Below are 57,671 nucleotides of genomic sequence, written 5' to 3' on the forward strand. Positions count from 1 at the left end.
GGTCAGCGTCCTCATTTGACCTTTGCAGGGGAGTCATCATGGGGAGGTTTTATCGTGCTTCGTATCCATCTGTACCTGCCCTGCCGCCAGGTTTGGCTGCAGCTGCTCCTGGGGCTGGCTGTGGCCCTGTTGCTGGCCGGCTGTGGACGCCTGCGTCCGGCTGAGCCCACCCCCACCCCGGTGACCCTGCGCTACGTCTCCGGAGCCGCCCAGACAGAGGTGGAGCAGGAGCTCCTGGCCCGCTTCCACGAGCTTCACCCCCACATCACTGTGGATCGCCAGCGCTTCGCCATGGCCCCCCAGCGCTACCTGACCGATGGGCCGCCCGATGTGCTCACCATCATGCCGGGCTACTGGCTGGAGGCCGCCATCCAGGCGGGGCTGGTGGCGGACGTCAGCGATGTCTGGCAGATGGCTGACCTGGACCAGCACCTGCCGCCTTTCCTGACGGCCATGGCCACCCACGGCGGCAAACAGTTTTTCCTCCCGGCCGGCTATGCCTGGTCGGCCCTCTACTACAACCGGGCCCGCTTCGAGCAGATGGGCCTGACGCCGCCGGCCACCTGGGATGAGCTGCTGGCCGTGGCCGACGTCCTCCAATCCCAGGGGATCACCCCCTTTGCCCTGCCCGGGGACGATGCCTGGGCTACCTCCCTCTGGTTCGACTATCTGATTCTGCGGCTGTACGGCGCGGACGTGCACCAGGCCCTGGCCCGGGGACAGCTTCCCTTTGACGATGCCCGGGTGCGCACGGTCCTGGAGACCTGGCAGCTGCTCTTCGACCGGGGCTATTTCCTGGAGCACCCCGAGCGCCTGAGTACCCTGGAGAGCGCCCTGGCCCTGGTGGAGCATGGGGAGTCCGGGCTGATGGATGCCACCGCGGGCATGGCCCTGCTGGGGCCCGGCGCCCTGGACGACCTGCCGGCCAATTTCCGGGAGCAACTGGCCTTTGCCCCCTTCCCCAGCCTGGATTCCACCATCCCCCGGGCCGAGGTGCTGGTGACCCTGGGCATGGTGGCCCCCATGGACGCGCCCCACCTGCCCGAGGCCATGACCTTTCTGGCGTTCCTGGCCTCGCCGGAAGCCCAGGCCACCCTCACCCAGCACGCCGGACAGGAGTTTGTCTTCGCGCCGGCCCGCACCGATGTGGACCAGGAGGCCCTGCCGGCCCTGGTGCGCCAGGGCGTGACGCTGTTGGAGGGCGCGGATCAGGCCGTGCTGCCCCTGATCCTGCAGTTGCCCAACGAGATGGCCAGCGTGTACGGCCGCCGTTTGACCCAGTTTGCCCAGGCCGCAGCCCAACAGGACGGGGACATCGACAGCACCCTGGCCGCCCTGGAAGCCGCCCGGCAGTCGGCCCTCACCCAGGGACTCCTTCCGGAAGGCAACTGAAGATAGCGACAACTGAAGATAGCGACAGAGATAACTTGAAGAGGAGAGACCCATGGGGTTGACCATCGGGCTGATCGGCCTGCCCAACGTGGGCAAAAGCACCGTCTTCAACGCCCTCATTGAAGAACAGCAGGCCGAAGTGGCCAACTATCCCTTCTGCACCATTGAGCCCAACCGGGCCATCGTGCCGGTCCGCGACCCCCGGGTGGAGACCATCGCCCGGCTGACCGGCGTAGCCCGCATCATCTACGCCACGGTGGAGTTCGTGGACATCGCCGGTCTGGTGAAGGGGGCCAGCCAGGGGGAAGGGTTGGGCAACCAGTTCCTGGGCCACATCCGCAACACGGCTGCCCTGGTCCACGTGGTGCGTTGCTTTGAAGACGAGAACGTGGTCCACGTCCACGGAGAGCTGGATCCCCGGGCCGACATTGAAACCGTCAATCTAGAGTTGATCCTGGCCGACCTGGAGCAGCTCCAGCGCAAGATCGAGCGGCTCAGCCGCCAGGCCAAGGCAGACCGGCACCTCCAGCCCGTCCTGGATCTGGCCCGGCGACTGGAGGAGCACCTGGCCGCGGGGCGCCTGGCCAGCCAATTTCAGGAGCGGGAGAGCCAGGCGTTCCAGCAGCTCAACCGGGAGCTCCAGTTCCTCACGGCCAAGCCGGTCATCTACGCCGCCAACGTGGATGAAGCCGGCCTGGCCGAGGACAACGACTATGTGCGAGCCGTGCAGGCGGTGGCCGCTGAACAGGGCGCTGCCATGGTCAAGCTGTGCGCCCAGCTGGAGGCCGAAATGGCCGGCCTCAGCCTGGACGAAAGGCATCAATTCCTGCAGGCGTCCGGCGCCTCCGAGAGCGGCCTGGAGCAGGTGGTGCGCACCAGCTTTCGGCTGCTGGGGCTCATCACCTTCTTCACTTTCAACGAAGAAGAAGCGCGCGCGTGGGAGATTCCCCAGGGATCGACCGCGCCGGAGGCTGCGGGCACCATCCACACCGACTTCCAGCGGGGCTTCATCCGCGCCGAAGTGCTACCCTATGAGCAGTTTGTGCAATATGGAAGCTGGCAGGCAGCCCGTACCGCCGGCGCGGTGCGGCTGGAAGGGAAGGAGTACGTGGTGCAGGACGGCGATATCATCTTCTTCCGCTTCCACGTTTGATGGGCCGGCCTAATGCTCATGGGGCCGGTCGTGTTGGTGCAGGGGCGTGTGCCGGTGAAAGATCCCCTGCTGGTGCATCCGCTGGTGGAGGCGGTTGTAGGCCGCTTCCAGTCGGGCCCGGAGCTGCCGGAAGCGCTGGGCTTCCGGGCGAGGGGCCAGGGTATCCACATAGGCGATGGCTCCCTCAATTTGATCCAGCACCGCGGCAGCATCCGTGGGAGAGAACAGGGGCTTTCCGTCCACCAACACCTGCACCGCACTGGTGTGGGCCGCAATCTCTCCGGCCTGGCCCTTGTAGCTGCCCCGCACCCGCAGCGCGATCCAGGTGGATTCCCGGATGGGCAAGGCAACGCTCCCCGATGCGTCCAGGGCTTTGCCCACGTGCACCTGCTCTGCCGTCAGGCCGCCGACCACCACCTCCACCTGCTCAATGGGCAGGCTCACCGATTCCACCCGCCAGGTCACCTGGACGGTGCCGCCGCCGGCGGGCAGGTGCACCTGTCCACCGGGACTCACCCCCTCCACGGTGATGGCCGCCAGCGGGCCCACGGTCACAAAGGTATTGCCGTCCCGCACCGCGGCCATCCAGTTCTCGTAGGTGAATTCCCGTTCCCCCAGGTGGGCATAGGTGCGGATGCCGCCCAGCAGGGAGGACGCGGCCATTTTGTCGGAGCCGCCCACCACCGGGATCTGGTAGCCCAGGTTGAGGTAGCGGTACCAATCGGCCAGCCCGTATGGGTTGACCTGGATGTTGTTGGGCGAGAGGGGGTTGAAGGTCATCATCTCGGTGGCGTGGACCACCCCCAGCACGAAGTCGGCCGCGCGTTCCAACTGGGGGTTGGGCGCATGGGGCATGACCACCAGCCCCCCCTGGGCGATGCAGCGTTCGGCCCACTCGGCCATGGTCACTTCCAACGGGTCGCCGATGGCCGATTCGGTGGGGCCGCCTGTGCAGAGGGGGTGGATCATGGCGCCGGCATAGCCCAAGAGTGAAATGTGCCCCAGGACTTGCATGCGGTTTTCCGTGCCCACCCGTACCAGGAACTCCCCATCCCCGCCAAACTCCCGGGCGCCGAAGGTGGTCTTGCCGTCGAAATCCCCCACGTTGCTGAACATTTCACCCCACTGGCTGGCCAGCAGATTGACCACGTTGACCCCTTCTGCCTGTCCTTCCAGCAGAGCTGTCTGGGGACTCAGGAAGTGGACATGGGTGTCGGCGGTGACCCATCCCTGCTCCCGCCAGCGCAGAACCTTGTCCAGCTCGAAGACAAGTTCTTCCGTTTCGGGCTTCACCTCCACTCGAGTGCGGATGGGTCTGACTTCGTACCCCCGGGTGATCTCCACGTAGACCCAACCCAGGGGCAGGTCCACCACACAATGGCCGTCGATGTAGCTGTACTGGTTGTAGAGGTTCACGAACTCGGCGTAGTTATCTTCGAACCAGTAGCCGTTGACCTTGCGGTGATGCCCCCGGGGCGGCAGATATTCCCCCGCCTCGCCGTGCATGTGCAGGCGCACGGCCACAGGCTGTCCGCTCTCCCGTGCCACCACCCGCACCGTGACCGGCCGGTGCGCCGGCTTCACTTCCACCACAGCCGGGTGATCCAGGGTGGCCAGATCCACCGCCAGATGGCTGTCTGGGCCGGTGGTCAGGTAGAGCCGGGCATGGGGATGTGCGGCGTACTCCACCAGCACCTCCCGGTCGGAGCGCCGGGGCTGGACCACCGGCTCTTCACCCTGCCAGCGGTCGGCGTCGTAGTCCAGGGCGGCCCGAGCCGAGATCACCGTGCCCAGGTCGATGTCCACTCCTTCCAGCTCACCCAGACGATTGACTTCCACCCCCTCGGGCAAGGTCAGTCGGAGCTTGCGGCGCACGCCGGGCCGCAGGGGGTGCTCCTGGAGCTGGGTGATGGAGATGGCGTAGATCACGGCCCGCTCCTCGCCCGGGCTCAGCACCAGTTGGCGGATGGGGCGCTCTGGGTGGGGGTTGGGCAGGGCATAGACCCACAGATGCTCCGGGCGCACCTCCCGGCCAGAGATGTGGCGGGTTTCTCCCCGGCCGTAAGGCTGCCGGGGGACCCGACCCAGGATCTGCTCGTCGGTGGTGGTGAGGAAGACCTCGGGCTTCTGGGCCGGCATGGCCGCGAAGGGGCTGGCACCCCACTGGATGCGACTCTGCTGGATGGCGAAGCGTCGCAGGATCGGGGTGGCTGCTGCCTGGCCGTCGGCATATTCCAGGGTATACTGGGCCACCTGGGTGCCCAACTCGTTGCCGTCGGTGGCATAGTCGGCCAGCCCTTGCTGGTAGCAGGTTACCCGATCCTCCACGGCGTGGAGGAAGAGGATGTAGGAGGCCCTGGCGCCGTCCAGGGGGATGGTGACCGGCTCCTGGTCCAACAGGATGACATTGGGGCTGTCTGCCGGCCCCAGCTCGAAGGGGATGCCCAGGATGTTCTGCAGGCCGTGTCGGTTCGCGTAGTCCTGCGGTGGGCGCAGCGTGGCGTCCAAATGCCGGCGGTCCTGGTTCCACAGGCCGGCCAGGTTGACCGGGGAGAAATGGGGCGAGGGAGGTGTAGACATAGGGCGCGCTCCTTGGCTCTGGGTGGACCGTTTTGTCTTTTGGCGAGGCTGGCTCTATAATAGCCTCTCACACGCCGCGGGTCCGTCTTCCCAGGGAAGCCAGCACCCGCGTGCTGGATGGTCGTTGTTCCTGTTTGTCAGTTGTTCCTGTTGGCCAACGGATAGTCCGGTGAAAAATCCGCTACATTTTGCCGCCCGGAGCCGGGAGCGGGAGGAAGCAACGCCCCAGGCGATTCCATCCGAAGCGGCTGTGCCCCAGGAAACCGATACCGCCGCCGACGGTGAGTCTGCGCCTGACGCCCAGGTGGGTACCCAGGCAGAGGAGGCGCTGTTGGTGGAGCAGGCCCGGCAGGATCCGGCCGCGTTTGGCATCCTCTACGAGCGCTACGTCGATCGGATCTACGCCTACATCTTCCACCGGGTCGGAAATACTCAGGACGCGGAAGACCTGACCGCCCGCACCTTTTACCGGGCGTTGGATCGCCTGGATTCGTATGAGGATCGGGGGCTTCCCTTTTCTGCCTGGCTCTTCCGCATTGCCCACAACCTGGTGGCCAACTGGCACCGCGACCGGAAGCGGCGTCATTTCCTCTCCCTGGACCGCCTCTGGTTCCATGGCCACAGCCAGGAGTCGCCTGAGGAACGGGTGGAAGAGGAGGAGAGGCTGGCTGCCCTCTCCGCTGCCATTGAGCGCCTGCCCGAGGAGCGGAAGAATCTGCTTTTCTACAAATTTGGCAGCCGGCTCTCCAATCTGGAGATCGGGGAGCTCATGAACAAGAGTGAAAGCGCCATCAAATCCCTCTACTTTCGGACCCTGGCGGCCCTGCGCAAGGACCTGGAAGCCCGGGGGTGGGGGATGAACGCGGATGGCCATTCATCAGAGGCCGAAGACGACCAGGAACAGCTGTCATGACTGGGAAGGAGTCCTGAATGGAGCGTTTGTGGCATTGGCTCCGGGCGTGCTGGCCGGTGGAAGGGCAACAACCCGGTGTCGATCTGGGGGAAGGGCGGGTATTGCCGGCGGAGGAAGTCCTGGAGAGCCACTTTCGTCGCCTGTCCACAGCCCGGGGCGCCCGGACCCAAAACGTGACCGTCCAGGTGGGCGAGAATTTGACCGCGGCCATCACCGTCCTGGCGCCACACCTCTTCCCCCTCACCGTTCTGGCCGAGGACGTGGCCCAGGCTTTGCCCCAGGTCCATCCTGCGCCCCACTTCCGCCAGACCCTCCATCAGGCCCTGGAACGTACCCACCGGCAACATACAGCACAGCGCCTGTTGGGGACGCGTCCTGCGCCGACTCAGAACACGTCCCCATGGCCACAATGGGGATCCTTTGCCCTGTTGGGCCTGTGTACCTTTCTGCTGTTAGCCCTCGGCTACCGCTGGCAATACGGCCACAGACAGTAGGTCAACCTCGGCGGAAATCCACCTGCAGGCACCCAATCCCCACGGCTGAACTACATGCTGGTGCGGTTGTGAAGGATAGCGATGTAGCGCTCCGTGGGGCTGACTTCTGGGCCGGCCTCTCCCGCGTCCTCTTCATCCAATCCACGGCTTCCCGCTGGCGCGGCCAGCCGGGCCGGACCGACGCCCGGCACTTCGATCATGGCCTGGGCATCGCTCTGGGCCAGCTTGAGGACGCCGTCGGCCAGGGCTGCGCTGGCGGCTTCCCGCTGGCGGATGGCGCTGTTGGCCAGGAAGTTTTTGAACTGGGTGATGATGCCCAGGATGTCGTGGGCCGGCTTGGAGCCGCTGCCGATGATCACGCCGGTGAGCACCACATCCCACAGTACCGGCACGTTGTCCAAAAAGGCCGGCGCCAGCGGGCGCAGATACTCCAGCAGCCGCATGCCGGTGAAGTTGGAGACCAGGATGCCGATCACAATGCCCAGCACCAGGCTCGTTCCGCTTTTGAACTGGAGATACTGGGGAGATTTCAACTGGGCCGGCTGGCCGCCCCGGAAGTTGAGGATGATCCAGTCTACATAATTCCAGAAAACTTCGATGGCACGCTCAATGCCGACAGAAGCGGTCAGCAACGGCAGCAACACCGGCCAGATGCTGACGTTGTCGCTGCCCGCCTCCTGGGTGAGCGACGCGGCCTGGGCCACGGCCGCCCCTGTCAACAGGGGCAGGAGCGCCAGGGTCGCGCTTCCCAGGATACGGCGGCATAAAGGCCACGGCAGAAATTGGGCCACACTGCCTCTGGCGGAACCCATTGGCGCAATGCCGCCGGGCTCTATCGTCTTCGTGGGAAGAAAGGCCTGAAACGGCTGGCGTACTGTATGAGTCAGGCGCCCGTTGGGGCGGCGTCGTTGCATAGAAATTCATTCCTCCTTGCCTGCGAAAATCCAGCTACCTGGATCCCGATCCTGGGGCGGGTCCTCTGGCTGGAGCCCTCAACCCGACCCCTTTTGCCACCTGCCGGGTAGCATACCCTCCTCAATAGGCTTTTGCCAATTCCACCAGCAGGCGTACGCCATAGCCCGCCGCGCCCTTGGGGATCAGCGGGTTCTGGTCGCTCTTGGCCCAGGCCATGGCTGCAATGTCCAGGTGGGCCCAGGGGTAACCCTCGGTGAAGTGTTCCAGGAACTTGGCGCTGGTGGCCACGCCGCCATCCCGCCCGCCGCTGTTCTTCACCTCGGCCATGTCGCTTTTGATCTCCTCCTTGTACTCGTCGTACAAGGGCATGGGCCAGAGGCGTTCCCCGCTCCGGTCCGCCGCGCCCAGGAGGGCCTGTTGCAGGGCTTCATCGTTGGCGAAGAGGCCGGCTGCCTGGGTGCCCAGGGCCACGCCGATGGCGCCGGTCAGGGTGGCCAGGTCCACCACCGCGGCCGGGTTGAAGCGCGCCACATAGCCCAGGGCATCGGCCAGAACCAGGCGCCCTTCCGCGTCGGTGCTGATGATCTCCGCGGTCTTGCCGGTCATGCTGGTGAGGATGTCGCCCGGCCGGTAGGCGGCGCCGTCGGGCATGTTCTCCACGCAGGCAGCCACGCCGATCACCCGCCGGGGCAGCCCCAGGCGGGCAATGGCCTCCAGCGCGCCGATCACCGCTGCGGCGCCGCTCATGTCGTCTTTCATGTACCACATGTTGGCCGACGGCTTGAGGCTGATACCGCCTGTGTCGAAGGTGATGCCCTTGCCCACCAGCACCAGGGGCTGCTGCGCCTCGCTGCCGGCGGGGGCGTGCTCCAGGATGATGAGCTGGGCCTCGTTGGCGCTGCCCTGGCTAACGGCCAGCAGCATCCCCATCTTCAGCTCCCGCATCTCCGCCTCGCCCAGCACCGTGCATCGGAGGCCTACCTCCTCGGCCATGGCCTGGGCCCGCCGGGCGAACTCCACCGGCGTGAGGACATTGGGCGGCTCGCTGATGTAATCCCGCGCCCGGTAGACACCGGTCGCGATGGCCTGGCCAGCCTGCACGCCGGCGGCCACAGCATCCACCCTGGCGGCGTCGAACTCCACCACGGTGCAGGTCTCCAGGTGGCTGGACTGGGGCTCACGTTTGTATTGGGGGGGCGTGTAGTCGGCCAGCAGGGTCCCTTCGGCCAGGGCCTGGGCTGCGTCCGTAGGTTCCAGACCGCCCGCGCCCCCGCCGTGAACCACCGTGGCGAAGCGGCGCACGCCCTTCATCCGGCCCAAGGCCCGGGCCGCAGTGGCAGCTGCTTTGCGCGCGGCGTGGAGGTCGAAACGCTCCTGGGGGCCCAGGCCCACCACCAGCACCCGCGGGGCCGGGATCTGGCCACTGGTGTAGAGGGTTGCGGTGGTGCCTGCCTCGCCGCTGAAGTCACCGCTCTGGATGAGCCGGCGGATAGCGCCATCCAATGCCCGATCCAGCGCGCCGGTGGCGCCAGCTGGTTCCGTCACGCCGGCGAAGAGGTTCACCACAATGCAGTCGGCTTCTTGCTGGACAATGTTCCCTTGAACGACCTGTAGCTGGATCACGGTGTTTCTTGACCTCTATTTTGATGTTTTGGGATGGTTGTTCTTTGCTGTTAACGAGTAGGGCCCGCCCCTACGGGGCAGGGTCGCTCCTTCATCTGCCTGGGCTCAATCGGGGCGAAAAATTTTTCGCCCCTACATCCCGGTTAGCGCATGCGTCGCCATGCCTTCATCTGCCTGGGTCTGGTACCTTCGGGCGGGCACGGGGGCCCGCCCCTACGGGACATGGCCGCTCCTTCATCTGCCTGGGCTCAATCGGGGCGAAAAATTTTTCGCCCCTACAAGGACCGGCGCCCTTCCGCAGGCGCGTTACCGTTTCCCCTGTCCTCAACCCAGCGCGGCCCGCAGGCGCTCAGCCGCCTCCTCCAGCAGGTCGTCGGTCTTGCAGAAGGTGAATCGGGCCAGATTGTCCGTCAGGTGCTTGTGGGGCGGGCTGTAGAAGGGGCTGGGCGGAATCGCCGCCACGCCGACCTCCTGGGTGAACCAGCGGCAGACTGCGTAGTCCCGCCGGGTGTTGGGCGGCACGGGCACATCCAGGTGGCCGGTTTCAAAGATGATAAAGTACGATCCATCCGGCGAGACGGGCTGGAGCCCCACTTCCTGGAGCACCTGGAGGAGCCTGTCCCGCTTTTGGCGGTACGTGGTGCGCAGCCAGTTGAAATAGCCCCGGGCCTCGGCCTCCTCAAAGGCACAGGCCACCGCCTCCTGCAGGGGCGTGGCCACCGCGAAGGGGATCCACTGGTGGGCCATGAAGATGGCGTGGGCGATGGGCGCCGGCGCAATGGCCCAACCGATCTTCCAGCCGGTGACCGAAAAGGTCTTGCCCGCGCTGCCCAGGGTGATGGTCCGTTCCCACATGCCGGGGAGGGTGGCGATGCGCACATGCTCCACCGGCTCCTGACCGTCGCCGTAGACCATCCACTCGTACACTTCGTCGCTCAGCACATAGGCATCGAATTCCTGGACCAGGGCTGCGATCTGGGCCAGCTCCTCCCGGCTGAAGACCTTGCCGATGGGGTTCTGGGGGGTGTTGAGGATCAACAGGCGGGTGCGGGGACTGAAGGCCGCCCGCAGCTCATCCATGTCCAGGGCCCAGCCGGCGGCCCGCTCTCGATTCGCCGTGGGCCGCAAGGGCACGTAGACCGGCGTGCCACCAGCCATGGTCACGGCCGCCGGGTAGCTGTCGTAGAAGGGTTCGATCAGGATCACCTCGTCGCCCGGCTCCACCAGGGCCTGGATGGTGGCGAAGATGCCCTCGGTGGCACCCACGGTGACCACGATCTCGTGCAGCGGATCCAGCTCCCGGCCGAAGAGGGGGCTGTAAACCGCAGACAGGGCGTTGACCAGCCGGGGATGGCCGGCGCTGCGGGCATACTGGTTGAGATCGGCCGCGATGGCCCGTTGGGCGGCTTCCTTGATGAAGTCGGGCGCCGGGAAGTTGGGAAAGCCCTGGCCCAGGTTCACCGCGTTGTGTTCAATGGCCAGGGCGGTGAATTCGGCGAATACGGTGGTGCCGAAGCCGCGCACCCGCGCCGCCGGGGTGAAGGTCTGTTGGGGCGGAATGGTCGATGGCCGCTGGGACATGGTCAACCTCGGTCGTGGTGTAGAGCATCCGGGTCTTCTTGCGGTAGAGTCGTTACTGTCCACGAGATTATAGCTGAATCGCTGGCGGAAGGCCAACCCCAACGCCCGCCTGGGCCTGGACTATCGGCCCAGTTTCCGGACGATCTGGGCCAGGGCGTCGGCTTCCCCCACGTTGCCCGGAAAGACCACGTATGCCAGGCCGGGCAGGCGGCTTTCCGCGCCCGCCTGCCAGACGGGCACGCCCGGCAAGATCTGGCCCAGGACCCAGGCCCGCCGGATGCCCAAGGCCTGGGTGGCGATGTCGCTGGAGGTGATGCCCCCTTTGGCCACCAGGTAGCGAGGACGTACCGACAGCCCTGCCACCATGCGCACCAGGCTCTCGGAGACGCGACGGCCGATGGCCAGGCTGGCCTCGGCATCCGGCCCGGTTACCAGCGCCCGGCTGGTGAAGAGGACCACATCCGCGCCCTGGTCCAGGGCCTGGTTGACCCGATCCACGGCCCGAGCTATCTCCACCTTTTGCCGTTGGTCGTCCAGCAGGGCGGCCACATCCACTTCAATTCCCTGGATGCCGGACTGCCGCAGCAGCACCTCCACCTGGCCGGTGGTCTTGGGCACGTAGGAGCCCACCACAAAGAGGCCGCCGCCCTCTTCGGGCAGGGCCAGGTCGCTGGCCGTGAGGAGGGGGCGAGGCGCCAGGCCGGCCCGCACCTGGACGAAGGACGCGGCAGTCCGATAGAGGAAGCGCTTGCCCTGGGCTTCGGCCTGCAGCAGGCCCGCCACCAGTACTTCCAGATCCCGCAGGCTGGCCGCGTTGACCACGCAGATCCGGCCGCCCGCCAGGGCCATCAGCCGCTCCTGGACCAGGCCAGGCCCGCCAATGCGTAGATCTTCGATGGAGATGGACGCCACCTGGTCGGCGGCAACCCGGCCGCCGGTCTTCTCGGCCACCCACGCCCGCAGGTTGGAGGAGCGGTAGCCGAAGGCCGCGTCCCGGGCGAAGGGCGTTTCCGCCGCGGGGATCAGGTGCTCCCCTTCGGCCACGTAGTGCACGTCGTGGATGGTGTAGCGGCCCCCCTCCAGGAAGAAGGGGATGAGCAGGGTGGCGTCGAAGTCGGTTTCCAGGGCAGCCGCCAGGGCCTCCACCTCGCCTGGGAAGTGGCCCCGCAGGGTGGAGTCGCTGCGGCTGACCACGGCGAAGTCCCGCTGGGCCTCTGCGCCGGCCTGGCGCAGGTTGCGCCCGATCTCCTGGTTCAGGGCCTGGGCTTGGGCCAGGGGAAGGCTGCGGGAATTGGTCAGGATGTAGAAAACCGGGCTGTCGGCGGCCAGCTCTGCCGCCAGGGCCTCCACCTCCCAGCTTGTGAGCACCGGCACGTCGTAGACCGTCTGGGTGCCGGTGGGGTCGTCGTCCAGCACCACCAGCTTGCGTCCGCCGGCCGCCACCTGACGGCGGATCTCCGGAAGCAACGGCTCTGGCCACTCGGCGGGCAGTTGCTGGAAGAGCTCTTGTCGTTGGATGGGCGCGGTATTCATGGTGTTTTCCCTTGGTGGGGTATCGTGGTAGCTTTGCCGAGACCGTGGCCGGCCTTGGGCCGATGATGGAAATCATCCCCCGGAGCCCTTGGGCGTGGGGTGGATGGGGGCTGATGGAAGGCTCTACCCAGGCCAGGCGACCAGGGGGAACCCTGCGGCGACCTCGATGGCCAACAGCCGGTTGTACTTGGCCAGCCGCTCGGACTGGGTGATGGAACCTACCTTGATCTGGTCGCCGCCCCAGCCCACGGCCAGGTCGGCCAGCCAGTTGTCCTCGGTCTCGCCGCTGCGCGCGCTGACGGTCACCTGCCAGCCGGCCCGCCGGGCCAGGACAAAAGCCTGGGCCGCCTCGCTCAGGGTGCCGATCTGGTTGACCTTGAGGAGAAGGGCATTGGCCGCCCCCAGTTCGATGGCCCGCTGGATACGGGCCGGGTTGGTGCAGAGGAGGTCATCGCCCAGGGTGAGGACCCGTTCGCCCAACTGGCGGCGCAGTTCCGGCCAGTGCTCCCAGTCGTCCTCCGCCAGGGCATCCTCCACGCTGACGATGGGATACGCCTCCACCCACTGCCGGACCACCTGAATCTGGGCCAGGCTGTCGTGGGGCTCTTCACCCAGGTGGTAACGTCCGTCCTGGAAGAAGTGGGTGGACGCCACGTCGATGGCCAGGGCCACTTCCTGACCGGGGACGAAGCCGGCGGCGCGAATGGCGGCCACCGCGTCCTCCAGCATGGCCTGGGCGTGGGGAAAGGGTGGGGCCAGGCCCCCCTCATCGGCGGTGAGGGCGCGCATCTGATATTTGCGCCGACAGAGATCGGCCGCGGCCTGGTAGACCGCGTAGGTGGTGCTCAGGGCTTCGTCCATGGTGCGGGCCCGGGCGGGAACTACCAGCACATCCTGGATGGGCACCTGCCCCCCGGCATGCTTGCCGCCGCTGAAGAGGTTGATGGTGGGCCGGGGCAGCCGAAACGAGGCCGGCGCCTGGCCGCCGTCCGTCTGGGCCAGGATGGTCGCGAATTGCTCGTACAGCGGGACGCCCCGGTGGTGGGCCGTGGCCCTGGCGAAGGCCAGGGAGACGGCCAGGAGGGCGTTGGCGCCCAGCCGGGCCTTGTTGGGCGTGCCGTCCAGGGCGACCATGGCCTGGTCCAGCTCCTGTTGGGTCTCAAAAGGGCGGCCGGACAGGGCCTGATGCAGCTCCTGATGGATGTGAGCCACGGCCTTGCGGCAGCCCAGCCCGCCGTAGCGCCGGGGATCTCCGTCCCGCAGCTCCAGGGCTTCGGCCGTGCCGGTGGATGCACCCGATGGCACCGAGGCCGTGCCCACGGTGCCGTCGCTCAGTTCGCAGGTGGCCTGGACCGTCGGGCGGCCCCGGCTGTCCAGAATCTCAAGGGCAGTCAGTCGTCGGATGGTGGGCATTGGGCTATGTCCGGGTTGTTTCCAGGGTATTCAGGGTGGATACAAAGGTCTGAACCAGGGTCGGGATGGTGGATGGCGGCGCAGCCATGAGCCGGAGCACCGCCTGGCGCTGGCGCTGGCGTTCCTCTTCCCGGAGGTACTCCAGGGGGGAGCGGCCGTCCACCCGGGCCAGCAGGCAGGCCAGGGTGTGGCGCACGGCGAAACCCTCCAGCCCGTCCGCCCAGGGCATGTCGCCCAGGGTGCTTCGATAGACCTCCCAGTAGTGGTGGGCGGCCTGGGCGAAGGCTTCCCGGTGGCCGGCCACGTGGTGGGCCTTGCTCAACAGATGGGTGAGGGAGAAGCCCAGGTCGAAGGCCGGGTCGCCCCAGTGAATCACTTCGTGGTCCAGCAGGACCAGCCGCCCCTGGTGGATCAGGATGTTCTTGGGGCTGTAGTCGCCGTGGACCAGGGTGATCAGCCGCTGGCGGGTAGCGTCCATCAGGGCCTGGAGGAAGGCAGCGGCCTGGGGGACCTGGCTGGCCGTGTAGCCGTAGTAGGGTTCCAGGCGCAGGGTCTCGAAGAAGCTGCGGTCCACGAAAACGGGCTCGACCTCTTCCCGCTGCAGGTAGGCCTGCCGGTGGATGGTGGCCAGCAGCCGGCCGAATTGGGTCACGTGGTCCAGATCCAGCTTGCCGGCCAGCAGCAGGCTCTTCCAGTTGTCATAGGGCTGGGGCACCGCGGCCATGGCCAGGAGGTGATGCTCGTGGTCCTCGAAGAGGAGGGGCGGAATGGTGCCGGGGGGGGCCAGCTTCTGCAGCCAGCGCAGGCCCAGGGCCTCCCGGTGGACCCGCTCTGGGCTGCTGAACCAATCCACCGGCACCCGCAGCTTGGCCAGGGCCTGTTTCAGCACCCAGGCTTCACCGTTGGGCCGCTGCAGGAGGACCGTCCGGTTGGAGACTCCGCCGGACAGGGGCCGCACAGCCGGCTCTTCGCCGGGGGGGATGCGCCCGGTCGCGTGGAGGTAGGCCAGCAGGTCGGCAGGCTGCTCGATGTCCAGTTCGCGGTTCATGGTGGTGCCGCCCTCGCGCGTGATGACGGTTGGTTGCCGGGAGTGTACCCCCCAATCGTACCCGCATTTCGCCAGGATGCCAAACAGATGGGCCTGGCTGGGGCGCAGCCACAGCTCAAGGCGCGGCAGCCAGACGCCAGGCGGCGCGCAGATCCTGCTGCAGGCGGCGATAGACCGCGTACCGCCGTTCGTAAAGGGCAGTCCGGTCCGGGTTGGGCTCGAAGCGCCGGCCCTGGTGGGTGGTGGCGGTCACGGCCTCGTCCACGGAAGCGAACCAGCCCAGGCCCACCGCAGCCAGGAGGGCTGCACCCTTGGCGCCGAATTCGGTGCCCGCGGGCACCACTACTCGCTTGCCCGTGCAGTCTGCGATGAGCTGGCTCCAATAGCGGCTCTTGGCTCCGCCGCCTGAAAGCCGGATTTCGGCCACCTCCTGGGGGATCACGGCAAAACCGTCCCGGATGGAGAGGGCGATGCCCTCATACAGGGCCTGGAGCAGGTCACCCCGGGTGTGGCGATCCGTCAGGCCGAAGAAGACGGCCCGGGCTGCGGGCTCCAGGAAGGGCGAGATGATGCCCAGCTCGCTCAGGTAGGGGAGGTAGAGGACGCCCCGGGCGCCGGGCCCGCTGCGTTGCGCCAGGGCCTCCAGGGCCGCGTAGAGGTCCGCTGGGGTGGCGGCGGCGTCCCGCTCTGCAGCACAGAACTGCTCCACGAACCAGTCCAGGCTGGTGGTGCCGGAGACGTTCACCGTGGCCCGCAGCCAGCGGTCGCCGGGCAGACAGAAAAGCAGGCCCACGTCGGGCGGCTCGAAAAGGGGCGCCGGCGTGACCAGGCAGTTGAGGATGTTGGTGCCCAGCAGGGAGCAGGCCACCCCAGGCGCGACCGCGCCCAGCCCGATGGCCGAAGCGGGCACGTCGCCGGCCCCCACGGCCACCGGCGTGCCCGCCCGCAACCCGGTGACCCGGGCCGCCTCCTCTTGGACCACGCCGCCGATGCGCTCCGAAGGGGCCAGCGGCGGGAAAAGGTGGCGGTACTCCTCCAACCCGAAGAGCTGCCACATGGCCTGGCTGTACCCCCGCTCCCGGGCATCCCCCGGCATGACGCTGGCCTCGGTGGGGTCCAGGTGGACGGCGCCCGTGAGCTTGAACCCGATCCAGTCCTTGCAGCAGAGGACCCAGGCTGCCTTCTCCAGGCTGGCCGGCTCGTGCTCGGCCAGCCAGCGCAGCAGGGGCAGGGTGCATCCCTGTTGCATCACCGAGCCGGAAGTGCGGAAGATGACCTGCATGAAGTCGGGCTGCTCCTGGATGAAGCGGTCGATGAGCGCCTGGGTGCGGCCGTCGTTCCAGAGGATGGCCCGGCGGACGGGCCGACCGTTGGCGTCCACGAGCCAGGCGCCCACCATGTTCCCCGTCAGGCCGACCCCGGCGATGCGGGCCGGGTCGATCCCGGACTCGGTCAGGAGGGCGCGGATGGCTTCGGCGGTGAGGGCCCAGGTTTCCTCCATGTCGGCCTCGGACCAGGCGGGCTGGGGCGTGTAGATGGGGGTGCGGCGTCGCGCCACCGCCATCTCCTGGCCCTGGCGGTCGAAGAGGGCGACTTTCACCACCGAGGTACCGGCGTCGATGCCCAGCAGCAGATCCGCGCGGCTGGCGTTCATTTGACCGCTCCTGCCGTGAGGCCTTCCACAAAACTGCGCCCAACGAAGCTGAAGAGCAGGATGACCGGCAGCATGGTCACCGTGGCGCCGGCCAGCAACAGCCCCCAGTCCACCTGGTACTGGCCGATGATGCCGGCCAGGCCCACGGGCACCGTGCGGGCCGCCTCGCTGACGATGAGCACCGAGGCGAACATGTACTCGGTCCAGGAGGTGATGAAGGCGAAAATGGCCACGCTGGCGATGCCCGGCAGGGCCAGGGGGAGCACAATGCGGGCCAGGATCTGGAGCCAGCCGGCCCCGTCCAGGGTGGCGGCTTCCTCGATCTCCACGGGGATGCTGGTGAAGAAGGCCCGCAGCATCCAGACGGCGAAGGGCGCGGTGAAGGTGACGTTGACGATAATCAGCGCCCACAGCCGGTCGATGAGCCCCACCTGGCTCATCATGCCGTAGAGGGGGATCAGCAGCAAGACGCCTGGGAAGGCGTAGGTAACCAGGATGACCCGGAAGAGGAATTCCCGGCCCGGTAGCTGCATGCGGTAGAGGCCATAGGCGGCCAGGGTGCTGATGACCATGCAGATGAGCATGGTGCCGGCGGCCACCAGCAGGCTGTTGGCCAGGTAGGTGGGGAAGTTGGAGGCCTGCAGGAGCTTCGCGTAGTGTTGCAAGGTCCAGCTTTGGGGGAAGAGGGACGGCACCGGGGAGATGATCTCCTGGGGCGTTTTGAAGCTGGAGACGATCACGTAGTAGAAGGGCGCGACCACCACCAGCAGCAGGGCGGCGACGCCCAGCAGCAGGGGGACACGGGTGCGCAGTGGGCCCGTCATGCGTCTTCCTCCCGGGGCGACATGAAGCGGATGAAGAGGATGGCGAAGATCATCAACAGCAGGCCGGAGAGCACCGAGATGGCCGCAGCCTGGCTCAGCCGGTAGCGGGTGAAGGCCGTCTCGTAGATGAGCACAGGCAGGGTGGTGGTGGCGCCAGACGGTCCGCCCCCGGTCAACAGCCAGATGATGTCAAAGACGTTGAAGGACAACAGGGTGCCCACCAGCCCCAGCACGAAGAGCACGGGCTGGAGCAGGGGCAGGGTGATGCGGAAAAACATCTGGACCGCGGCGGCACCGTCCACCGCGGCGGCTTCGTACAGTTCTCGGGGGATGTTCTGCAGGCCGGCCAGCACCATGACGGCCATGAAGGGAAACCAGCGCCAGGCGTTGATGGCCACCACGGACATGGCCGCGCTGTTGCGGGTGCTGAAGAAGCCCATGGGGCCATCCAGCAGGCCCAGGCTCACCAGCAGATAGTTGACCACGCCGGAGCTGCTCAACAGCCAGCGCCAGATGATCACCACCACCACCGTGGGCACGATCCAGGAGAGGATGATCCAGACCCGGGCCATCTTCTGGCCGGGGAAGCGCTGGTTCAGGATCAGGGCCGTGGCGAAGGCGGCCACCGTCTGGAGGACGCCGTTGGCCAGGACCCAGAGGCCGCTTCTGCCCAGGGCCTGCCAGAAGCGGCTGTCCGCCAGGGCGCGCGCGTAGTTGTCTGTGCCCACCCAGGCGCCCGGCGTCCCGATGATCTTGATGTCCTGCAGGCTGAGGAGCACGGCTGAGAGCAGGGGGTAGAGGATGGTCCCGGCCAGCCACAGGAGAAGTGGGGCCACCAGCAGGTAGCCCAGCAGGATGCGCCGGCTGTGGGCGGTGGGGCGTGAGAGCGATTGGAGCATGACCTGATCCGTCTCTTGATCTTCTGGGGCAGGCGGGCCGGTGGGTCAGGCAGAAGCGCCCATCCCACCGGCCCGTGACCCGGTTCGATGTGACCGCGGCTACTGGCTGATGGCTTCTTCCATCAGGCGCTGCCCCTGGGCCACTGCTTCTTCCGCCGGCATGCCGTCGATGACCACCATCTGCAGGGTCTGGGCCAGCAGATTCTGGGCCGAAATGGCGGCGATGCTGGGGAAGGTGTTGCCGTTGGTGAAGCCGAAGAGCCGGCCTGTCTGCGCGTTCTCGACCATGGTCTCGATCTGGCTCTGGTACTTGACGGCCAGCGGATCGTTCCAGAAGGTCTCATCCTGGCTGCCCGCTTCGGTCACCGGCAGGAAGAGCCCCGGCTCCATGTTCAGGAAGCGTCCATAGTTGCCGGGCGTCAGGATGAAGCGCAGGAACTCCTTGGCCGCCTCCTGCTTGGCCGGGTCCTCGGTCAGGAGCATGACCGCGTTGGAGTAGGCGATGGTGCCGCTGTTCTCCACGCTGGCCGAGTGGGGAATCGGGATTACGCCCAGGTCCTCGGGGTCGCCCTCCGCCTGGGTGTCGTAGGTGGTGATGACCGTGAACTGGAGGATCATGGCGCAGGTGCGGTTGGCGAAGCAGGCCTCGGCCTCGCCCCAGGTCCAGTTGGGGCTGTCCGGCGGCGAGAAGCGGTAGAGCTGGCTGTAGAAGTCGTAGGCTTCCACCGTCTGGGGGTTGTTGAAGCGCAGGGTGCCGTCCGGGTTGTAGATTTCATCTGCGCCGGCGTTGACCATGAAGTCGTAGACCACCTGGTCGGTGTAGAGGTGCTTGTTGGCCGGCAGGCCGATGCCATACTGACCGTCCGTGGTGAGCTGCTCGGCCGCGGCCAGCCATTCCTCCCAGGTGGTGGGCGGTTCGATGCCGGCTTCGGCGAAGACGCTCTTGCGATACCACAGGGAGTGGGCCATGTTGTAGAGGGGCACGGCCCAGGTGTGGCCGTCATAGTTGTAGGGCTCCACGGCGGCGGGGTAGTAGCCGTAGCGCTCATCGATTTCCGCCACGAACTCCTCCATGGGCTGCACCTTCCCCAGGTCCTTGAGGATGGGGGTGAAGTCGGGGATGGCGAAGAGAAGTTCCGGCGCGTTCCCCGCGGCCACCGCGGCGGGCGCCTTGGTGTAGATCTCGCCCCAGTTCTGGGGCTCCTGGTGCACCACGATGTCCGGGTGGGCGGCGTTGAACTCATCGATCAGCTGCTGGATCCGCTCCACCCGGTGGGGGGGCTGTTCCATGTGCCACAAGGTGATCTCCACGGGCGCGGTGGCGTCCTCTGGGGCGGACGCCGGTGCTTCGGCGGCTGGGGTGGCGGGCGTGGCCATGGCACAGGCCGCCAGCAGCGCGGTGGCCAGGGCCAGCGCCAATACCAGCCAGATGGATCTCTTGGTCTGTTTCATGATTTCCTCCTGACAGTTAGCGATTCAACTACCAATCCAACTACCAATCCAATATGAAGAGAAAAGAGATGGACAGGGGGCCGCTGGTGACGGCCCTGGCATACCTGGGGCGGCCAGGAAATGGGACAGGCCGCTACAGGTGGGGGTTCCGGCTGCGAAAGCGGGCCACCAGGCCGGCGTTGTGCTCGGCCGCGCCCGGCATGTTGGCACTGATGTAGACGGGCGGCTCCATGCCCATGGCGTCCAGGCGCCAGGCCACTTCGGTCAGGATGGCGTTGAGGATGAAGGCGCCGGTGATGGTGGAGCCGGGGCCGGTGCGAAAACGTCGGGCCGTGCCGATGGGCACCAGGGCGTCGCCGGGCACGCCATGGTTGTCGATGACGATGTGGGCCAGGTCGGCCAGCTTGTGGCCGCTGGGGCCCGCCGGTACCCTGGCCGCATAGGCTGCTGCCACTACGGCAATGACCGTCATGCCCCGCTCCCGGGCCGCCAGGGCCACTTCCACCGGGACTGCGTTGACCCCGCTGTTGGAGAAGATCATGATCACGTCCCGGTTGCTGATGGGATAGCGCTCCAACAGGGCGGCCCCGATGCCGCTGGTCCGCTCAAAGCGGGTGCTGGTCACCGCGCTTTCGTGCAACATGGTGGCGCTGGAGAGGATGGGGCAGACCGGGGCCAGGCCGCCGGCCCGGTAGTGGCCTTCTTCGGCCAGCAGGTGGGAATGGCCGGTGCCGAAGAGGTAGAGCATACCGTCCGCCCGGAAGGCGTCCACAATGGCGGTGGCGGCCGCGTCCAGGGCCGCCGCCTGGGACTCCGCGATCTGTTGCAGGGTGGCCTGTATCGCCGCCATGTACTGGGCGGCTCCGTTTAACGTGGGTGTCGACGTGGAAGGCACAGCGCCGATTTCTCCTTCTGGGATGGCGATGACAATGGACGATGGGATCTCTCTGGTGCGCCCCTGTGGCTGGCAATAGCTTCACGTCGGCCATGGGGGTGGGCCGGCGGCCGGTCAACGCAGGGTGGTGCGCAGCTCGTAGCGCTCCCCGTGGTAGCAGGAGCGCACGTATTCCACCGGACGGTCGTTGCTGTCGTAGGAGACCCGGGCCAGGCTCAGCACCGGCGTGCCGGACGGCATCTCCAGGGCCCGCCGTTCGAAGGGGGTGGGCATGCGGGCCGCGATCACCTGGCTGGCCCAGCTCAGGCGAACCCCATATGTCCCCTGCAGGACCTGGTAGAGGGACACCCGGGCAAAGTCATGGTCGTTGAGAATCCCGGGGAAGCGGGCATGGGCCAGGTGGGCCGTTTCCAGCGCGATGGGCTTTTCGTTGGCGCAGCGGATCCGCTGGAGGACCACCACCTCGTCGCCGGGATCGATGCCCAGGTTGACTGCCACCTCGTGGTGGGCGGGTTGCAGCTCGGCCAGCAGCACTCGACTGGAGGGCACCAGTCCCCGGCTGACCATTTCCTGGGTGAAGCTGGTCAGCGCCTGGAGATCCTGGTGGATCTTGGGGTTGACGTAGGTCCCTTTGCCCACCCGGGTCAGGACCAGCCCGGTCTGCTGCAGGAGCTGGAGGGCCTGCCGGGCGGTCATGCGGCTGACCGAGTACATCTGGGCCAGTTCTCGCTCGGAAGGCAGGCGCTCCCCGGCCTCGAAGGCGCCGGCTTCGATCTGTTCCTGCAGGCGATCTTTGATCTGGATGTACAGCGGGGTCGCGCTGTTCGGGTCAATGGACATGGTTCTTACCGTGGGCGATCACGGTTCATCCCAAAACAATCACGAAACCGATGGGTGAATTCCCGGGTTGAGCTCCCGAAGTCGAGCGCCAGATGGGGTGCACCTATCTGGTCTATACCAGTATAGGGTAATTGAAAAGGAGGGATTTGTCAACCTGTCGATCGGCGGGATCGGCGGGGGTATAGTTCAAGACCGTCAGAGTCCGCCCATGGGACGCGGCCGTAGGGGCGCTGCTTGCTGCGCCCGTCCACGCCGGACAGGGCAAGCCACGGACAGGGCAAGCCCTGTCCCTACATTCTGCACCGACAAATATGAAATATGCCCGATCGGCGGATCGGCGGGGATCTCGCTCGAGCCAGGGGATGAATCCCCAGGCTCCGTGTAAACAAACCTGCTGAAGCAGGTTGGCACGCGTCGGCTGAACCGGCTTCCAGCCGGTTTGGTCTCCGCCAGGCGCAGATTTTAATCTGTGCCGGGGTCCGCTCCGTGTCAACAAACCTGCTGAAGCAGGTTGGCACGCGCCGGCTGAACCGGCTTCCAGCCGGTTTGGTCCTCGCCAGGCGCAGATTTCAATCTGTGCCTTTGAATCTGTGTCGGGGGCTTTCGCCGGCTTATGGTGTCATGTATAATGCGCTGGCGTAGGGATCGACTCCCCGGCCAACTTAGAGAAGGAGAACCATGAAAATCGAGACCTTCAACCGCTACCAGACCGAATCCCGCCGTACCTGGAACCTGATCCACACCGACCATCCCATCGTCTACCCCACCCTGGGGCTGGTCAACGAGGCGGGCGAAGTGGCGGGTAAAATCAAGAAGATCTTCCGGGACAAAGGAGGGCAGATCAGCCCGGCGGATCGAGAAGCCCTCAAGCAGGAACTGGGCGACGTCCTCTGGTATCTGGCCCAGATCTGCACCGAGCTGGATCTGACCCTGGAAGAGGTGGCCGAAGCGAACCTCGTCAAGCTCTTCTCTCGACTGGAGCGGGGCGTGATCCGGGGGGACGGCGATAACCGCTGAGGCCGCCCCCGCGGGGAAGGACAAGGAGGAGCGGGCTGGATGAAAGGAGGAAGATGGCCATGGTGAACCCTGCCCGGAGCGCCATGCAGGCAGAAGTGAACCAGGTCTTCCAGGATTTGGCGGCCGATTCGTTGACCCGGCTGTTGCCGGCCCTCAACCTGCTCTGCTGGCTCTGGACTGCGTATCTGGTCCTCTTCTGGCCAGCCCACACAGGCCCCGCCTACGGGGCCTTTTTTCTCATTGCCGGCAGCAGCGCCTTCTGCTTCTGGCAGATCCGACGTCGCTACAACCTGGCCGTGGGCACCCTGCTGGTCGGCCTCTGGCTGGCGGTCACCCTCTACGTGGTCAGCTTCCACCAGGCAGCCTTCTTCTACCTCTACCTGCAGGTGATCCTGGTGGCTGCAGTGCTGGCCGGGGCGCCGGCCATGGGCGGGCTCACCCTGTTGGCCGCCGGCACGATCCTGGTGCTGGGCTGGCAGTGGGGCCTGCCCTGGACAACACTGGCCATGCCCACGGCCATGCTCCTCTTCACCGCCATGACCGCCTGGCTGAGCGCCCAGCGCCTCTTCACCGCCCTGGACTGGGCCCTCACCATGTTCCTGGCGTCCCGGCGCAACGCAGAGGAGGCCCGTGCCCACCGGGCCGAGCTCCAGGGCGTGCTCCGTAGCCTGGACATCGCCTACGCCCGGCTGGAACGGGCCAACCGGGCCCTGATCTTTGCCCAGGAAGCGGCCGAACGGGCCTACCGCTTCAAGTCCGACTTCGTGGCCAATGTCAGCCACGAGCTGCGCACTCCCCTGAACCTGATCGTGGGCTTCGCCGAGATGATGGCCACCGCGCCGGAAAGCTACGGCGGCGTGACCCTGCCCCGGGAGTATCGGGGGGATGTGATGGCCATCTACCGCAGCGCCCGCCACCTGCTGGACCTGATCAACGACGTGCTGGACCTCTCCCAGATCGAGGCCGGCCGCATGGTCATCCACAAGGAGCGGGTGGACCTGGTGGCGGTGGTGCAGGAGGCGGCGGAGATGGTGCGGGGATTGGCCGAGGCCCGGGGCCTGCGGCTGGATCTCTGCTTTCCCGCCCCCTCCCTGCCTGTGGAGCTGGACCGCACCCGCATCCGCCAGGTGCTGCTGAATCTGTTGACCAACGCCATGCGCTACACCGATGCCGGCTGGGTGCGGGTGGCGGTGGAGCAGGGCGAGGATGCATTACGGATCTGGGTGGAGGACACGGGGCGGGGCATCGACCCGGCCAAGCTTCACAAGGCCTTCGAAGCCTTCAGCCGCCTGGACGAGGAACATCTCACCGAGGGGACGGGGCTGGGGCTGGCTGTGAGCAAGAAATTTGTGGAGCTTCACGGTGGCCAGATGGGCATCGAAAGCCAGGTGGGCCGGGGCACTCGAGTCCACTTTACCCTGCCCTTGCCCGAGCATGCCGCGCTGGAGGCCCTCTCCGCCGTCCGCCTGAGCAGCCCGGTGCATCCCCGCCGGGACGGCCAGCCGGAGGTGCTGGTACTCCACGACGACGAGCGGGTCCTGAATCTCTTCCAGCGCCATCTGCCCGGCTACCGCTTTGAACTGGCCCTCTCGCCCGAGGAGGCCAACCGGCGGCTGCGGCAGCAGTTGCCCGACCTGATCCTGGTGGACCGGCGCTGGCGGGAGCAGTGGCCAGAGCTGCTCCAACGGTTGGGCGAACAGCTCCCCATTCCCATCCTTTCCTGCCCCCTGCCCAGTGTCCACCACGTGGGCCTGCTCATGGGCGCCACCGATTATCTGCCCAAGCCGGTCATGCGGGACGACCTGGCTGCGGCGCTGGCTCGCCTCCCCCGGCCCCCACGGACGGCCCTGGTGGTGGACGACGACCCCCACGTGGTGCGCCTGATCGCGCGCATGCTCAAGGCCATCGACCCGAACTTGCGGGTCTTCGAGGCCTTTGGCGGGCGGGAAGGGCTGGCCGTGGCCCGGGCCCAGCGCCCGGATGTGATCTTTCTGGATCTGGTCATGCCGGAGGTGAGCGGCTACTCCATCGTGGAAGCCGTGACCCAGGAGCAGTCCCTGGCCGGCACGGCCATCATCGTGGTGTCGGTGCGCAGCGTGGAGCAGGAGCTGGCGCCCATGCGGGGGGAGTTTCGGCTGCAGCGCTCCACCGGTTTTTCCCTGACCGAACTTCTCCACCTGTTGCAGGCCCAGCTGGCCACCCTTACCCGGCCTGATGCAGTCTCCCCAACCAGCGCCGCAGCAGCTCTAGCAGCGCCTGCTGGCTGACCGGCTTGGTGATGTAGTCCCGGGCGCCCATGGCCATGGCCAGCTCCACCTCGTTGAGCACCGAGCAGACGGCCACGGGGATCTCGCGGGTCTGGGGCGAGCGCTGGAGTTCCTTCAAAATCTCCCACCCATCTTGTTGAGGCAACATCAGATCCAGCAGGACCAACTGGGGCTGGAGCTCGGCGGCCAGGGCAAGGGCCTGGGGACCGCTGGTCGCGCCCGCCACCCGAACCCGGTAGCCGCCCAGGTAGCGCTGGAAGAGGCGAACCAGCCCTTCGTTGTCGTCCACCACCAGCACCGTGGGCAGCACCGCGGTGGGCAAATGGACCTGGGCGTGCCAGACATTGGCCTCACGCTGGACGGTGAGCTGGCCATTTTGGGCTTCGATGAGGTTGCGGGCCACAGCCATGCCCACCCCGGCCCGGCTCCGCGGGGTGGCCTCCTCTGGAGCGGCTTCCCCCTGGGCGCGGATTCGAAGGCAGACCGTTTCCTGGGACGTGGCGACCTGGATCTGGATGGTGGCCCGGGGGGGCACCGCATCCAGCGCCTGGCTGAGGAGGTTCAGCAGGGCCTGGCGCAGGAGGGTGCGGTCAGCCAGGACTGGCGGCCACACCTGGGGAGGCGGGAAGAGGAGCTGGCTGCCGGTCTGCTGCAGGCGGGGGCTCAGCAGCTCGCCCACGCCGGCCAGCACCTGGTCCAGGGCCACCATCTCCAGGTGGGCGTTCTGGCGCAGCCGATCCACCTCGGCCTGGGCCACGGCCAGCCGGTCCCCGTTGGCGGGGGAAGCCGGGACAGGGGCGGGCCTGGCCTGCTCCTGGAAGAGGCTGGCCAGGGCTTCGATGCCCTTGGCATGTTCCCGGTAGGCCTGGCGCCGGCTCAGGCTCAGCTTGTCCGCGATCTCTTCCATGGAGAGGCCATCCACGTAGCGGTAGGTGAGGATGGCGTAGGCCCGGGTGGCCTCGGGCGGCACATCGGAGCGGCTCTGGGGGCGGAGCAATTCGATGAGATCCAGCAGGGTGCGGCGGAGCTGTTGGGCCCGGCTCACCTGATCGCCCCGGGCGTCGTCCTCCAGGTATGCGGCCAGGGGGTGGTTCTGGAGATAGGCCTGGTCGTAGAGGTGGGCCAGGGCGGTCCGGATATGATGGGCGAGCTCGTCTGGCGTGAAAGGGTGCATGGCGGGAAAGGTTGTCACTTTTTTGGCACAAAAGGGATTGTGTCCATTTGGATCCATCGGGCACAATACAGGGGTGAATCCCGTAGTTTCTGGTCTATCTTACCATTCCCCCTTCTGCCTATCCAACTGGTCGGTGCCGCCGGGCGCTCTCCGGCTGTCCGCCTGATGTGCGAATCCGAACCTGTCCGACATGGATCTGGAGGTTTCATGTGACATCTGCTGCTAGTTCGGCGCCCCATGGGGTGGGCGCGCAACCCTTTTCCCGGGGTGTCCGCAGGGCCTTTCGCCGTAACATCGAGGGCTGGCTCTTCGCCTCTCCCTGGATCGTGGGCTTTATCCTCTGGACCCTGGGGCCCATGGTGGCATCCCTGATCATCGCCTTTACCGAGTGGGATCTCATCTCGTCGCCTCGCTGGGTGGGGCTGGCCAACATCCAGGGCATGTTCCATGACGAGCTGGTGGCCAAATCCTTGATCGTCACCACCAACTACGCCTTCATCAGCGTGCCACTCCACATCATCTTTGGCCTGGCCCTGGCCCTGCTGTTGAATACCCGCATCATTGGACTTCGCTTCTACCGGACGGCCTTTTACCTGCCCTCAGTGTTGTCGGGTGTGGCGGTGGCGCTGTTGTGGCGCTGGCTCTTCTCCACCGAGTTTGGGCTCTTCAACGCCCTCCTCTCCTACCTGGGCATCCGGGGGCCGAGCTGGCTGGGGGATCCCAACTGGGCGCTGCCGTCCCTGATCCTCATGAGCCTGTGGGGCGTGGGCGCGGGGGCCATCATCTACCTGGCCGGCCTGCAGGGCATCCCCACCGACCTCTACGAGGCGGCGGAGGTGGACGGCGCCCGGGGATGGGAGCGTTTCTGGCACATCACCCTGCCCATGATGACGCCGGTGCTCTTCTTCCAGCTGGTGACCGGCATCATCGGCGCGCTCCAGGTCTTCACCCAGGCATACATCATGACCAACGGCGGCCCCAACAACGCCACCCTCTTCTTCTTGCTCTACCTGTATCGCAACGCCTTCCAATACTTCCGCATGGGCTACGCCAGTGCCCTGGCCTGGGTGCTCTTCCTCTACATCCTGGTGCTAACCCTGATCGTCTACCGCTCCTCCAACCTGTGGGTCTACTACGAAGGCGAAGAGAGAGGGAGATAAGCCATGTCCGTCGCGCAAGCGCCTGCACAACAGACCCGGTCGGTGTCCACCCGTTTTACCATGCGCCAGCGTCGTCTGCTGGGGCATCTGGTGGTGCACCTGTTGCTTCTCAGCGGGGTGGTGTTGATGTTCATCCCCCTGGCATGGACCATTTCCACCTCGTTGAAGACCCCGGGTGAAGTCTTTTTGTTCCCGCCCAAGTGGCTGCCCAGCGAAATCCAGTGGCAGAACTATGCCGAGGCCGTCACGGCCATCCCATTCTTCCAATACCTCTATAACACCACCCTGATCACCGTGTTGACCATCATCGGCAAGGTGATCTCCATTACCCTGGTGGCCTTTGCCTTTGCCCGGCTGCGCTGGTGGGGGCGGGATTTCATGTTCCTGGTTATGCTTTCCACCATGATGCTGCCGCCCCATGTGACGTTGATCCCCCAGTTTATCCTCTTCAAGGAATTGGGCTGGATCAACACCTACCTGCCCCTGGTGCTGCCGGCCTTTTTCGGCGGCCCCTGGTTGACCTTCCTGGTGCGCCAGTTTTTCATGACCCTGCCCCGGGATCTGGACGACGCGGCCCGCATCGACGGCTGCTCCAGTTGGGGCGTCTACTCCCGCATCATCATGCCCATGGCCAAGCCCGCCGTGATCATCGTGGTCATCTTCGTGTTCAACGGGACGTGGAATGAATTTCTCCTCCCCCTCATCTACTTGCAGAGCCCGGAGAAGTTCACCCTGGCCCTGGGCCTGCGCATGTTCCAGGGCGAAGCCAGCACCAGCTGGCACCTGCTGATGGCAGCTTCCTTGCTGACCATGCTGCCGGTGCTGGTGCTCTTCTTCGCCGCCCAGAAGTATTTCATGCAGGGAATTGTCTTCACCGGCGTGAAATCATAGGCCCTGACCGGATTCATGTATCCCCTGGACCAGCCGCCAATGTATACCATACCCTGGACGGTCTGATGGGCTGGCATGGGCCGTCTGTCTGTGAATTGTTCGCATCAAACCAAGGAGGAAAAGATGAAGAATCGCCATCGCCTGACCCGACGGGACTTTCTGCGGAACCTGACCGTAGCCACCGCCGGCGTGGTTGGCCTGGCCGCCTGCGCGCCGGCCGCAGCGCCCCAGGCGGGCCAGAGTACAGGCGGAGAGGAGACCAGCCAGGCCAGCGCCGAACCCATCACCATCACCTTCATCGTGGACACCATCAACGAGGGCCACGTCCAGGTGCGCAACAAGTGGGCCCAGGAGTTCATGGAGGCCCATCCCAACGTGAAGGTCGATCACCAGCCCATCCCTCAAGACTACACCACCAAGATCCAGACCCTCTTCGCCGCCGGCACCCCGGCCGATGTCTACCGCTACCTGCAGGAGGTCACGCCCATCATCACCGTGGCCGAGAAGAACATGCACCTGCAGTTGGATGACTACATCGCCCGGGACAACTACGACCTGAGCGACTTCCGGCCGGATGCGGTGGAGCTCTATCGCTGGGAAGGCAAGACCTATGCCCTACCCCGGGACTACGGCAACCAGAACCTCTTCTACAACCTGGACCTGCTGGAAGAGGCCGGCATCGAGCCGCCGCCTGCCGACTGGGAAGACAAGACCTTCACCTTCGAGGTCTTCCTGGATATGGCCCAGCGGCTCACCAAGCGCAGCGGCGATCGCACCGAGCAATGGGGCTTCCTGGTGAACCGGGGCCAGCGCCCCTGGGCATCCTGGCTCTACTGCAACGGCGGCGCGCTGGTCCACAAGGACGAACGGGGCGTGGCCACCGACTGCGCCCTGACGGACGAGGCCTCCGTGGAGGCGTTGCAGTTCCTGCAGGACCTGATGTACAAGTACGAAGTCGCACCCCGGCCGGATCTGGAATCGGAGTTGGGTGGCTTCGACCTCTTCGCCACCGGCCGGGTGGGCATCATGCTCACCAACCCCTCTGCGGTCAATCTCTTCCGCACCATCGAGACCTTCCGCTGGGACGTGGCCACCCTGCCCCTGGGCAAGGCCGAACGCCGGGGCACGGGCGGTGGTGGAACGGGCTGGGCCGGCGCCGCCGCCACCAAACACCCCGACGTGGTCTGGGAATTCCTGAAGCACATCTCCAGCCCGGAAGCCGAGCTGGACGAGGTCTCTGTGGGCGCGACCACGCCTTCCCGCCTTTCGGTGGTCCTGTCGGATGCGTTCCTGGATCCGGAGAAGCCGCCCAAGAATGCCCGGGCCTTCGCCCAGGCCCAGGAGTACGTGGTGCGGGATCCGGTTCACGTCCTCTGGCCGGAGATCACCCAGCGCATCTACAACCCCAAGATGGACCTGCTCTGGAGCGGCACCAACGACGCAGCTACCGTGGCCCAGATGATCAAGGAGGAGGCGGATCCCCTCTTCGCCCGCTCTTCCTGAGGCAAGCCCAGGGGCGAGCCAGGATCCTGGCCCATCCGGAAAGGGAATACGGGTGCGAAGGGCGCAGCATCGTCTGTGTCCCTCGCACCCGGTTGTTTTTCCATCTTCCCCATCCCGTGTATCATCTTGACTATCGACATCCATTTCCTGCGCCTTTCTTCCAGACAGCCTGAAAGGTACCACCATGTCCAAATCCCGTTCCGACCGACCCAACGTCATCGTCTTCTTCACCGACCAGCAGCGCTGGGACACCACCGGCATCCACGGCAACCCCCTGGGCCTGACGCCCAACTTCGACCGCATGGCCCAGCGGGGCACCCACGTCCACTACGCGTTTACCTGCCAGCCGGTCTGCGGCCCGGCCCGCTCCTGCCTGCAGACGGGCATGTACGCCACCAACACCGGCGTCTTCCACAACGGCGTCCCCCTGGCCCAGGATGCGGTGACCCTGGCCAAGTGTTTTGGCCAGGCCGGCTACGCCACCGGCTACATCGGCAAGTGGCACCTGGGCAGCCGGGATCCAGTGCCGCCGGAGGAGCGAGGCGGCTACGACTACTGGCTGGCGGCCAACCTGCTGGAGTTCACCTCCGATGCCTACGACACGGTGCTCTTCGACAACGAGGGCCACCCGGTCAAGCTGCCCGGCTACCGGGTGGACGCGCTCACCGACGCCGCCATCCGCTACATCGACGCCCACCAGGAGGAGCCCTTCTTCCTCTTCATCTCCTACCTGGAGCCCCACCACCAGAATCACGTGGACGACTACCCGCCGCCCGACGGCTACCGGGAGATGTACACCGGCCGTTGGACACCGCCGGACCTGGCCGCGCTGGGGGGCTCGTCGGCCCAGCATCTGGGCGGCTACTACGGCATGGTCAAGCGCCTGGACGAAGCCCTGGGCCGGCTCCTGGACGCGCTCAAGAGCCTGGATCTCTCCGACCAGACCATCGTCCTCTTCACTTCGGACCACGGCAACCACTTCAAGACCCGCAACGCCGAGTACAAGCGATCCTGCCACGAGAGCGCCATCCGGGTGCCCACGGCGCTCTGTGGCCCGGGCTTTGACGGCGGCGGACGCATCCACCAGCTGGTTAGCCTGGTGGACCTGCCGCCCACCCTGTTGGACGCGGCCGGCCTGCCCATCCCCGAGACCATGGAGGGGCGTTCCATCCTGCCCCTGCTGCGGGGCCAGGCGGCCGACTGGCCCCAGGAAGTCTTCATCCAGATCAGCGAGTCCCAGGTGGGGCGGGCGCTGCGCACCCACCGCTGGAAGTATGGGGTGGACGCACCGGACAAGCACGGCAGCCGGGACCCGGGCTCGGAGCGCTACGTGGAGCAGTACCTCTACGACCTGGAATCGGATCCCTACGAGCTGGTCAACCTGGTGGAGCTGGACGCCTTCGACGCGGTCAAGGCCGAACTGCGGGAGCGGCTCATCCGGCGCATGGTGGAAGCCGGCGAGCCGGCGCCGGTCATCGAGCCGGCATCCAGCCAGCCCAGCGGCCAGCGTCGCCCCTCGATTGCCCAGGTGCGGGAGTGGCACTTTCGCAAGGCGTGAAAGCTCCCACTGTCCTCCGGCCAATGGGAACCCCATACGCGAGGCGGCCCTCGCCGTAGACCTGTAGCCGCGGGTATCTTCCCGCCGCAACCGGTATCCAGCTAATAAAAGCCCCTCCCCGGCGTCCGCGGGAGGGGCTTGGTTGTGGTATGGATGGAGTGGAGTTCAGGCGGACGGGCTGGCGCAGGACTCCCGCACGATCAGCTCCCCGTAGACAATGCTTTTGACCGGAATTTCGTTCTGGCCCTGGATGAGCCGGTGCAGCTTTTGCATGGCCAGGATACCCATTTCCTGTTTGGGAATGCGGAAGGTGGTGAGGGGCGGGCGGGTGAAGGCACTGTCCCGCACGTCGTCGATGCTGACGATGGAGATGTCCTGGGGGATATGCAACCCGGCCTCTCGGATGGCCTCCATGGCGCCAAAGGCAGTCTTGTCGCTGATGGCCACCACCGCGCTGGGGCGCCTCTCCTGGGCCAGGATCTCCTTCATCTGGAGGTAGCCCTTCTGGGGGTGGCCTGAAGTGGGATAGGGCATCCACTCGGGTGGGATGAGCAGGCCGGCCTCCCCGGCGGCTGCCCACACCCCCCGCAGGCGATCCACCAGGCTGCTGTACTTGACCGGCCCCCGCAACACCCCGATTTCCCGGTGTCCCAGCTCCAGCAGGTGGCGGGTGACGGTGTAGCCCGCGGTGAAATTGTCGCCCAGGACGCAGGGCAGCTGATGCCCCTCAATGTGGTTTTCGATCAGCACCAGGGGCAGCTCGGCCGACTCCAGCTGAACCACCATGTCTGGCGTGATGTCGCCATCATTGGCAATCACCAGCCCCTGGACTTTGCTGGCCAGCTGGCTCTGAATGGCATCCAACCCTTCGTGGGCGCGATCAAACATGTGCAGAAGCACGTGATAGCCCAGCCGCTGCGCCTCCGCCTGGAATCCCCGAATGATGTCCCCGTAGAAGATATCCAGCAACACCGGCATGGAGCTCTGCTCGATGAGGAGCCCGATGGTCTGGCTGTTGCCGTTCTGGCTCTGGGGCGAGGGCTGATAGCCCAGGCGCAGCGCCTCGGCCCGCACCCGCTCCCGGGTTTCAGCCGAGATGCCAGGCCGGTTGTTCAGGACCAGCGAGACCGTAGAGATGGAGACGTTGGCGGCTTCGGCAATATCGCGTAGACTTGGCTTCTGTTTTCCCACGGACTTCCCTCGACGGTTTAGTAAATTTTATAAAATTTAGGCGTAGTTCACTTGACAATTTGAGTAAATTTTAGTACGATTATAACAGCCGTTCACTTTCCCGCCAAATGCTTCACCGATTTCTGCCCTGCCCGTCAGCGGAAGGACGGCCATTTCCGAACTTGAACCTGCAGTGACATCCCATAAGAATATTTCACTTTAGCACATCCCACCCTGGAATGCCAATTGGGCGCGGTTTGCGGGTCATTGGCATAAAACGTTTTAGTGAGCCGCTTTCAGCCTGTGCACCCCTCGGTCCAGTTTTGTGGTCGTTGTCTTACGGTTCCGCTCCGATTCAATTTATTGAATGCATTAGTGAACGCAGGAGAGACATATGCAACCCTACAAGTACTCCAGACGCGCTTTTCTGGCCCAACTGGGGCTCGTCACCGCAGGGGGCGTATTGGCCGCCTGTGCCCAGCCGGCCGCCGGCCCAGCCGCCACCACCGGTCAGCAGGCTGCCCCCGCGGCCGGCGCGGGGGCAGCGGAGGTGGCGCCCGGCGTTCCCCGTACCGAAACCCTCATCCTGGAGAACCCCACCGGCCGGGTGGTGCCTGCTGATGACTTCAACCGGTGGCGCCCCGGGATCCAGAGCGCTTCCACCGGCCTGCAGCAGCTGGCCCTGGATGCCCTCTGGTACATCGACCCGGACGCGGGTATCGACGGCGTGTGGGACAACTCCCTGGCCGCGGAGAAGCCCATCTACAACGAGGATTTCACCCAGATGACCGTGAAGCTCCGCCAGGGCATCTACTGGAGCGACGGGGTGGAGTTCACCGCGGATGACCTCATCTACACGGTGGACATTCAAAAGAACACGCCGGGCCTGGCCTACTCCGGCCAGTTTGCCAAGTATGTGGACCACATGGAGAAGCCCGACGACTACACGGTGGTTTTCCACCTCACCGAGCCCAACTCCCGCTTCCACGGGCTCTTCACCGTCCGCTGGAGCGCCTGCTTCATGATGCCCAAGCACATCTTCGAGCAGCAGGAAGACGTGGTGGCCTTCACCTTCAACCCGCCGGTCAGCCTGGGCCCGTACGTCCTCAAGGACTTCGACCCCAACGGCAACTGGTACCTCTGGGAGCGGCGGGAGGACTGGGAGCGCACCACCCTGGCCCGCTTTGGCATGCCGGCGCCCAAATATGCCATGTACGTGGCCCCCGGCCCCAGCGACAAGAAGGTCATGGGGCAGACCAGCCACGACCTGGACGTGATCCACGACATCGCGCCCGAGGGGATGATCACCCTGGCCCGTACCAACCCCACCTCTCGCGGTTGGTTCAAGTCCTTCCCCTGGGCACACCCGGATCCCACCCTGCCCTCGGTGATCTACAACAACGAGAAGCCCGGCCTGAACAACCGGGATGTCCGTTGGGCGTTGACCCTGGCCATCGACATCGTGCGGGTGGCCATGGCCTCCTATCGGGGTGCCGCCACCATCTCGGCCATCCACGTGCCGCCCACCGGCCTCTATCCCCAGTACTACTTCGACCCACTCCAGGACTGGCTGCACGACTTTACCCTGGACATCGGCGGGGAGGCCTACAAGCCCTACGACCCCGATGCCAGCCTGCGCATCGCCGATGAGGCCCGCAAAGCCCTGGGCGACATGGTGCCCACCGACGTCAACGAGATCCGCAAGGCCATCGGCTACGGCTGGTGGAAGTATGACCTGGACGCGGCGGAACGGCTCATGCTCCAGGCGGGCTGCAGCCGGGATGCCAACGGCATGTGGCTGTTACCCAACGGCGAACCCTTCAAGATCGCGTTGCTGGCGGAAGGCGAAACCCGGCCGGTCATGAACCGGGGCGCGGCCATGATCGTGGAAAATTGGAAGGAATTCGGGATCGACGCCAGCCTGGATGTGCGCGATAATGCTTCGCGAGCCCGCCTGGCCCTGCTGGGCGAGTTCGATGCCGAGTTCGGCTGGACCATCGAGACCTGGGGCGGCCATCCCGATCTCTTCTTCTTCCTGGAGTCCTGGCACTCGGACTTCTACCGCCCGACCGGCGAAAATGCGGTGGGCCGTAACCGCATGCGCTGGAAGCATCCAGAGTTGGATCGCATCATCGAGGCCATCCAACGCCTGGACTTCGACGACCCCAAGGGGATCGAACTGGGCCAGGAGTTCATCAAGCTGGCGGCCCACGAGATGCCCATCACGCCCATCATGTCCTACAACGTCTTCTCCGTCTGCGACGAGTACTACTGGGAAGGGTTCCCCACGGCCGAGAACCCCTACACCAATCCGGTGGCCAACTGGGCCAACACCAAGTACATGTTCGTGAAGATTCGGCCTAAGCAGCAGGCATGATGAGATGTAGGTGACTGGGTGATTAGGGTATTGGGTGATTGGGTGGCAAGGGGGCGCGTTCCTGCAACGCTTCCCCCAATCACCTGATCACCCAATTGCCCAATCCCCCAGCCACCCACCCCCTTGCCATAAATCCGGAGAACGTACGGTGCGGAAATTCATTCTGGGCTATCTGTTGCCCCGTATCGGTCAGTATTTCATGGTCATCTTTCTTGGGGTGACCCTGACGTTCATCATCCCCCGTTTTTCCCCCAACGACCCGGTGGAGCGCCAGGTGAGCCAGATCATGATGAGCGGCTCCCAGGTCAGCCCGGAGGCCATCGAACATCTGCGGGAAGCGCTCACCGAGATGTACGGCCTGTCTGGCAGTCCGTGGCAACAGTACTGGGCCTTCTGGGGGCGCCTCCTGCGGGGGGACCTGGGGCCTTCCCTCTCCACCTTTCCCACCCCGGTCACCAAGCTGATTGCCGACGCCATGCCCTGGACCCTGGGCCTGCTGCTGACGGCGGTCCTCATCTCGTGGCTGTTGGGCAACCTGCTGGGGGGGCTGGCCGGCTACTATACCGAGAGCCGGATCATGCGGGCCATTGACGTCCTCAGCCAGGCCGTCCGCCCCATCCCCTACTACATCATGGCCCTGGTGTTGCTGGCCGTCTTCGCCTACTATATTCCCCTCTTTCCCTTCAGCGGCGCTTACCCGCCGGGTACCCATGTGGAGTGGAGCCTCAGTTTCATCCTGACCGTGGTGCGACATTCCATTCTGCCGGCCCTGAGCCTGATTCTGGTTGGGATCGGCGGCTGGTTTATCGGCATGCGCGCCCTGGCCTCCAACATCGTTTCGGAAGACTACGTCGTCTACGTGGAAAATGCCGGCCTCCCGGAACGGACCATCGTCTTCAACTACGTCATCCGCAACGCGCTCCTGCCCCAAATCACCGGGCTGGCCCTCCAGCTGGGCCTGATCTTCAACGGCGCGCTGATCATGGAGGTGGTCTTCGGCTATCCGGGCATGGGGACGTTGACCCTCCAGGCGGTGATGGCCAACGACTACACCCTGATCATGGGCATCACCATTTTCTCCATCATCGGTGTGGCCACCTCGGTGTTGATCCTGGACCTGATCTACCCCCTCTTCGACCCACGGGTGCGCCATCAGTGAAGGCAGCTTTGCATATGTTTACGACATTGCGGGATTTACTGAAGTATGACGGCCGCTTTCGCATCGCCTTTATTTTTCTGCTGGCCGTCCTCTGCCTGGCCCTGCTGACGCTGGTTTCCCCCTACGATCCCAGCCGGACGTACCTGGTGCCCCCGGACATGCCCCCGTCCCTGGAATATCCCTTCGGCACCAACTCCCGCGGCCAGGACATCTTCTGGTGGATGGCCTTTGCCGTTCGCAATTCGTTGTTGTTGGGCCTCTTGACCGCCGCCGTCTCCCGGGTCATCGCGGTCCTGGTCGGGCTGACGGCCGGCTACCGGGGCGGCATGGCCGATCGGCTGCTCATGTCCATCAACGACAGCTTTGTGGTCATGCCGGTGCTTCCCATCCTGATCCTGCTCAGTTTTCTGATGCGGGGCCAGCTCAACCTGGTGATGTTGGGCGTCCTCATGGGCGTGTTCGGCTGGCCGTGGGATGCCCGCCTGATCCGGGCCCAGGTGCTGAGCCTGAAGGAACGGCCCTTCACCCAGACGGCCGTCTACTCCGGCACCAACGCCTTTTGGATCACCATCCACGAGCACCTGCCCTTTGTGCTGCCGGTGGTCTTCGCCACCACCATCAACAACCTCATCTGGGCCATCGGCATGGAGGTCACCCTCAGCGTCCTCGGCCTGTCCGATGTGACTTTGCCCACCATCGGCACCACCATCTTCTGGGCCAACCAGCACCAGGCCCTGGTCTTCGGCGCCTGGTGGTGGCTGGCGGCGCCGGTGTTGGTGGCCATCATCCTTTTCCTGGGGCTCTACCTCTTCTTCTCCAGCGTCAACGAATACATCGACCCGCGCACCCGGCTCAGGCTGATTGGAGGCTGAACCATGACACCGCTGCTGGAAGTCGAAGACCTGCGGGCCTACTATCGGACGGAAGTCTACGGCATCTCCCGGACCGTCCGGGCCGTGGATGGCGTCTCGTTTCAACTGGAACGGAACGAGATCTACGGCATCGCCGGGGAGTCGAGCTGTGGCAAGACGACCCTGATCAAGGTCATCTCCGGGACCATCAAGCCGCCCCTCCGGGTGGAGTCGGGCCGGGTCTGTTACCATTTTGAAGGCCGGGACGTGGACATCCTGCACACGGATCGGGATGAGCTCCGTACCCAGGTGCGCTGGAAGGAGATCTCCTACGTGATGCAGGGATCCATGAGCGTCCTCAACCCCGTCCGCCGCATCATTCGCACCTTCGAGGACATCGTGGGGACCCACCAGGGGATCCCCGACAGGCGGGCTTTCCTGGAGCACGTGCGAGAGCATGTCAAGACCCTGGGCCTGCCGCCGGACATCCTCAACCTCTATCCCCACCAGCTTTCGGGCGGCATGCGCCAGCGGGTGGCCATCGCCCTGGCCACCATCTTTCATCCCAGCCTGATCATCGCAGACGAGCCCACCACTGCGTTGGATGTGGTGGTGCAGCGGGGCGTTTTGCAGATGCTCAAGGACATCCAGGCCGAAAGCGGCAACACCGTCCTGCTGGTGACCCACGACCTGGCCGTCCATGCCAACGTGGCGGACCGGGTGGCGGTGATGTATGCGGGCCGGATTGTGGAAGAAGCGCCCACCGAGGTGATCTTCGAGGCCCCCCGGCACCCCTACGCCCAGCACCTGATCCAATCCCTGCCCGTCATCGGCGACAAGTCCAGCAAGGGGAGCCTCAGCGGTGCGCCGCCCAACCTGGCCAACCCGCCCAGTGGCTGCCGCTTCCACCCCCGTTGCCCCCATGCCATGGACATCTGCCGCCAGCGGGTGCCGGAAATGCTCACCGTGGGGCCGCGCCATCGGGTCGCCTGCCATCTCGTGGAGGAGGCCGCATGACCGACACCACCAAGCTGCTGGACGTCCAACATGTTACGGTGGAGTTCCACACCGGCGGCCTGCTGAGCGGAACCCGCCTCCTGGCTGTCAACGACGTCTCTTTCGCCCTGGACAGCCGTCGGCCGGAGATCTTTACCCTGGCCGGCGAGAGCGGCAGCGGCAAGACCACCCTGGCCCGCCTCCTCCTCCACGACCTGGAGCCTACCCGGGGCCAGGTCCTCTTCGAGGGCCGGGACTTGCGCACCATCAAGGGGCGCCGGGATCAGATGGCCTTCATGAAGAAGGTCCAGCCCGTCTTCCAAAACCCCTTTGAAACCTTTAGCCCCCTGCGCCGGGTGGAGGAGTACCTTTTCGACACCGCCCGGAACTTCCGGGGCGTTCGCAGGCGCCGGGACGCTGCCCCCATCGTGGACGAGGCCCTGCGGCAGGTGGGGCTCTCGCTGGAGGAGATCAGCCGCCGTTATCCCCATGAGCTCTCCGGCGGCCAGATCCAGCGCATCTCGGTGGCCCGGGCCCTCATCCCCCAGCCCCGCCTCATCCTGGCCGACGAGCCCGTCTCCATGGTGGACGCTTCCCTGCGCATGTCCATCGTCAACCTCTTCCGCAAGCTGCGGGACGAGCAGCAGGTGAGCGTGGTCTACATCACCCACGACCTGGCCACGGCCTACTACATCAGCGACCGCATCGCCATCATGTTGCGAGGACGCATCGTGGAGATCGGGCCGGTGGAGGCCGTGCTGGACCGGCCCCTGCACCCCTACACCCAACTGCTGAAAGAGTCGGTGCCCAAGCCCCGGCCCCAGGAGCGGGGCGTGTGGACCAGGCACATCGACCTGGGCACCATGGAGGTGAAAGAGTACGGCCGTGTCGGCTGTAAGTTTGCCGGCCGCTGCCCCCATGTCATGGACATCTGCCGCCGGGCCGACCCGCCGGACGTGGCCGTGGAGGGGCGGACGGTCAAGTGTTTCCTCTACACCGAAGACACCGCGCAGGAGGCATCCGCCCCTGCCCAACCCGTGAAGACAGGGATCCCATGAACGAGATCACACTGGATACCAGGCTGGCGAAACACACCATCAGCCGCCACATCTACGGCCACTTTGCCGAGCATCTGGGCCGCTGCATCTACGAGGGCATCTGGGTGGGCGAGGACTCGTCCATTCCCAACGTCCGGGGCATCCGCAGCGACGTGGTGGAGGCCCTGCGCAAGATCCGGGTGCCGGTGTTGCGCTGGCCTGGTGGCTGCTTCGCCGACGAGTACCACTGGATGGATGGCATCGGCCCCCGGGAACAACGCCCCACCATGATCAACACCCACTGGGGGGGCGTGGTGGAAAACAACCACTTCGGCACCCATGAGTTCATGGATCTGTGCGAGCAGTTGGGCTGCGAACCCTACATCTGCGGCAACGTGGGCAGCGGCACAGTCCAGGAAATGTCCCAGTGGGTGGAGTACATCACCTTTGACGGCATCAGCCCCATGGCGAACCTGCGCCGGGCCAACGGCCGGGAAAAGCCCTGGCGGCTGAAATATTTCGGCGTGGGCAACGAAAACTGGGGCTGTGGCGGCCACATGCGGGCCGAGTACTACGCCGACCTCTACCGGCGCTACGCGCTCTATGCCCGCAACTACGGCGACAACCGACTCTACCGCATCGCCTGTGGCCCCCGCAACGACGACTACCACTGGACCGAGGTGTTGATGGAGCAGGCGGGCAGCGACCGCTGGCCTGGCGGCCCCTACATGGACGGCCTGGCCCTCCACTACTACACCTCGGTGCGCCGCCTGCCCGACGGTTCCCGGGAAGGCTCCGCCACCCAGTTCGACGAGGCGGGCTGGATCGAGATCATCGCCAAGGGGCTGACCATGGAGGAGCTGGTGCGCCGGCACAGCACCATCATGGACAAGTACGACCCCCAGAAAAAGGTGGCCCTCATCGTGGACGAGTGGGGCACCTGGTATGCGGTGGAGCCCGGCACCCACCCCCGTTTCCTCTATCAGCAAAATACCATGCGGGATGCCCTGGTGGCTGCCACCACCCTGGACATCTTCAACCGCCACTGCGAGCGGGTCCACATGGCCAACATCGCCCAGATGGTCAACGTGCTCCAGGCCATGATCTTGACCCAGGGGGAGAAGATCCTGCTGACGCCCACCTACCACGTCTTTGCCCTCTACACCGTGCACCACGACGCCACCCACGTGCCGGTGGACATCCAGAGCGAACGCTACGAGCTGGGCGATTACAGCATCCCGGCCCTGTCCGCCTCGGCTTCGGTGAACCAGGAGGGCGTGCTGCACATCACCCTCAGCAACGCCAACCCCCGCAAGGCCATGCCGGTCACCCTCTACGTGCGCGGCCTGCCGGTGCGCCAGGCCCAGGGGCAGGTCCTGCGCAGCGACGCCATGCAGGCCCACAACACCTTCGAACAGCCCAATGCCGTCAGCCCACAACCCTTCCAGGAGATCCAGCTCGCGGGGGAGACGGTCACCGTCCACATGCCCCCCATGTCCGTGGTTGCCCTGGCCCTGCGGGAGTAGCCACCTCACCATAGGTCCGGCCTCGTGGCTCGGACAGGGGGCTGCACCTCTGTCACGCAAGGATGCGTGACCTGCGTCACGATGACGTATCACCCACCAGGGGCCTGTGTGCACCGCCGTGTACCGGGGGAGCTGAAGGGCGCGGGTTCCATGCCATCCCGCGCCCTTTCAATGCCCGGCCTGCGAACTTGGACGCGGGGCCAGGGGATGGTATGTTTTCTGCACCATTTTGCACGTTTTCATCGAATTGAAAGCAACGTTTATCTGGAGAACTGATGGTATGAATGAGACCGCACGTATCACCCTGCATCCCGAGTTGACCATCGGCGCGGTGGACCCGCGCCTCTACGGTTCCTTCATCGAACACCTGGGCCGGGCGGTGTACGGAGGCATCTACGAGCCGGACCATCCCGCAGCCGATGAGGAAGGCTTCCGCACCGACGTGCTGGAGCTGGTGCAGGAACTCAACGTCCCCATCGTCCGCTACCCGGGGGGCAACTTCGTCTCAGGCTACAACTGGGAGGACGGCGTCGGCCCTAAGGAGGAGCGCCCCCGCCGGCTGGAGCTGGCCTGGCGCACCATCGAGACCAACCAGTTTGGCACCAACGAATTCATGGCCTGGTGTCGCAAGGCCCACACCGAGCCCATGCTCGCGGTCAACCTGGGCTCTCGGGGGTTGGACGCGGCCCGCAACCTGGTGGAATATTGCAACCACCCCGCCGGCACCTACTGGAGTGACCTGCGCCGCCGCCACGGATACCCGGAACCCCACAAGGTCAAAGTCTGGTGCCTGGGCAACGAGATGGACGGCCCCTGGCAGATCGGCCACAAGACCGCCGACGAGTACGGCCGGCTGGCCGTGGAGACGGCCAAGGTCATGAAGTGGGTGGATCCGACCATCGAGCTGGTGGCCTGCGGCAGCTCCAACCGCAAGATGCCCACCTACCCCCAGTGGGAGGCCACGGTGCTGGAGCACACCTACGAGCACGTGGAGTACCTCTCCCTGCACACCTACTACGGCAACCGCAACGGCAACACCGCCAACTTCCTGGCCAAATCCCTGGACATGGACCGCTTCATCGCCGAGGTGGCCGGCATCTGCGACTACGTCCAGGCCAAGAAGCGCAGCAAGAAGAAGCTCTACCTTTCCTTTGACGAGTGGAACGTCTGGTACCACTCCAACGCCGCGGACCGGCAGTTGGAGCCGTGGCAGATCGCACCGCCCCAGTTGGAGGATATCTACACCTTCGAGGATGCCCTGCTGGTGGGGTGTATGCTCATCACCCTGCTCAAACATGCGGACCGGGTGAAGATCGCGTGCCTGGCCCAACTGGTCAACGTCATCGCACCCATCATGACCGCCAACGGCGGCCCGGCCTGGCGCCAGACCATCTACTACCCCTTCTACCACGCGGCCCGCTACGGCCATGGCCAGGCCCTGCACCTGGCCCCCGGCTCGCCCGTCTACCACGACGACGAGTTCGACGCCGTCCCCTACCTGGAGGCAGTGGCTACCTACGACGAGGCCGGCGAGGTCCTGACCGTCTTCGCGGTCAACCGCCACCTGGAGGAGCCGCTGCCCCTGGTGGGCGATGCCCGTCATTTTGCCGGGTATCGGGTGGTGGAACACATCACCCTGACCCATCCCGATCTCAAGGCCACCAATACCCGGGAGTGCCCCGACCGGGTGGTGCCCCAGGCCAACGGCAACGCCACCCTGCAGGAGGGCCGCCTGGAGGCCCTGTTGCCCGCAGCCTCCTGGAACGTCATTCGCCTGGCCCGCAGATGAGCCAGGCGGACGGCCCGTCGTGGAACATCCGGCGGTGATGTCGGTCACGCACCCTGACTTAACCTGAACCGGAGCCCGGCCCTTTCACCTGCACTTCGATGAGGTGGGGGCCGGGCTCTGCCAGTGCGGCGGAGAGGACCCGGTTGAACTCCTCCGCGCTGGTGGGCCGGCTGGCCGGCACGCCCATCCCCCGGGCCAGGGCCACCCAATCGATGGCCGGCGCCGTCAGATCCAGCAGCGCCCCGGCCTTGGGCCCCCCTGCCTCCGCGCCAACCCGCCGCAATTCTCCCTGCAAAATGGCATACGCGCCATTGTTGAAAAGCACCGTGACCACATCCAACCCTTCCCGGGCCTGGGTCCACAGGGCCTGCAGGGTGTACATGGCCGACCCATCGGCCTCCATGGCCAGCACCCGGCGGTCGGGACAGGCCACGGCCGCGCCGGTGGCCACAGGTAGCCCCTGGCCGATGGCCCCGCCCATGACGCTGAGCCAGTCGTGGGGGGGCGCGCCCAGGGTCCACGCCTCCGCGTTGCGCCCCGAGGTGATGGATTCATCTGATACAATGGCTTCCTCGGGCATGAGGGCCGCCACACTGCGCCAGACCTTCTCCAGGGTAAGCTCGCCGGTGGGCAAGGGAGGACGTTCCGCCGGATAGCGGGGGCCGGTGTAGGCGGGCGCGGCCACGGCCTCGGCCAGGGCATCCAGCGCGGCCAGGATGTCCTCCTCCAGGGTGGCCAGGGTGTGGAGCGTGCACTCGGGCGGCGCCAGCAGGCTGGGCTGGTCCGGATAGGCGAAGAAGGCGACGGGCGGCTGCGCGCCCACCAGGATCAGGTGCTGGAGGTCGGCCAGCATGGCCCGGGCCTGGGGCGGCGGGTAGGGCAGCCGGGGGAGCACCGGCCGTCCCGCTCCTCGCTGCAGGCGGGCGTTGGCCCGGTTGCCGATGACCCGGGCGCCTGTGGCCTGGCCGATGCGCGCTGCCAGCTCCAGGCCGGGGTCGGTCACCGCCGGGCCGGTGAGAAGCAACGCCGTCCGCTGGCCGCTGCGCAAGATCCGGGCCACCTGGTCGACGGTGGCCGGATCCACCGGCCGGGGAGCCGGCCGCGGGACGGGCGGCGGTGGCGTGGCCCGCCCCACCGGGGACCAGGCGCAGTCGGCGGGCAGGATGAGGGTGGCCACCTGGCCCGGCGGCTGGAGGGCCGCGGCCAGGGCGGCTGCGGCGTCCGCTGCCACGCTGTCGGCATCCCGACAGGTGTGCACCCAGCCGGAGACCGCGCCGGCAATGGCCTGGATGTCAGAGGTGAGGGGGGCGTCGTGCTGGATGTGATACGTGGCGTGTTCGCCCACGATGTTGACCACCGGCGAGTGGGCCCGCCGGGCGTTGTGGAGGTTGGCCAGCCCGTTGCCCAGCCCGGGCCCCAGGTGAAGCAGGGTGACGGCCGGTTTACCGGCCATGCGCGCATAGCCGTCCGCCGCGCCGGTGCAGACCCCTTCGAAGAGGCCCAACACCGCCCGCATGCCGGGCACTGTGTCCAGCGCGGCCACAAAGTGCATCTCCGACGTGCCGGGATTGGTGAAACATACCTCCACCCCGCCGTCCACCAGGGTCTGGATCAGGCTCTGGGCACCGTTCATGGTCTCCTCTCCCGCTTTCTGTTCAGGCTACCAGCGGCGGCCGTCGCTTCCAGGTTTCGGTGGCCTGTTGGAAGGCGTAGGCCAGTTGGAGCACGCCCAGGTCATCCTGGTGGCGCCCCACGATCTGCAGGCCCACCGGGAGCCCCTCAGGCGTGAAGCCGCAGGGCACGGAGATGGCCGGCAGGCCGGTCACGGTGATGTAGTAGCACGACTTCATCCAGTCGATGTAGGTCTCCATGGCCACGCCGTTGATCTCGGTCACATATTCCTGGCCCACGTCGAAGGGCGGGACCTGGCTCACCGGCAGGAGCAGGAATTCGTAGGTTTCCATGAACTGCCGCACCCGGTGGTACAGAGCCGTCCGCTTGACCTCGGCCCGGCCCAGTTGGGGACCGGTCAGGCGCGCGCCCTGCTCCACATTCCAGACCACCGTCTCCTTGATCTGGTCCCGGTGGGCTTTGACCAGCTCGCCGTACTGGAGCTCGAAGGCCCACGCCCGCCAGGCCTTGAAAGCCTCGTCCGCGTCCCGGAAGTCGGGGGCTGCTTCCTCCACCTGGCAGCCCAGGTCGGCGAAGACGGGCAACTGCTCCCGGATGGCGTCGGTCACCCGGGGATCCACCGGGAAGGAGCCGCCCAGGTCCGGGCTCCAGGCGATGCGGGTGCCCCGGAAGTCCCGCTCCAGGGGCGTGGCAAATTTCGTCCCCGATTCGGCGATGGCAATGGGGGAGCGGGGATCGGGGCCGGCGATGGCGCTGAGCATGAGGGCCACATCCTGCACCGTCCGCGCCATGGGGCCCTGGACCGAGATGGGGAACCAGGCCACGGCCCGGGGATAGGCAGGTACCCGGCCGGGCGAGGGGCGAAAGCCCACCACGTTGCAGAAGCTGGCCGGGTTGCGCAGGGAGCCGCCGGTGTCGCTGCCGTCGGCGATGGGCTGCATGCCGCAGGCCAGGGCCACGGCCGCGCCGCCGCTGCTGCCGCCGCAGGTTTTGGTGGTGTCGTACGGGTTCAGGGTGGCCCCGAAGACCGGGTTGAAGGTCTGGGAGCCGGCGCCGAACTCCGGCACGTTGGTCTTGCCCATGGTGAGCGCGCCGGCCTGCTGGAGGCGCTCCACGATCAGGGCATTCTGATCTGGCACGTGGTCCCGGTAGAGGGGGGAGCCCCACGTGGTACGAATCCCCTTGGTGGGGACCAGGTCCTTGTGGGCGATGGGCAGCCCGTGGAGCGGTCCCATCGCCTCGCCCCGGGCCAGGGCCGCGTCCGCGGCGTCTGCTGCGGCCAGGGCCCGTTCCGGCACCAGGGTCACGATGGCGTTGACCTGGGGGTTGACCCGCTCGATCTGGGCCAGGTGGGCTTCCATCACCTCCCGGGCCGAGAGCTCCCGGCGGCGGATGCGCCCGGCCTGCTCCACGGCCGTCATGAAGCAAATTTCGTCGGTGGACATGGCGGGTTCCTCCTGGTGGGTTCTGGCTATGGGCCGACCTGGGCCAGGGGTGGCTGCCCCTGCCAGACCCGCTGTAGATTCTGGAAGATAAACTCGCCCCGGCGGGACCAGGTGTCGTAGGTGACGCCTGCGGTGTGGGGCGTGAGGAGGACGTTGGGCAGGCGCAGGAGGGGATTGCCGGGCGCGGGAGGCTCCTGCTCCAGCACGTCCAGGGCTGCGCCCCGGATCTGTCCCCGCTCCAGGGCGGCAGCCAGCGCGGCCTCGTCCACCACCGGCCCGCGGCAGGTGTTCACCAGCAGCGCGGTGGGTTTCATCCGAGCCAGCTCGGTCGCGCCGATGAGGCCTCGGGTCTGGTCGTTCAGGGGCACGTGCAGGGTCACCACATCGGCCTGGGCCAGCAGATCCGCCAGCTCCATCCGCCGCACGCCCAGTTCCCTTTCCACCGCTTCGGGCACGGGGTACGGGTCATAGTAGAGCAGGTCGGCCTCGAAGGCCCGCAGAAGCCGGGCCACCCGCCGGCCGATGTTGCCCAGGCCGATGATGCCCACGGTTTTCCCGTAGATGGTGTAGGTGGTTGCGCCCGAGTCAATGGCCCGCCAGCCCTGCTCCGGCGGGTCCATGCGCACGTTGCGGTCCATCTCCACCAGGCGTCGGTAGAAGCCCAGGATGAGGGCCAGGGTGTGCTCGGCCACGTCGATGGCGTTGGAGCCGCCGTTGTTGGCCACGGGGATGCCCATCTCCCGGCACAGGGCCAGGTTGAAGCGGTCGAAGCCGGCGCTGACCAGTTGGATGAGCTTGAGCCGACGGCCGGCCCGCAGCACGGCATCCTCAATGTAGCCCGGGAAGAGGATCAGAAAATCGGCCTCCTGGATCAGACGGGTCTTCTCTGGAATGGGCAGGCTGTGGGGATGGATGGCCACCTGATAGTCGGCCGGCGCATGCTGGGTCAGCAGATGGGCGAGCTCGGGGGCAAGGGATGTGAAGAACAGGACGCTGGGCATACGTTTCGTACCTTTTCTTACCTTTCTAGAAAGCGACAGAGTCGTTCCATGGCCGGCTCCAGGACGGACATGTCCGGCGCGTAGCAGATGCGGATGGCCCCTTCGCCGCCCGGGCCGAAGGCGACGCCTGGCGCCACCGACACCTTGGTGGCCCTGAGCAGCTCCAGGGCGAAGGTGAAGGAATCTTCCAGTCCGTGGATGCGGGGGAAAAGGTAGAAGGCGCCCGCGGGCCTGGCCACGGAGACACCCCGGACCGATGTGAGGGCCTGGTAGCAAAAGGTCATGTGCTGATGGAGTTGTTCCACCATGGCGTGGATGTCGTCGTCGCCTCGACGCAGGGCCACCTCGCCAGCCTTCTGGGTCATGGTGGCCGCGTGGGAGACGATGAACTCGTTGAGCTGGGCGGCCTTCTGCACCAGATCCCGCCGGGAGACCAGCCAGCCCAGGCGCCAGCCGGTCATGCAGTAGGCCTTGGAAAAGGATTGCACCACCATCACCGCGTCGTCCCGGCTGCAGAGGCGCAGGATGGACGGCGCCACGGGCCCGGCGTAGTAGAGGCGCTCGTAGACTTCATCGGCCAGCAGCCAGAGCCGGTGGCGACGGCAGAAATCCAGCAGGGCTTGCTGTTCCGCCGGTGTGGCCACCCACCCCAGCGGGTTGGAGGGGGAGGTGTAGAGGAGGAGGCGGGTGCGGGGAGAGAGGGCCGCCTCCAGGGCGGTGAAATCCACCCGGTAGCCCTGACCGTCGAAGGCGAAGGGCACCTCCACCGGCGTGGCTCCGTAGAGGCGCACGATCTCCGTGCCATTGGGCCAGTTGGGCGTCAGGATCAGGGCTTCGTCGCCGGGGTCCAGGGCACAGCGGATGGCCACGTTGAGGGCCTGGACGCCCGAGGCGGTGATCAGGATCTCGGCCGGCTCCAGGGTCACGCCGTGGAGTTCGGCGTACTTGTCGGCCAGGGCCGCGCGCAGGCTGGGCAGGCCCGCGTTTTCTGAGTAGAAGGTGAAGCCGTCCTCCACGGCCTGGTGCAATGCCTCCCGGATGTAGGGCGGGGTGGGCAGCGTGGATTCTCCAAAATGGAGCTTGAATGTCCCTTCCATGGCAAAGGCCACGTTGGCCACCTCTCGGATCCGTGATGGTGTGATGTGGGCCAGGCCGGGTGCCAGAGAAACAGGTTGCATGGTGAACTCCGCAGAAAGAAGGTGGTGAGCGGGGCTGATGTCGCTTCAGGCTGGCGGCTGCCAGGGCGGCACCTGGAGGGGCGTGAGGTGGGCCTCGATGTGGTCCCGCTGGGGCTCCAGCCAGGGGGGGAGCTGGAGGCGCTGCCCCAGTTCCTCCACATCTTCGTCCACCGTGAAGCCGGGGCCGGCCGTGGCCAGCTCGATGATGTGGCCGTCGGGGTCGTTGGTGTAGATGCTCTTGAAGTAGACCCGATCCAGCACGGGGGTGACCTGGAAGCCATGACGGCGGAGGCGCTCCTGGAAGTGGCGCTGGGTTGCCTCGTCCGGCACAGCCAGGGCGAAGTGGTGGGTGCTGCCGGTGCCCACCCGGGCCCGGCCGGCCTGGGCCGGGTTTCGCTCGAAGTAGGTGACCAGGGTGCCCGGCGCGCCCTCGCCCACGCCCCAGTACCAGTGGGCGGAGCCGGGGTCGTCGAAGTTGGCGGTCATCTTCACCCGTCGCATGCCCAGCAGGCCTGCGAAGAACGCATGGGTGCGCTCGATGTTACTGCCGATGGCCGTGATGTGGTGCATCCCCCGGCGCAGGGCCATGTCCGGCGTGATGGCGGGGACGGGTTCTGGCCAGGTGTGGGCCTGGATGCGCGCCTCGTCCCGGTTGCGGACCACCATCTCCGGCGGTGGATCCTGGTGGGTCTGGCCCAACTGCTCGGCCGGCTCGTCCACCGTCCAGCCGGGCCCCACGGTGGCGATCTCCAGGATGGCGCCGTCCGGGTCTCGGAAGTAGATGGACTTGAAATAGTGGCGGTCCAGGGGGCCGGTCACGGTCAGGCCCAGGTCGGTCAGGCGCCGCTTCCACTTGAGGAGGACGGTTTCGTCCGGCACGGCCAGGGCGAAGTGGTGGGTGCCGCCCACCCCTTCCCGTCCCCGGCTGAGGTGGGGCCATTCGAAAAAGGTGATGATGGAGCCGGGGCTGCCCACGCCGTCGCCGAAGTAGAGGTGGTAAGTGTCCGGCGCGTCGAAGTTGACCGTCTGCTTGATCAGGCGCAGGCCCAACACGCCGGTGTAGAAGTCCACCGTGCGTTGCGCGTTTCCGCACACCAGCGTAATATGGTGAAGTCCCAGGATTTCCATGACGTCCACTCCATGGCGGCGGGCATAGGCCACGTGGCGGGTGCCTTCCAGGGTGGAGAGGTATGGTTGCACCCGTGCCTCCACTCTATCACGAGTCGGCCGATTGTTCAAAGCCATCTATGATTGGGGATATTGTTCACAATCGTCGGAGTTGGTTCATTGGGCGCCACTGTAGGGGCGCTGCTTGCTGCGCCCGTCACGGACAGGGCTTGCCCTGACCGCCCCTACGGATTGGGGCTTCACCCATAGGTGAGGACACATATCAACAAATGGAAAGGTAGCCATGGCAGGCAAGTATTTCGAGGAGCTGGAAGTGGGCATGGTGGTGCAACACCGCACGGGACGGACCATCACCGAGATGGACAACGTGCTTTTCTCCGCGCTGACCATGAACACCCAGCCGTTGCACATCAACGAGGATTATTGCAACCGGCACACCCAGTTTGGCCGGCGCATCGTCAATGGCATCTTCACCCTGGGCCTGACGGTGGGCATCAGCATCCCGGATCTGACCGAGGGCACCATCGTGGCCAACCTGAGCTACGAGCACGTGCGCCACCCCCGGCCCCTCTACCACGGCGATACCCTCTACGTGGAGAGCCAGGTGCTGGAGAAGCGGCCGTCCCGCAGCAAGCCGGACCGGGGCATTGTGCGCTTTCGGCACATCGGCCGCAACCAGCACGGCGAAGTGGTGATCGAGGTGGAGCGCACGGCCCTGGTGCTGAGGCGGCCTTCCGACGGCCAGGGCGCCTGGTAAATCCCGGCAGAAATTCGCCGATAGGTTCCGCCAGAAGTAGTGCGCCCAGAGGGCACCCGGAATTTCTGCCGTGGTATTTACGCCAGACTGTACTAGAGCTTGAGGCCGCTCAGCACCACGCCGGAGATGAAGTAGCGCTGGGCAGCGGCGAAGAGGGCGATGACAGGGATGGTCATCACCGCGGCCGCGGCCATGAGCAGGTGGTCGCGCGGGTCGTTGGTCTCCAGGGGGATGTACTGGAAATAGCGCAGGCCCACCGCCGCGGTGAAGAGCTCAGCCCGGTTCAGGTAGATAAACGGGGCGAAGAATTCGTTCCAGTCGTTCAAGAACTGGAGGATGGCCACCGTGGTGAGGGCGGGCTTCATGAGGGGTACGATCACGCTCCACAAGATGCGGAAAGGACCGGCACCGTCGATGAGCGCGGCTTCGTCCAGGTCCCGGGGGATGCTCAGGATGAACTGGCGCAGAAGGAAGATCATGAAGGCGCTTCCCCCCAGCCAGGAGCCGATGGTCAGGGGCACGTAGGTGTTGATGAGCTTCAGCTTGAACCAGAGCAGGTACTGGGGGATCAAGGTGACCGTGCCCGGGATCATCATGGTGCCCAGCATCAGGATGAACCAGACGTTTTTGCCCACAAAGTTGAAGCGGGCAAACGCATAGGCGGTGAGGGTGGCGGTGATGATGGTGCCCGGGATGGTGATAAAGACAATCAAAAAGCTGTTGGCCATCCAGCGGGCGAAGGGGACCGTCTGGAAGACATCCGCGTAGTTGTGCCACTGGGGCGTCGCCGGCCAGAGATGGGGCGTAAAGGAGCGGAGCTCCTGCCAGGTCTGCAGCGAGCTGGAGACGGTCCAGTACAGCGGAAAGGCGAACATCAGGCCGGCCAGGGTCAGACAAAAATAGGTGATGACTTTGGTCAGGGTGCGACGTTTCCGCACCGCTTCCGACGTGTGCCGGTCGATACTGATGGGGCGCGTGGCCATGTCAGATGTCGTGGTCATCGGGGCTTACTCTCCGTAGTAGAAGACCCAACGTTTGGACAGACGCATCTGGAAGATGGTCAGGGTCACAATGATGATGGCGAAGAACCACGCCAGGGCCGCGGCGTAGCCCATGTTCCAGTAGTCGAAGGCCTGCTTCCAGATGTGGAGGCTGAAGAACCAGGTGGCGTAGCCCGGGCCACCCTCGGTGGCCACAAAGGCAGCGGCGAAGGTCTGCAGCGCGCCGATGATACCCAGGACCGTGTTAAAGAAGATGGTGGGCGTGAGCAGGGGAATGGTGACGTGGCGGATGCGCTGCCAGGTGTTGGCACCGTCAATGTGCGCGGCGTCGTACAGGGAGTCGGGAATGCCCTGGAGGCCGGCCAGGAAGATGATCATCTGGGTGCCACCGATGCCTCCCCAGAGCCGCATGAGGATCAAGGAGGGGATGGCCCACTGCCGGTCGGTGAACCACCCCGGTGGGTTGGCGACCCCCAGCTCCCGCAGGGCCTGGTTGACAATGCCAAAATCGGTGTTCAGCAGCCATTTCCAGAGTACCACCGAGGCCACCAGCGGCACCAGGGAGGGCATGAAAAAAAGCGTCCGGTAGACGGAGACCCCTTTGAGCTGCTGGTTGAGGAGGATGGCCAGAAACATGGAACCCAGCACGCCCAACGGTACGCCCAGCCCGGCGAAGTAGAAGGTGCGCACCAGGGATGGCCAGAAGAGGTCGTCGTTGGTGAACATCTTGACGTAATTGGCCGCGCCGATGAACTCGGGTGCGCCCAAGACGTCGTATTTGGTCAGGCTCAGATACAGGGAAGCCAGGCCTGGCCCCACGAACAGGCCAAAAAAGCCGATCAGCCAGGGGGTCAGGAAGAGGTAGCCGTACAGGTTCTCCCGCCGTCGGGCCGGAGACCAGGCTCGCCGCCTGGCCGCCTTCTTCCCCGCTTCGGTCGCGATGGTCGTCATCTGGAACTCCTCAGGGTGTCGATGATCAGGGCAGGAGGGCGCAGGCGGACGCCAGTGCGCCCACCCACACCCTCCCGCCGTCAGCCGCGAACGGCCGCGGCTCTCTCGCGTCCATCCCATCGGGCCGACATCAGGCCGGGTCCATATCCAGCACGTCCTGAACGGCCTTGTGGAGATCTTCCAACCCCTGCTCAAAGGGAATGGGGTCGTTGGGATCCAGGAGGAGCTGCACCCGCTGGGTGATGGCATCGGTATATTCCCGTCCCCGGGAATTGGCCGGCGCGTAGGCCGGAATGCCATTTTCCAGGTTCGGAATGAACCATTCGTGGATGGGGTTTTGTTTCACCAGCTCATCCAGCACGTCCGGCCGGACCAGCGCGCCCTGCCCGGCCACCAGGTTGAAGCCCAGGCACCCCTCGAAGTTGGTGATGTGTTTGATGAATTCGTAGGCCTCCTGGGGATGGGCGCTGCTCGCGTTGATGTTCCACGTGCCGCCCCGGATCTGGCAGGGGAAACGCCCATCCTCCCGGGTGGGGAAGAGGCCCTGCCAGGCTTCGGCAATGCTGGGGTCCTGGATGTCCCGGTCGAAGTTGCGGACGTTGAGGGAACCGGCCCAGTTCATGGTGATCTTCCCCTCCAACTGGGCCGCGGCCACGTTGAGGTCGCCGCCGGGCGAGGGCAACACCTTGTCCACCACGGCCAGGTCATAGAGCCAGCGGAACGCCGCCTGGGCCCGCTCGTCGTCCAGGATCAGGCAGCGGGTTCCCTCTTCGTTGATGAAGGTGGTGTTCCAGATGCGGCAGAGGACGGCGACGGCGGACTCGCTGTAGGGGAAGGCCATGCCGAACCGCTCCCCCTCCTTGTAGAAGGTGCGGGCCCATTCGCCGTAGGTTTCCATGGAGGTCTCGTGGCCCATCGGGTCCGGCGGCTCGATGCCCGCCTCTTCAAAATGGCGCTTGTTGATGACCATGGTGTCGTGACCGGCCCATCCCCAACTGGGCAGGCCATAAATCTTCCCCTTATAACGCTGGATGGTGATGAACTGTTCAAACCACTGGCTCAGGTCCAGGTCATCTGCCTCCATCAGCTCATCCATGGGCCCGATGATGCCCTTGTCGATGGCCCGCCAGAAGTGATAGTGGGAGGGGTCGAAGGCGATGATGTCGCCCAAATCGCCGGCCGCGTGCATGGCGTACATCTTGCCGTAGTTGTCCTGCTGGCTGGATCCGGTCAGGGGGCGGAATTCGATGTCGATGTTGGGGTGTAATTCCTTGAATGTCTCGATCCGCTCTTCGTTCCAGCCGGTGCCGGGCCCCCGGAAGGTATCCCAGATCAGTTTAATGGTGTCGCTGCTGGCGGTCGCTTCTCCGCCTTCACTGCCGGTTTGGGGGGCAGCCGCCTCCGGCGCACTACAGGCGGCCAACAGGCTACCGGTCACCAGGGCGCCGCTGAAACGCAGGAACGTGCGCCGTGAGATTGGGGTGGACATGGGCAGAACCTCCTTGTGGTTTTGGGTTTGAAGTGACATGAAGCCAGCGTCGACTGGCATGGGTGTAGATCGCATCTGTGGGCGGGGGTGGGGAGTGCCAGACTGCGGTCTACACGGTGAAACACAGACCGATTCCTGCAAAGAAAAAGGATCGTTGCAGGCCGATGGGATGGAACGTCAACGATGCTCGGGAACAGATGGCGCGCGTGGCAAAATGGTCTGACCATTCAGGCTGCTCGATTCTAGCATATCCACGCTCGGGCTGTCAACCAGGATTTCGCCGGCCAAATCGGCTATCTTCCAGGCCGACGCCTGCCCCAATTTGCGTGGCCGTTGGCTGCAGTGGGACAATACGGTCGCATTCCATGCCGTTCAACCCACCCCATCAACCACCAGGAGGATCCCCATGCTCAGCATACGCCTGGCCCAGCGCGCGGCAGAAGGGCGGCCCATCCGGGTCGGCATCATCGGCACCGGCAAGTTTGGCGCCGGCCTGGTCGCCCAGATCTCCCAGATGCAAGGCATGACCGTCTCGGCCATCGCCGACATCAACCTGGATCACGCCATCCACGCCTACTCGTCCAGCGGCGTCCCGGCGGAGGCCCTCGTCACCGCGGAGCGGGCCGCCGCCATCGACGATGCCATCCGCGCCGACCGGCCGGCCATCACCCAGGACGGCCTGCTGGTGGCCCAGTCCGAATTGGTGGACGTGGTGGTGGAGGCCACGGGCGTGCCGGACGTGGGCGCGCGCATGGCCTACGAGGCCATCACCCACAACAAGCACGTGGTCATGGTCAACGTGGAGGCGGACGTCACCGTGGGGCCCATCCTGCGCCGGCTGGCCGACGCGGCGGGTGTGGTCTACACCCTGGTGGACGGCGACCAGCCCGGCTGCACCATGAACATGGTGGACTGGGCCCGGGCTCTGGGCTTCGAGGTGGTGGCCGCGGGCCGGGGTACCATCATGTACGCCGACGACCGTCAGGGCACGCCGGACACCGTGCCCCAGCGCTTCGGCTTCAGCCAGGAGATGATCCAGCGCCGCACCATCAACCTCAAGATGTACAATTCCTTCCGGGACGGCACCAAAGCCCAGGTGGAGATGGCCGCGCTGGCCAACGCGGCCGGCCTGGTGCCCGACGTACGGGGCATGCACGAGCCGTCGGTGAACATCGAGGACATCGCCCGGGTCTTCAGCCGACGGGAAGAAGGGGGCATCCTCAGCCGCCACGGCGTGGTGGAGCTGGCCAACAGCGTGGCGGAAGATGGCCAGACCCTGCTGCCCAATGGCCTGGGCATGGGGGTCTTCGTGGTCATCCGCACAGACCATCCCTTCACCCAGGAAGATCTGCGCGCCTACTACCTCCACCCCGGCGGCAACGGCCACAACTACCTCCTCTATCGGCCCTACCATCTGGTCGCGGTGGAAGCGCCCATCTCCATCGCCAAAGCCGCCCTCTACGGCGAGCCCACAGGGTCTCCCCTGCCCACGCCCACGACGGAGGTCATCACCGTGGCCAAGCGCCATCTGGAAGAGGGGGAAACCCTGGACGGCGGCGGTGGCTACACTGTCAATGGCCTTTGCGAGCGCGTCGACGTGGCCCGGGCGCAGGGGCTTTTGCCCCTGGGGCTGGCTGCCGGTGCCCGGCTGAAATGTGACGTGGCCCAGGGGGAAGCCATCACCTACGACATGGTGGAATTGGTGGAGGATTCTTTTATCCTCAAGCTGCGCCGCCTGCAGGATGCCACCATCTGGCCGGCGGGCAACGCAAGAAGCGCATGAAGGGCGCCGCGGCAAGCCCCAGGGCACACTGTCTTGCCGCCTGGCTGCTTACTTGTAGGGCAACGCCTCCAGCGCCACATGGCCGGTGAGCGCTTCAAACTCCGGGTCTTTGTGGAGCAAGATGGCCTGGGTTTGAAGCGCATAGGCCGCTATGATGGTATCTACCAGGGACAAACGATGGATGGCTTTCAACCGGGCGGCAGTGAGCAGGACTGCTTCCTCCAGCTGCCAGAGGAACGTTGCCGGGAGCGCCTTCATCAGGGCGTAGCGTCGCTCTGCTTCTGGCACGCCCCGTTCCTGTTGGCTGATATAGTTCACTTCCAGGAGGCTGACCCAGGTAATGAAGGCCGATCCGCTGCGTAACACCTCTTCAACCCTGGTTGCACCGGCCTCATCTTCAATCAGGGTTAGAAGGGCCGGAAGGGGAACGTGATTTACGACCTGCCTGTCTGCCCGGGAGTAAAATGGGGGTGGATGAGGGTCGAATCATGCCAGCGAGGAGGTCGTACATGATAACGGTGAAACGGGTCTATGAAGCACCGGCTGCGGACGACGGCCAGCGTTTCCTGGTGGACCGCCTTTGGCCCCGGGGCGTTAAGAAGGACGAGCTACGTCTGGACGGCTGGCTGAAGGAGGTGGCTCCCAGCGACGCGCTGCGTAAGTGGTTCGGCCACGACCCCGCCAGATGGGAGGAATTTCAGCAGCGCTACTTCGCCGAGTTGGAGGCCAACCCCGACGCCTGGCAGCCTCTCCTGACGGCGGCCCGCCAGGGCGATGTGACGTTGCTGTACAGCGCCCGGGATGAGGCCCACAACAACGCTGTGGCGCTGAAGGCCTTCCTGGAGCGCTACCTGGCAGATACGGAGACCGCCCATGGCGAATGAACGTCCCCAGGTGGTGATTGTGGGCGCCGGCTTTGGCGGCCTGTGGGCTGTCCGCGGGCTGGCCGGCGCGCCGGTGGACGTGCTGTTGGTGGACCGCAACAACTATCACACCTTTTTGCCCCTACTCTACCAGGTGGCCGCCGCGGAGCTGGAGCCCGAGGCCATCGCCTATCCCATCCGCAGCATCCTGCGGGAGATGCCCAACGCCCGCTTTCTGTTGGCCGAGGTGGAGGAGGTGGATCTGGCTGCGCGCCAGCTCCAGACCAGCGTGGGCCCGGTCCCCTACGACTACCTGGTGCTGGCCCTGGGCAGTGCCCCCCACTTTTTCGGGGTGCCCGGCGCCCGGGAACACGCGTTTACCCTCAAGAGCATGGAGGACGCCATCCGCCTGCGCAATCATGTGCTGGGGCGCTTTGAGGCGGCCCAGTGGCAACAGGATCCGGACGCCCGGGCGCGGGCCTTGACCTTCGTGGTGGTAGGTGGGGGCCCCACCGGCGTGGAGTTCGCCGGCGCGCTGGCCGAGCTCATCAACGGGCCGTTGCGTCGGGACTACCCGGACCTGGATTTTCGGTCGGCCCGGGTGATCCTGCTGGAAGCCCAGTCGACCCTGCTCCCCGGCCTGCCGGAGCGGCTGCAACAGTATGCCCGGCGTCGCCTGGAACAGATGGGGGTGGATGTACGCCTGCAGGCCCTGGTGGAGGAGATTGCACCCGCCCAGGTCCGCATCCGAGCCGGGGAAGTCATCCAGTCGGATACGGTGGTGTGGACCGCGGGCGTCCAGGGGGTGCCCGGGGCTGATCGTTGGGGGTTGCCCACGGGGCGGGCCGGCCGGGTGGCAGTGTTGCCCACCTTGCAGGTGCCCGGCCATCCCGAGGTTTACGTGATTGGCGATCTGGCCTATGTGGAGCAGGAGGGGCGCCCGTTGCCCATGGTGGCGCCGGTGGCCACCCAGCAGGGTAAAGCCGTGGCCGCCAACCTGCGCCGTCAGCTTCAGGGGCAGGAGCTGCAACCCTTCCGCTACCGGGATCGGGGCACCATGGCCACCATCGGCCGCAACGCGGCCGTGGCCCAGGTTTACGGGCGCTCCTTCACCGGTTTCATCGCCTGGGTGTTGTGGCTGGGGGTTCACCTTTTCAACCTGATCGGCTTCCGCAACCGGCTGTTGGTGATGCTCAGCTGGGCCTGGGACTACTTCTTCTACGAGCGGGTGGTGCGCCTGCAGATGCCCCGGCTGGATCCGGATGGGAAGTAACTGGTTCCCCTTCCACTCCCGGATAATGAAGGGATTGTACGGCATTGGAGAAGTATGCTACAATACACATAAAACGGCTATTTTGTGTGTATTGCAAGGAGGCATAGCATGCGCACTAATGTGGTGATCGATGAGCAGTTGATGGCGCAGGCCCTGGCACTGAGCGGACTGCGGACGAAACGGGCCGTAATCGAGGAAGCCCTGCGCCTGTTGATCCGCCTCAAGCAGCAGGAACAAGTGCGCGCTCTGCGGGGGCAGCTCTCTTGGGAGGGGGATTTGAACGCGCTGCGTCAGGATCGACTCCCAGATCCTGTGAAGTAGGATGAGGAGGAAACGCGTGTGGCTCGTTGACTCCTCCGTGTGGATCGACTACTTCAATGGGGTGGTTACGCCCGAGACCGACACACTGGATAGTGCCCTGGGGCAGCGCGAGCTGGGGCTGGGCGATATCATCCTGTGTGAGGTGTTGCAGGGCTTTCGTCGTCAGCAGGATTTTGTGCGGGCACAACGGGCTTTACTCCAATTTCCTATCTTTCCCATCGGTGGCAAAGAGATCGCTATTCGAAGCGCAGAGAACTATCGTTTCCTGCGTCTTCGGGGCGTCACCGTGCGCAAGACCATCGACTGCTTGATTGCCACCTTTGCCATCGAAAGCGGATACGCCCTGCTGTACAGCGATCGAGACTTCGATGCCTTTGTGGAATATCTGGGCTTAATCGCCGCCCCCCAGTGAACTCACCGATGATCCTGGATCAACGCCGCCACCAGGCCGGTCCAGCCGGTCTGATGGCTGGCCCCTAGCCCCGCGCCGTTGTCTCCGTGAAAGTACTCATAAAACAGAATGGAATCTTTCCAGTGGGGGTCTTCCTGGAAGATCTGTTGCCCACCGTAGATGGGGCGATGGCCCTGATCATCCTGCAGGAAGAGGGAGATCAGGCGCCGGGCGAGATCCCCGGCTACCACGTCCAGGGTGGTCTTGCGGCCGGATCCGGTCGGATATTCCACGGTGAATCCATCCCCGAAGTAGCGGTCATATTCCTGCAAGGCCCGGATCAGGAGGATGTTGAGGGGAAACCAAACAGGGCCTCGCCAGTTGGAGTTGCCGCCGAAGAGGCGGCTGCGGGACTCGGCCGGTTCGTAGGCGATGGTGAAGTGTTGTCCGCCCAAGTCCAGGGTGTACGGCCGTTGGTGTACTTTGGAAAGGGAGCGGATACCGTAGGGCGAGAGGAATTCGTCCTCGTCGAGCATGTAGCCCAGTACCCGCCGCAGCCTGTCCTCGGTCATCAGGGCCATCAGGCAATGGTGGCCCTCAGGCGCCCGAATGCAGGCCGTGGTCTGGGCAAACTGAGCTCGATGCTGCAGGAACCAGTTGGCCCGGCGGGCGAAGGTCGGCATGCGCGACATGAGGTTCGGCTCCAGGGTCGCCACGGCAATCAGGGGCATCAATCCCACCAGGGAGCGCACCCGCAAAGGACGTACGCTGTCA

48 protein-coding genes (1 of these 48 running past the window's edge) are annotated in these 57,671 nt (G+C 65.6%); 23 read left to right on the forward strand and 25 right to left on the reverse strand.

The window, feature by feature from the left end:
• Window positions 1–54: 54 nt before the first annotated feature.
• Together FKZ61_RS16765 and ychF are read left to right on the forward strand one after the other, a co-directional pair.
• Window positions 55–1,392 carry an ABC transporter substrate-binding protein gene (locus FKZ61_RS16765; RefSeq protein WP_170199865.1) on the forward strand — a complete coding sequence of 446 codons (1,338 nt, stop codon included), beginning with the start codon at window positions 55–57 and terminating at the stop codon, window positions 1,390–1,392.
• Between the two features lie 52 nt (window positions 1,393–1,444).
• On the forward strand, window positions 1,445–2,545 hold the full coding sequence (gene ychF, locus FKZ61_RS16770; protein ID WP_141611288.1) for a redox-regulated ATPase YchF: 1,101 nt from the start codon (window positions 1,445–1,447) through the stop codon (window positions 2,543–2,545).
• A 9-nt stretch (window positions 2,546–2,554) separates the two neighbouring features.
• Here the strand turns inward: ychF and FKZ61_RS16775 are convergent, their stop codons facing one another.
• The gene (locus FKZ61_RS16775) at window positions 2,555–5,125 is read right to left on the reverse strand and encodes a CehA/McbA family metallohydrolase (RefSeq protein ID WP_211358603.1); all 2,571 of its coding nucleotides are present in this window, start codon (window positions 5,123–5,125) and stop codon (window positions 2,555–2,557) included.
• Between the two features lie 169 nt (window positions 5,126–5,294).
• Between FKZ61_RS16775 and FKZ61_RS16780 the strand changes: the two genes are divergently transcribed.
• The gene (locus FKZ61_RS16780; protein WP_170199867.1) at window positions 5,295–6,038 is read left to right on the forward strand and encodes an RNA polymerase sigma factor; all 744 of its coding nucleotides are present in this window, start codon (window positions 5,295–5,297) and stop codon (window positions 6,036–6,038) included.
• A 17-nt stretch (window positions 6,039–6,055) separates the two neighbouring features.
• Window positions 6,056–6,532: a hypothetical protein gene (locus FKZ61_RS16785; RefSeq protein WP_141611290.1), complete on the forward strand. Its 477-nt coding sequence runs from the start codon at window positions 6,056–6,058 to the stop codon at window positions 6,530–6,532.
• 50 nt (window positions 6,533–6,582) lie between these two features.
• Here FKZ61_RS16785 and FKZ61_RS16790 read toward each other — a convergent pair whose 3' ends face one another.
• From FKZ61_RS16790 to phnF, 12 genes are all read right to left on the reverse strand, one after another.
• Window positions 6,583–7,323, reverse strand: a complete 741-nt coding sequence (locus tag FKZ61_RS16790; RefSeq protein WP_141611291.1) for a hypothetical protein — start codon at window positions 7,321–7,323, stop codon at window positions 6,583–6,585.
• A gap of 244 nt (window positions 7,324–7,567) precedes the next feature.
• Window positions 7,568–9,070, reverse strand: a complete 1,503-nt coding sequence (locus tag FKZ61_RS16795; protein WP_141611292.1) for a leucyl aminopeptidase — start codon at window positions 9,068–9,070, stop codon at window positions 7,568–7,570.
• 324 nt (window positions 9,071–9,394) lie between these two features.
• Entirely contained in the window at window positions 9,395–10,651 is a 1,257-nt protein-coding gene (locus tag FKZ61_RS16800) for an aminotransferase class I/II-fold pyridoxal phosphate-dependent enzyme (RefSeq protein WP_141611293.1), read from the reverse strand.
• A 120-nt stretch (window positions 10,652–10,771) separates the two neighbouring features.
• The gene (locus FKZ61_RS16805; protein WP_141611294.1) at window positions 10,772–12,184 is read right to left on the reverse strand and encodes a four-carbon acid sugar kinase family protein; all 1,413 of its coding nucleotides are present in this window, start codon (window positions 12,182–12,184) and stop codon (window positions 10,772–10,774) included.
• A gap of 123 nt (window positions 12,185–12,307) precedes the next feature.
• A complete protein-coding gene (gene eno / locus FKZ61_RS16810) occupies window positions 12,308–13,597 on the reverse strand; it encodes a phosphopyruvate hydratase (RefSeq protein ID WP_141611295.1) in 1,290 nt (429 codons plus the stop codon).
• 4 nt (window positions 13,598–13,601) lie between these two features.
• Window positions 13,602–14,645: a phosphotransferase family protein gene (locus FKZ61_RS16815; RefSeq protein WP_141611296.1), complete on the reverse strand. Its 1,044-nt coding sequence runs from the start codon at window positions 14,643–14,645 to the stop codon at window positions 13,602–13,604.
• A 115-nt stretch (window positions 14,646–14,760) separates the two neighbouring features.
• Window positions 14,761–16,299, reverse strand: a complete 1,539-nt coding sequence (locus FKZ61_RS16820; RefSeq protein ID WP_141611297.1) for an FGGY-family carbohydrate kinase — start codon at window positions 16,297–16,299, stop codon at window positions 14,761–14,763.
• The gene (locus tag FKZ61_RS16825; RefSeq protein WP_141611298.1) at window positions 16,296–17,123 is read right to left on the reverse strand and encodes a carbohydrate ABC transporter permease; all 828 of its coding nucleotides are present in this window, start codon (window positions 17,121–17,123) and stop codon (window positions 16,296–16,298) included. Before FKZ61_RS16825 ends, FKZ61_RS16820 begins: the two co-directional genes overlap by 4 nt.
• Complete coding sequence (locus FKZ61_RS16830) at window positions 17,120–18,022, reverse strand: carbohydrate ABC transporter permease (RefSeq protein WP_141611299.1); 903 nt, start codon at window positions 18,020–18,022, stop codon at window positions 17,120–17,122. The genes FKZ61_RS16825 and FKZ61_RS16830 overlap by 4 nt, the downstream gene beginning before the upstream one ends.
• Before the next feature lie 99 nt (window positions 18,023–18,121).
• Window positions 18,122–19,474: an ABC transporter substrate-binding protein gene (locus FKZ61_RS16835; RefSeq protein ID WP_229964295.1), complete on the reverse strand. Its 1,353-nt coding sequence runs from the start codon at window positions 19,472–19,474 to the stop codon at window positions 18,122–18,124.
• A 133-nt stretch (window positions 19,475–19,607) separates the two neighbouring features.
• Window positions 19,608–20,324, reverse strand: coding sequence for an SIS domain-containing protein (locus FKZ61_RS16840; protein ID WP_141611300.1), 717 nt, complete (start codon window positions 20,322–20,324; stop codon window positions 19,608–19,610).
• Window positions 20,325–20,483: 159 nt separating this feature from the next.
• Window positions 20,484–21,209, reverse strand: coding sequence for a phosphonate metabolism transcriptional regulator PhnF (gene phnF / locus FKZ61_RS16845; RefSeq protein ID WP_141611301.1), 726 nt, complete (start codon window positions 21,207–21,209; stop codon window positions 20,484–20,486).
• Window positions 21,210–21,887: 678 nt separating this feature from the next.
• On the opposite strand from phnF, the gene FKZ61_RS16850 reads away from it, so the two are divergent.
• On the forward strand, window positions 21,888–22,226 hold the full coding sequence (locus FKZ61_RS16850) for a nucleoside triphosphate pyrophosphohydrolase family protein (RefSeq protein ID WP_141611302.1): 339 nt from the start codon (window positions 21,888–21,890) through the stop codon (window positions 22,224–22,226).
• 53 nt (window positions 22,227–22,279) lie between these two features.
• Entirely contained in the window at window positions 22,280–24,493 is a 2,214-nt protein-coding gene (locus FKZ61_RS16855; RefSeq protein WP_141611303.1) for an ATP-binding protein, read from the forward strand.
• Here FKZ61_RS16855 and FKZ61_RS24335 read toward each other — a convergent pair.
• Window positions 24,429–25,685, reverse strand: a complete 1,257-nt coding sequence (locus FKZ61_RS24335; RefSeq protein WP_141611304.1) for a response regulator — start codon at window positions 25,683–25,685, stop codon at window positions 24,429–24,431. The two genes, FKZ61_RS16855 and FKZ61_RS24335, sit on opposite strands and share 65 nt — an antisense overlap.
• 191 nt (window positions 25,686–25,876) lie before the next feature.
• Between FKZ61_RS24335 and FKZ61_RS16865 the strand changes: the two genes are divergently transcribed.
• From FKZ61_RS16865 to FKZ61_RS16880, 4 genes are all read left to right on the forward strand, one after another.
• Entirely contained in the window at window positions 25,877–26,827 is a 951-nt protein-coding gene (locus FKZ61_RS16865; RefSeq protein ID WP_229964296.1) for a carbohydrate ABC transporter permease, read from the forward strand.
• Between the two features lie 3 nt (window positions 26,828–26,830).
• Window positions 26,831–27,718 (forward strand): carbohydrate ABC transporter permease, encoded by an 888-nt coding sequence (locus tag FKZ61_RS16870; RefSeq protein ID WP_211358604.1) that lies wholly within the window; start codon window positions 26,831–26,833, stop codon window positions 27,716–27,718.
• A 123-nt stretch (window positions 27,719–27,841) separates the two neighbouring features.
• Window positions 27,842–29,221: an ABC transporter substrate-binding protein gene (locus FKZ61_RS16875; protein ID WP_170199872.1), complete on the forward strand. Its 1,380-nt coding sequence runs from the start codon at window positions 27,842–27,844 to the stop codon at window positions 29,219–29,221.
• 184 nt (window positions 29,222–29,405) lie between these two features.
• Window positions 29,406–30,779, forward strand: a complete 1,374-nt coding sequence (locus tag FKZ61_RS16880; RefSeq protein ID WP_141611306.1) for a sulfatase-like hydrolase/transferase — start codon at window positions 29,406–29,408, stop codon at window positions 30,777–30,779.
• A gap of 165 nt (window positions 30,780–30,944) precedes the next feature.
• Here FKZ61_RS16880 and FKZ61_RS16885 read toward each other — a convergent pair whose 3' ends face one another.
• Window positions 30,945–31,970 (reverse strand): LacI family DNA-binding transcriptional regulator, encoded by a 1,026-nt coding sequence (locus FKZ61_RS16885; protein WP_141611307.1) that lies wholly within the window; start codon window positions 31,968–31,970, stop codon window positions 30,945–30,947.
• A 373-nt stretch (window positions 31,971–32,343) separates the two neighbouring features.
• On the opposite strand from FKZ61_RS16885, the gene FKZ61_RS16890 reads away from it, so the two are divergent.
• From FKZ61_RS16890 to arfA, 7 genes are all read left to right on the forward strand, one after another.
• Window positions 32,344–34,326: an ABC transporter substrate-binding protein gene (locus tag FKZ61_RS16890; RefSeq protein ID WP_141611308.1), complete on the forward strand. Its 1,983-nt coding sequence runs from the start codon at window positions 32,344–32,346 to the stop codon at window positions 34,324–34,326.
• A 148-nt stretch (window positions 34,327–34,474) separates the two neighbouring features.
• A complete protein-coding gene (locus tag FKZ61_RS16895) occupies window positions 34,475–35,485 on the forward strand; it encodes an ABC transporter permease (protein WP_141611309.1) in 1,011 nt (336 codons plus the stop codon).
• A gap of 14 nt (window positions 35,486–35,499) precedes the next feature.
• Complete coding sequence (locus FKZ61_RS16900) at window positions 35,500–36,357, forward strand: ABC transporter permease (protein WP_141611310.1); 858 nt, start codon at window positions 35,500–35,502, stop codon at window positions 36,355–36,357.
• A 3-nt stretch (window positions 36,358–36,360) separates the two neighbouring features.
• Window positions 36,361–37,353, forward strand: a complete 993-nt coding sequence (locus FKZ61_RS16905) for an ABC transporter ATP-binding protein (RefSeq protein WP_141611311.1) — start codon at window positions 36,361–36,363, stop codon at window positions 37,351–37,353.
• Window positions 37,350–38,390, forward strand: coding sequence for an ABC transporter ATP-binding protein (locus FKZ61_RS16910; protein WP_141611312.1), 1,041 nt, complete (start codon window positions 37,350–37,352; stop codon window positions 38,388–38,390). The genes FKZ61_RS16905 and FKZ61_RS16910 overlap by 4 nt, the downstream gene beginning before the upstream one ends.
• Entirely contained in the window at window positions 38,387–39,895 is a 1,509-nt protein-coding gene (locus FKZ61_RS16915) for an alpha-N-arabinofuranosidase (protein WP_141611313.1), read from the forward strand. The genes FKZ61_RS16910 and FKZ61_RS16915 overlap by 4 nt, the downstream gene beginning before the upstream one ends.
• 280 nt (window positions 39,896–40,175) lie before the next feature.
• The gene (gene arfA, locus FKZ61_RS16920) at window positions 40,176–41,684 is read left to right on the forward strand and encodes an arabinosylfuranosidase ArfA (RefSeq protein WP_141611314.1); all 1,509 of its coding nucleotides are present in this window, start codon (window positions 40,176–40,178) and stop codon (window positions 41,682–41,684) included.
• A 58-nt stretch (window positions 41,685–41,742) separates the two neighbouring features.
• Here arfA and FKZ61_RS16925 read toward each other — a convergent pair whose 3' ends face one another.
• From FKZ61_RS16925 to FKZ61_RS16950, 5 genes are read right to left on the reverse strand one after another with little or no spacing between them, the layout of a single operon-like run.
• Window positions 41,743–43,317: an acetolactate synthase large subunit gene (locus tag FKZ61_RS16925; protein WP_141611315.1), complete on the reverse strand. Its 1,575-nt coding sequence runs from the start codon at window positions 43,315–43,317 to the stop codon at window positions 41,743–41,745.
• A gap of 22 nt (window positions 43,318–43,339) precedes the next feature.
• Entirely contained in the window at window positions 43,340–44,761 is a 1,422-nt protein-coding gene (locus FKZ61_RS16930; protein WP_141611316.1) for an amidase, read from the reverse strand.
• 26 nt (window positions 44,762–44,787) lie between these two features.
• Complete coding sequence (locus FKZ61_RS16940) at window positions 44,788–45,762, reverse strand: NAD(P)-dependent oxidoreductase (RefSeq protein WP_141611317.1); 975 nt, start codon at window positions 45,760–45,762, stop codon at window positions 44,788–44,790.
• 17 nt (window positions 45,763–45,779) lie between these two features.
• Entirely contained in the window at window positions 45,780–46,940 is a 1,161-nt protein-coding gene (locus FKZ61_RS16945) for a pyridoxal phosphate-dependent aminotransferase (protein ID WP_141611318.1), read from the reverse strand.
• 45 nt (window positions 46,941–46,985) lie between these two features.
• Window positions 46,986–48,140, reverse strand: coding sequence for a VOC family protein (locus tag FKZ61_RS16950; RefSeq protein WP_211358605.1), 1,155 nt, complete (start codon window positions 48,138–48,140; stop codon window positions 46,986–46,988).
• 211 nt (window positions 48,141–48,351) lie between these two features.
• On the opposite strand from FKZ61_RS16950, the gene FKZ61_RS16955 reads away from it, so the two are divergent.
• A complete protein-coding gene (locus FKZ61_RS16955; protein ID WP_141611319.1) occupies window positions 48,352–48,825 on the forward strand; it encodes a MaoC family dehydratase in 474 nt (157 codons plus the stop codon).
• Window positions 48,826–48,917: 92 nt separating this feature from the next.
• On the opposite strand, the gene FKZ61_RS16960 is transcribed toward FKZ61_RS16955, so the two are convergent.
• From FKZ61_RS16960 to FKZ61_RS16970, 3 genes are all read right to left on the reverse strand, one after another.
• Entirely contained in the window at window positions 48,918–49,826 is a 909-nt protein-coding gene (locus FKZ61_RS16960) for a carbohydrate ABC transporter permease (RefSeq protein WP_141611320.1), read from the reverse strand.
• Between the two features lie 6 nt (window positions 49,827–49,832).
• Complete coding sequence (locus FKZ61_RS16965) at window positions 49,833–50,777, reverse strand: carbohydrate ABC transporter permease (RefSeq protein ID WP_141611321.1); 945 nt, start codon at window positions 50,775–50,777, stop codon at window positions 49,833–49,835.
• Window positions 50,778–50,907: 130 nt separating this feature from the next.
• Window positions 50,908–52,266, reverse strand: coding sequence for an ABC transporter substrate-binding protein (locus FKZ61_RS16970; protein ID WP_170199874.1), 1,359 nt, complete (start codon window positions 52,264–52,266; stop codon window positions 50,908–50,910).
• Window positions 52,267–52,672: 406 nt separating this feature from the next.
• On the opposite strand from FKZ61_RS16970, the gene FKZ61_RS16975 reads away from it, so the two are divergent.
• A complete protein-coding gene (locus FKZ61_RS16975) occupies window positions 52,673–54,049 on the forward strand; it encodes an NAD(P)H-dependent oxidoreductase (RefSeq protein ID WP_141611323.1) in 1,377 nt (458 codons plus the stop codon).
• Window positions 54,050–54,097: 48 nt separating this feature from the next.
• Here the strand turns inward: FKZ61_RS16975 and FKZ61_RS16980 are convergent, their stop codons facing one another.
• Complete coding sequence (locus FKZ61_RS16980) at window positions 54,098–54,454, reverse strand: PIN domain-containing protein (protein ID WP_141611324.1); 357 nt, start codon at window positions 54,452–54,454, stop codon at window positions 54,098–54,100.
• 104 nt (window positions 54,455–54,558) lie between these two features.
• Here FKZ61_RS16980 and FKZ61_RS16985 point away from each other — a divergent pair, with 104 nt between their 5' ends.
• The 4 genes from FKZ61_RS16985 (at window position 54,559) to vapC (ending at window position 56,918) form a co-directional block, all read left to right on the forward strand.
• Entirely contained in the window at window positions 54,559–54,933 is a 375-nt protein-coding gene (locus FKZ61_RS16985; RefSeq protein ID WP_141611325.1) for a DUF488 domain-containing protein, read from the forward strand.
• The gene (locus tag FKZ61_RS16990; RefSeq protein ID WP_141611326.1) at window positions 54,923–56,185 is read left to right on the forward strand and encodes an NAD(P)/FAD-dependent oxidoreductase; all 1,263 of its coding nucleotides are present in this window, start codon (window positions 54,923–54,925) and stop codon (window positions 56,183–56,185) included. Before FKZ61_RS16985 ends, FKZ61_RS16990 begins: the two co-directional genes overlap by 11 nt.
• Window positions 56,186–56,293: 108 nt before the next feature.
• A complete protein-coding gene (locus tag FKZ61_RS16995) occupies window positions 56,294–56,506 on the forward strand; it encodes a type II toxin-antitoxin system VapB family antitoxin (protein WP_141611327.1) in 213 nt (70 codons plus the stop codon).
• Window positions 56,507–56,522: 16 nt separating this feature from the next.
• Window positions 56,523–56,918 (forward strand): type II toxin-antitoxin system VapC family toxin, encoded by a 396-nt coding sequence (vapC, locus tag FKZ61_RS17000; protein ID WP_211358606.1) that lies wholly within the window; start codon window positions 56,523–56,525, stop codon window positions 56,916–56,918.
• Between the two features lie 2 nt (window positions 56,919–56,920).
• Here vapC and FKZ61_RS17005 read toward each other — a convergent pair whose 3' ends face one another.
• Window positions 56,921–57,671, reverse strand: the 3' end of a protein-coding gene (locus FKZ61_RS17005) for an MGH1-like glycoside hydrolase domain-containing protein (protein WP_141611329.1). 1,904 nt of this gene lie beyond the right edge of the window; the window shows 751 of its 2,655 coding nt (coding positions 1,905–2,655); its start codon lies off the right edge, out of view — the gene reads right to left on this strand; the stop codon is at window positions 56,921–56,923.

It is taken from the genome of Litorilinea aerophila (assembly GCF_006569185.2).
GTDB lineage: Bacteria > Chloroflexota > Anaerolineae > Caldilineales > Caldilineaceae > Litorilinea > Litorilinea aerophila.

Coding starts and splice junctions, on each gene's coding strand:
- FKZ61_RS16830 (WP_141611299.1), bottom strand. CDS start 18,022: ATGCTCCAATCGCTCTCACGCCCCACCGCCCACAGCCGGCGCATCCTG.
- FKZ61_RS16970 (WP_170199874.1), bottom strand. CDS start 52,266: ATGTCCACCCCAATCTCACGGCGCACGTTCCTGCGTTTCAGCGGCGCC.
- FKZ61_RS16990 (WP_141611326.1), top strand. CDS start 54,923: ATGGCGAATGAACGTCCCCAGGTGGTGATTGTGGGCGCCGGCTTTGGC.
- FKZ61_RS16985 (WP_141611325.1), top strand. CDS start 54,559: ATGATAACGGTGAAACGGGTCTATGAAGCACCGGCTGCGGACGACGGC.
- ychF (WP_141611288.1), top strand. CDS start 1,445: ATGGGGTTGACCATCGGGCTGATCGGCCTGCCCAACGTGGGCAAAAGC.
- FKZ61_RS16910 (WP_141611312.1), top strand. CDS start 37,350: ATGACCGACACCACCAAGCTGCTGGACGTCCAACATGTTACGGTGGAG.
- arfA (WP_141611314.1), top strand. CDS start 40,176: ATGAATGAGACCGCACGTATCACCCTGCATCCCGAGTTGACCATCGGC.
- FKZ61_RS16940 (WP_141611317.1), bottom strand. CDS start 45,762: ATGCCCAGCGTCCTGTTCTTCACATCCCTTGCCCCCGAGCTCGCCCAT.
- FKZ61_RS16975 (WP_141611323.1), top strand. CDS start 52,673: ATGCTCAGCATACGCCTGGCCCAGCGCGCGGCAGAAGGGCGGCCCATC.
- FKZ61_RS16840 (WP_141611300.1), bottom strand. CDS start 20,324: ATGGCGGCGATACAGGCCACCCTGCAACAGATCGCGGAGTCCCAGGCG.
- FKZ61_RS16855 (WP_141611303.1), top strand. CDS start 22,280: ATGGCCATGGTGAACCCTGCCCGGAGCGCCATGCAGGCAGAAGTGAAC.
- FKZ61_RS16960 (WP_141611320.1), bottom strand. CDS start 49,826: ATGACCACGACATCTGACATGGCCACGCGCCCCATCAGTATCGACCGG.
- FKZ61_RS16995 (WP_141611327.1), top strand. CDS start 56,294: ATGCGCACTAATGTGGTGATCGATGAGCAGTTGATGGCGCAGGCCCTG.
- FKZ61_RS16825 (WP_141611298.1), bottom strand. CDS start 17,123: ATGACGGGCCCACTGCGCACCCGTGTCCCCCTGCTGCTGGGCGTCGCC.
- FKZ61_RS16905 (WP_141611311.1), top strand. CDS start 36,361: ATGACACCGCTGCTGGAAGTCGAAGACCTGCGGGCCTACTATCGGACG.
- eno (WP_141611295.1), bottom strand. CDS start 13,597: ATGCCCACCATCCGACGACTGACTGCCCTTGAGATTCTGGACAGCCGG.
- FKZ61_RS16915 (WP_141611313.1), top strand. CDS start 38,387: ATGAACGAGATCACACTGGATACCAGGCTGGCGAAACACACCATCAGC.
- FKZ61_RS16955 (WP_141611319.1), top strand. CDS start 48,352: ATGGCAGGCAAGTATTTCGAGGAGCTGGAAGTGGGCATGGTGGTGCAA.
- FKZ61_RS16900 (WP_141611310.1), top strand. CDS start 35,500: ATGTTTACGACATTGCGGGATTTACTGAAGTATGACGGCCGCTTTCGC.
- phnF (WP_141611301.1), bottom strand. CDS start 21,209: ATGTCCATTGACCCGAACAGCGCGACCCCGCTGTACATCCAGATCAAA.
- FKZ61_RS16930 (WP_141611316.1), bottom strand. CDS start 44,761: ATGTCCACCGACGAAATTTGCTTCATGACGGCCGTGGAGCAGGCCGGG.
- FKZ61_RS16875 (WP_170199872.1), top strand. CDS start 27,842: ATGAAGAATCGCCATCGCCTGACCCGACGGGACTTTCTGCGGAACCTG.
- FKZ61_RS16800 (WP_141611293.1), bottom strand. CDS start 10,651: ATGTCCCAGCGGCCATCGACCATTCCGCCCCAACAGACCTTCACCCCG.
- FKZ61_RS16890 (WP_141611308.1), top strand. CDS start 32,344: ATGCAACCCTACAAGTACTCCAGACGCGCTTTTCTGGCCCAACTGGGG.
- FKZ61_RS16880 (WP_141611306.1), top strand. CDS start 29,406: ATGTCCAAATCCCGTTCCGACCGACCCAACGTCATCGTCTTCTTCACC.
- FKZ61_RS16815 (WP_141611296.1), bottom strand. CDS start 14,645: ATGAACCGCGAACTGGACATCGAGCAGCCTGCCGACCTGCTGGCCTAC.
- FKZ61_RS16835 (WP_229964295.1), bottom strand. CDS start 19,474: ATGAAACAGACCAAGAGATCCATCTGGCTGGTATTGGCGCTGGCCCTG.
- FKZ61_RS16945 (WP_141611318.1), bottom strand. CDS start 46,940: ATGCAACCTGTTTCTCTGGCACCCGGCCTGGCCCACATCACACCATCA.
- FKZ61_RS16785 (WP_141611290.1), top strand. CDS start 6,056: ATGGAGCGTTTGTGGCATTGGCTCCGGGCGTGCTGGCCGGTGGAAGGG.
- FKZ61_RS16870 (WP_211358604.1), top strand. CDS start 26,831: ATGTCCGTCGCGCAAGCGCCTGCACAACAGACCCGGTCGGTGTCCACC.
- FKZ61_RS16850 (WP_141611302.1), top strand. CDS start 21,888: ATGAAAATCGAGACCTTCAACCGCTACCAGACCGAATCCCGCCGTACC.
- FKZ61_RS16775 (WP_211358603.1), bottom strand. CDS start 5,125: ATGTCTACACCTCCCTCGCCCCATTTCTCCCCGGTCAACCTGGCCGGC.
- FKZ61_RS16805 (WP_141611294.1), bottom strand. CDS start 12,184: ATGAATACCGCGCCCATCCAACGACAAGAGCTCTTCCAGCAACTGCCC.
- FKZ61_RS16925 (WP_141611315.1), bottom strand. CDS start 43,317: ATGAACGGTGCCCAGAGCCTGATCCAGACCCTGGTGGACGGCGGGGTG.
- FKZ61_RS16965 (WP_141611321.1), bottom strand. CDS start 50,777: ATGACGACCATCGCGACCGAAGCGGGGAAGAAGGCGGCCAGGCGGCGA.
- FKZ61_RS16820 (WP_141611297.1), bottom strand. CDS start 16,299: ATGAACGCCAGCCGCGCGGATCTGCTGCTGGGCATCGACGCCGGTACC.